This window comes from Roseofilum sp. KMC-1 (assembly GCF_057802075.1).
Genome location: NZ_CM173605.1, coordinates 2,528,835 through 2,586,505, shown reverse-complemented (window position 1 = coordinate 2,586,505; position 57,671 = coordinate 2,528,835). Strand labels below are relative to the sequence as shown.

Genomic DNA, 57,671 nt, shown 5'->3' with positions numbered 1-57,671 from the left:
TGAGCTAGTCCCATTTCTCCATTGGCAGCTTCCCGACAGTCAAAATCTAGAGACATTAAAATTTCTCGTAACATTTGCCGATTCACTTCCTTATCATCAACAATCAGGATTTTTCGTCGGGGGCCAAGATAACCGATAATTTCATTCTGTTCTTCATGCAGAATAGTTCCCCAAGATTCAGCCGTAGGTAGCTCTAAGTCAAACCAAAATTGACTGCCTTCACCGAGAACACTCGTGACTTTAATTTCACTACCCATTAAGCGTACAATTTGCTGACTAATGGCTAAACCGAGTCCAGTTCCTTGGGCTTGTTGACTTTTCGTACCGACTTGTTCAAAGGGTAAGAATATTTTTTCGAGTTGCTCTGCATTCATGCCCACTCCAGTATCTTGAATGGTAAACCTTAACCAAAGATGATGGTCTGAAGTTTTGGGGAGGTCTTCAAGGGGTTCAACCTTTAAGATCACTCGCCCTTGACGGGTAAATTTAATGGCATTACCTAAGAGATTTAAGAGAACTTGACGCAGGCGCTTTTCATCGGCAATAAGAGCTTTGGGTAAGCCTGGATTTTCATTATATTCAAATTGAATTTTTTGGTTGTCTGCCCGGACTCTAGACATTTCGGAAATACCGGAAAGAAAGGCGGGAAAATGAAATTCCTGGGGAATAAGATCGAGTTTGCGGGCTTCGATTTTGGCTAAATCGAGGATATCGTTGATCAAGTTGAGTAGGTGAGTACCGCATTGTTCGATGATTTTTACCCCATGGCGTTGGCTATTGAGATCTGAGGTGCGTTCCATGATTTGGGTATAACCGAGAATGCCGTTGAGGGGGGTTCGCAGTTCGTGGCTCATGTTGGCGAGAAATTCGCTTTTGGCGTGGTTGGCTTCATCGGCAGTGAGGCGGGCTTGTTCGAGTTCTTGGGTATAGGTGCTGATGCGCTCGACGAGTTGGTTGAAGGTTTTGGCAAGGGTGGCTACTTCGTCGTGGGTGGTGACGGGGCAACGGAGGTTAAAGTTGGAGTCTTGGGTAATGGAGAGGGCGACTTGTTCGAGGGACTGGAGGGGACGGGCGATCGCCGAACTGGTGAGGAAAACCAGTACACTAGACAGGAGCAGGGAACTAAAGATACTGGCAACAATAATCCAGAGCCGCAGATATTCCGCTTCTATGCGTTCTTTTTCGGCTCTATGATACTGATTATCAATGACTTCTTTGATCCAAACTAAATTTTCCAGTAACCGGTCAAATTCAATTTCGATTTTCGTGGCTTCTCTGGAGGTGAGGGTATCGACAATGGTTTGCTGTGCAGGTGCAATTTGATCGGTTGTGAGGTTAGGAGGATCGAGTTTTTCCCAGAGTTTGAAGATCAGATCCTGATACTCTTGGGTGACTTGACGGTATCGGGTTAAGGTGTTTTTCAGTTTGGGTAGATCGACATCGGAGGCGTAGGCGTAGGTTTGCAAAAAGGTTTCAAAGGCTTGGATGGTTTGTTCTACCCGATTGATATCACTCAGAAATTTATCGGTTTCATAGCTAAACCAAATGGTATCTCCGAGGATAGCGATCAGTTTTTGGGGATGTAAGCGGATGGCAATGACAGCATTTTCCTGATCTTTCAAGAGCAGTTGTTGGCGGGAGGCGATCGCCAACTCATCGATCGCTTTATGCTGATAATAGTCTCCAATCAGCAGTCCGGCTAAGGAACCGCCAATGGCTACTCCGAGGGAAACCCCATAGCCGATCGCAATTTTTTGACCAATGCTGAGATGATTGATTGGTTCTATGACCCGATCCCGGAAGGATGAGTTCGTCCACCATTGGTTCAACTGGTTAATCATCGCCCAATTTCGAGGGTTACCCCTACGAGTGTACTCCAATCTTCCAGGATAAAAAACTATCTTTGACCTTAGAGGAAATTGCCTTCTCCGATCGCCCGATACACATTGCGAATCATATCGTAATCTCGATCTTCTACTGCAATTAACGTAGATTCCTTAAACTTAGTGTTCCCTGGGGTAGAAGCTAAAGCTGTAATCACCATCTGTTGATCGGCCAGCAGGCGATCGCGCCAATTCTCTAGTTCCTCTGGTTTAGTCCGACTATTAACAATTAACACATCACTGGGTAAAGCTGGCCCTTTTGCCAGCAGCCGAAACTCATCCGCAGAAACCTCTTCTTCTTGCAAGAATACTTCATAATCAATAATTGGCCCAGCCCAAGCGTCCACTTCTCCATTTTTCAGCGCCGCTAAAGACCCTTCTCGACCTAACATTTTCACCTGATAATCGGTTTTCGGATCGAGTCCAGCACTCATAAACATCTCCGTGGGCCCCAAATGGCCGCTGGTGGAGCCAACTTTGAGCATAGCAATGGTTTTGCCTTTGAGGTCGGCGATCGATTGTACCGGAGAGCCAGGAGGAAGGGCGATCACCGCATGATAATTGGGTCGAGTAATCGCAATCACAGGAATGGCATTAGTGCGAGCGCGAATTAACACATATTCCGAAGGCCCCACAACAGATAAATCCACTGTTCCCCCTTGCAATGCCGAAGCCACTTCTGTATAGCTATCAACTGGATAAAATTCTACTGAACGCCCCAAACTCTCCTCTAGAGCCATCCGAAAGGGTTCATAGTCTCTTTTGAGGTCTTCGAGTCCTTGAACATCACTAATGGCTAATTTTAAGGGCGCTAAAGAATCATTTGCCGTAGGGGTGCTATTTGATGAAATGGAGTCTGGAGTCTGCTTCGGGGCACAACTAACCAACAACCCTAGGGAGAAGGCGAGGAAATATCGTCTTTTCATAGTCTTCCACCCAAGTTATACTCTGTAAGCTGAAAAAATGAACAGTGATAGCCCCAGTATAGGGGATGAGTTTACGGATTGAGGTTATGGTTTGGATAAGAGATAGGAAGTAGACAAGAAGGTTTAATTTTAATACCAGCAAGCATATTTGAGCAATTGTCCTAAACTGCGCTGCTCTTGCTCATGACGATTGAGGATTAACTCCCACCGATCGCTCATCACCCATTACCAGAACGAAGCGCTCCCACCGATTTTCCGGCTGCTTGAATGGGTGCATAGTTACTACCATCGGAAAGCACAAACCCAGTATAGTTCTCCGGTAATAGGGTTTTTGCCTCTTCTAGCGAAATATTCACTAACTGTTCTTGTATTGAAGCTCTAAGCTCTGGAGGTAGTCCACCGCGCACCGCAATTGGATCGTTGGGGAGAGGATCGGATTGCCAGATAATTTTCAGTTGGGAGCGGTCAATACGTCCAGTGCTATCGAGGACATCCAGATTCCGGTCATAGTCGGAAGCGATATCGATTTGGCCTTCTAAAACGGCGATCGCCTGAGCGGCGTGGGATGCACCTTCTGTATAGTCAAATACAGCTTCTAGATCGATATCGCGCCGCTTAAATTCGCCTTGAGGAATCAGCCAACCAGAGGTCGAGCCAACATCCGCTAAACTGAGTTTGAGTTTTGGCCCTTTCTGACTTTGGGCGATCGCCTCTTCTAGAGTATCAAAGGGCGCATCAGCTTTCGCCATCAACACAGAGTAATAAACCGGTTGTTCTTTGTATTTTACCGTGGCGATCGCCTCAATCGAAGGGTCATTATGGTTCGCCAACACATAGCCCCAGGGGCCCAACCAAGCCACATCCAGAGTCCGCGATCGCAGAGCCTCCGAAATCCCCACCCAATCTTCCGTCACCGTCACATTCGCCTTCAAACTCACCCCTTCCGCCAGTTGGTTAAATAACGGCTCAAATTGATTGCGGTTTTCACTAGGGGTCGGAAAATACGGGGCTACACCAAATTTAAGTTCCGTTATCTGCGTATTTTCAAGATTAGATTGACCACAAGAAATCATCATCATTAGGGTTAAGCCCCCCAACACCATCAGTTTAATCCAGCGCTTCATAAAACTCATTAATTTCTAGCCAGTTGTTCAGGGAAAACCAGTTTAAAAGGCTTCCCAATTCACCCATGGATTTAATACCTTAGTTTTCTGAGTTTACGCTGAGAATTTCATCGAGTCAAACCCCCAGAGATCCGTTAAAAATTTTGCGGATTTTCCCCGTATCTTTAAAACCTCAATCCCCTTCATTCCTAGTGAGCATTAACCAGAGGCAAGGTATACTCATGACTTACATCACTCGTTTTTTCCTCTAGATCCGAGCATTGCTCATAGATCATCGCTCGATACCCAGTATGAATTGGAATCACCACCGCCTTAAATCCCTCCCCTTTAACCGTCACTTGTTGGAATCCTTCTAAACCCAGAAAAGACCCCATCAACAGTTTCAGAGAAATCGTTTGGAAAATCACCCTAGCCCAATCCACCTTCAGTGTTTCATCCAACATAACATAATCATTAATAATACCATGGCGGTCAAAGTAAGCCACCACACTGATATACCGTTTTTTGCGCGTGGACTTCTGGTAAATTTCAAATTTTCTTAATGGATTTTGATGAATAACCATGATGTTAAGTTAAAAAAGATTAAGAATTGAAGGACAAAAAATTTTCCCCAGTTTAAACTCAAGGTAAATAGAGACTCCGGGAAAGTTTTCTTATCTAAGATCCCTGTTTTGCATCTCTTCTAGCATACAGGATTTTTTAGGTTTAGATAAGTGTGGCTGAATACTAGCATTGATTTTAAGATTCAGTAAAATTATTTAGTTTTTACACCACATCCAGTTTTTTTGGTACAAAATATACGAATTTTTACGATCAAACCTGAGACCCTTCGGAGAGAGCAACAGACACAAAAAAGTGAATTTACTTAAATTATAAAGACAAATTCTGGATTTTCCCTTATACCTGCGATCTCCCATAAGTAGGAATACGATCCCTACCTTTCCCGATACCCTAGTGCCCAGCACTATAAACTTCCCTTAACCCAAGCTTCTCGGCGATCCCCCTTGCCAACTGCCCGGTTCAGTCAGACACTGGACTAGGAACGCTATTGATTTTTGATATAAGAGGGTTTTTTTCGTGAAAAATGTCTTAGGGATTATTCTTGGAGGAGGGGCAGGAACCAGACTGTACCCTCTGACTAAACTACGGGCTAAACCGGCAGTACCTTTAGCAGGTAAATACCGCTTGATTGATATTCCCGTCAGTAACTGTGTCAACTCCGAGATTTACAAAATCTACGTTCTGACTCAATTCAACTCAGCTTCCCTGAACCGCCATGTGACTCGTGCGTATAGCTTTTCGAGCTTCTCGGAAGGCTTTGTAGAAATTCTGGCTGCTCAACAAACCGCTAGTGACGAAACCAGTTGGTTTGAAGGAACCGCCGATGCGGTGCGTAAGTACCTGTGGTTAATGCAAGAATGGAATATTGATGAATATTTGATCCTGTCCGGGGATCATCTGTATCGCATGGATTACCGGGATTTCATCAACTACCACCGGGAAAGTCAAGCTGATATTACCCTGTCAGTGGTTCCCATCAGTGAAGAACGGGCCTCTGATTTTGGGTTAATGAAAATTGATGAAACTGGACGCATCATTGACTTCAGCGAGAAACCCAAAGGAGACGATCTCAAGAAGATGGCCGTAGATACCACGGTTTTGGGACTTTCTCCAGAAGAGGCAAAACAAAAGCCCTATATTGCCTCCATGGGGATTTATATCTTTAATAAAGATTTGATGGGTAAACTGCTGACAGAGAATCCCGATCAAAAAGACTTTGGGAAAGAAGTGATTCCCTTTGCCGCCAAGGATTACAGAGTGCAGGCCTACCTGTTTAATGATTATTGGGAAGACATCGGAACGATCAAAGCGTTTTATGACGCGAATCTGGCGCTGACGGAACAACCGACCCCTCCGTTTAGCTTCTATAATGAAACTGCTCCAATCTATAGCCGCTCCCGGTTCTTACCGCCCTCTAAATTGTTGGATGCGAAGGTGACAGAATCGATTGTGGCAGAGGGTTGTATTCTCAAAAATTGTACGATCCATCATTCGGTTTTGGGTGTGCGATCGCGCATAGAAACCAATTGTGTGATCGAAGACTCCATGCTCATGGGTGCAGACTTCTACGAACCCTTTGCCGAACGTCAATCGGGGACTCAACAAGGAAAGGTTCCTGTCGGTATTGGTGAAGGCAGCACTATCCGAGGTGCGATTGTCGATAAGAATGCCCGCATTGGTCGCCATGTGCAAATTATCAATAAAGACCATGTGGAGGAAGGAAACAATACAGAGACTGAAAAGCTAGGCTTCCTCATTCGTGGCGGAGTAGTGGTGATTATCAAAAATGCCACGATTCCCGATGGCACAGTGATTTAGTCTCCTCCAGATTTAGGGTTCTAGGATATGACGGACTCCTGCGGACTGATTATTTTAATTGGTCTTCCAGGTAGCGGGAAATCTACCCTAGCTTACCAGTTGATGGCGGCCTGGCCGACCTATCGACTGGTTTCTACGGATGCGATTCGAGGACAATTATTTGGCGATCCGGCTATTCAAGGGGATTGGCGATTAGTCTGGAATCAAGTGAGGTTGCAGTTTGAATCGGCTCTGTTAGACAATGCACCGACAATTTATGATGCCACCAATGTGAAACGAGCCAACCGCCATGAAGTGATTGCGCTCGGCCGGGAGTTGGGTTTTGCTTCAATTACTGGGATTTGGATCAGGACAAGGTTAGAGGAGTGTTTGATCAGAAATCGATCGCGCGATCGCCAGGTTCCCGAAGAAGTTATCTTAACCATGTATCGCCAGCTCTGGGGTGCTGCTCCGAGTTTGAGCGAAGGAATGGATCGCTTAATTTTTTATCAACCCAGAAAACAGTAGCGTCAAGGAAGAGAGCGGCAAAGACTGGGGTTAAACAATGATCGATCGATCGATCGCCTCAGTTTTAGAAACCGGGTTTCTTAAGCCGGAGAAACCCGGTTTCTCGATCGAGTTCGGAAATTGCGATCGCAACCGAACTGCAAGTCACCCTCAACCTTTGATACCCTTAAGCTGATATTGCTATATAAACCCATTAAACTAAAGACACAACAGCGTTAAGGAGCATATATGGTGGCTACTGATTTTAAGGACTACTATTCTGTGTTGGGGGTTAGTCGCACTGCCAGTGCCGATGAGATTAAGAAGAGTTTCCGTCGTCTAGCCCGGAAATACCACCCGGATATGAATCCTGGAAATCAGCAAGCGGAGGCTCGGTTTAAGGAAGTTAACGAAGCCTACGAAGTGCTATCGGATGCGGACAAACGCAAAAAATACGACCAATTTGGCCAATATTGGAAGCAAGCGGGTACATCTTCAGGTTACGGACGCAGCGCAGCTCCTGGTGTGGACTTTAACGGCTTTGATTTTAGTCAGTATACGACCTTTGATGAGTTTATTAATGAACTCCTGGGACGCATGGGAACCGGAACCCCTGGAGCAACTGCGGGGCGCAAAACTTCCTATAATTACCGGAGCAATGGGCGTACCACTGGATTTGGTGGATTTGAAGATTTTGCCAGTTATGGAACACCTCCAAAAACCAGTAATGTGTCCCAAGAGGCTTCAATTGTGCTGTCGTTTGCAGAAGCTTTTCATGGAGTCCAAAAGCGGATTAACTTAGGTTCAGAAGTGATTGAAGTACGGATTCCTCCCGGAGCGAAACCGGGGACTCGCATCCGCGTGCGAGGAAAGGGGAGTATCCATCCTCAAACCGGAGAACAGGGAGATTTGTATCTCACCGTGTCCTTGCAACCCCATAGTTTTTTCCAGTTTGAAGGGGATAATTTAGTCTGCGAGCTACCCCTTTCTCCAGAAGAGGCGGTTTTAGGGGCTAGTATTGAAGTGCCGACTCCTGATGGACGGGTGCAGATGAGTATTCCGGCTGGTATTCGTCATGGTCAATCTTTGCGCTTACGGGGTAAGGGGTGGCCAAATCCGAAAGGCGCTCGTGGGGATCAGTTGGTGAAAATTGCGATCGCCGTTCCCAAAATCCTCAGTAAAAGCGAGCGGGAGTGTTACGAGAAATTGAAAACCCTCCGCACCGAGAATCCGAGGGCGAATTTGGCCTCGGTGCGACTGTAACTCGATGGCGCTACTCAGGGGTAATATCAAGTCCGGTTAATGGACTAAGAAGGGGGCAAGATGCCCGCACTCCTAGAATCCTTTAATATTACTGGAGTAGGAGCGTCTAGCTCCCTATCTCCCTTAAGCTCTGAAGTTTCCTCTGGCGAGAACTCTGTTTTAACTGTTGCAAACCCTGCTGCAAATCAGGGATAGACTGAGCTTCGATACCGCCATAGCGCCATTCCACATAAGCCTGGGGAATGGCTGCGATCGCCGCTTCTGTTTCTGACCCATACTGACCTTGTAAACTGTGGGCATATTCTTGGGGAGTTTGGGCCGGATGTTTGGGATAACCGGCTTCCCTAAGAATGTTTAAGTATTCTTGATAAATACGCTCCATGGGGTGCAATTTGGAGAGCCATCTTTGTCGTCTCCACTGTTGCCATTGCTGAAATAAAACCCAGAGGAAGAAGGAGAGGGCGATCGCCAAAATTGCACCGATAAAGAAACCCGTCCAGCCATTAGAAATCAATTGCCAGAGGCGAATCAGGGATTGGATTAAAACTCCCATAATAAATGCCCCGATCGCCGTAAATGCATTTTTGACGGGGGAGGGTAACCAACCCGCCACCCAGTTCCAAAACTGGCGTAGAACTGTAAAGCTTTGATAGTCAGAAATGGAGGGAGGAATCAGGGGATGGCCGGGAATGGGATCGAAGCCAAACCAGCCATACTGGGGAAAATAGACTTCGGTGAGGGCAAAGGCATCAATATTGCGGACGACATATAACCCAGTAAAGGGGTTGAATTCTCCGGGGCCAAATCCTACCGCTAGGCGGGCGGGAATGCCGATCGCCCTTAACATCAGGGTTAAGGTAGTGGAAAAGTGATCGGGATATCCACCTTGGTACTTGAATAGAAAGGATTCTACCAGGTCTTCACTGTCATCAAAAAAGGGTAATTCTGGCTCTAAGCTATAGCGCTGTTTGAGGTATTGGGCCAGATAAAGGGCTTTTTCATAGGGATCGGTTAGGGGATTTTCTGAAGTCGCTAATGCTTCTTCGGTTTTCTGACGGACGCGATCGGCAATTTCTGGGGGAATTTGTAGATACAGGTCGCGAATTTCTTTGGAATAGTTGGTTGAGGCTTGGCGCAGGACGGAGCGATCGCGATAGGGAACTTCGGAGATAACGGTATAGGTTAATCCTTCCCGGAGGTTTAGGGGCGATCGCAAGGCTCCATGTTTATCAAGCGCTACTTCCCTAGTCGGAAAATATAAATCATCCGCTTCATACAAAGCGGGAATCAGGTTGGGTAAAGATTCAACTACTGTATAGGTTTGTACGACTTCCCGACTTCTTGCCAGAGAAGGGTTACGAGGAAGATAAAACTTATACGACCAACCCGGTCGTTCAACCAATGCCGTATCCTCTTGGCGAATTTCCCACCCTTGACCCGTATAATAATCAAACCCTAAAACCCGCCAAAATCCTTCCGCTTGAGAGCGCACCCGTAACATCACCTTGGGAATCAGTTGACCTCTCAAATTCTGGTTAATTTTGCTATTAAACCCATAGTAAAAGGTCTCATCCATTTGACCGGCTCCCTCGCTCGGAGCATCTCCCCCAGTCCCCGCACCTTCACCCTCTCCATCTTCGGCCGTCTCTGGGTTAGTAATGGTTCCCGGTAACCCTTGGAAGCTTTGTTCTTCTTCTTGCATCATCGGTGGAGCGCTGACCGGGAAATTGCGGAATTGATAGCCGGGAACCCTAGGAAAAGCGGCAAACAAGGCCATACCTAACCCCAGAACGACTAAGAGCATAAATCCCAGTTGTTTGGGGGCGAGTTCAGGCGCTAAAGCAATCGGGTTTCTGGAGGCTTTGCCCTTCCTATTCCAGGTTAGAGGAGATAACCCCAAGCGCGAGCGATAATCTAGAACTAGGGTAGGAAGGGCAATCACTAAGAAGACAAATAGGAGCGGAGAAAAGGCTAGAGTTTGGCTGAGGGTGGCGGCGACACCGATTAAAATTAGCCCGATAATCATGGAATAGCCCAAGTCTTTGCGGCGCGGTAGGTCGAAACTATGTAAGACTTGGAGATGAACCAGCAGTTCCGCCAGAACTAAGCGGGTATCATTGAGCTGGGTAAATAGGTTTCCGAAGAAGACAAATAGGGCAATTAACATGCCAATGGCGATCGCAAACTGGGTGACTACATTGCGATCTTTGCGTCGATACCAACTCCACAGGGCCCCAATCGCGCCGACGGGAACGGCCCATAAGCTCATTTGTGTCCCTGCGGCCACATCTGTGGCTATAATCCCCACACTCACCAAGGCTTGAACCAAGATTCTTAAAAGCATCGATTCTTCAGCCACGGGTTTAGGAAGTCGATCTAAATACTTCCACAGATCCGATAAGAGGGGCAGATTCGCAAATGGCCGCGTCCCTGATGAGTTTGCCATAGTCCGTGTCTGGTTACAGTGGCTCAGAAAAACTAAATTTTAAGTCAAGAGCTAGTGTAACAAGATTTTTTCTTTTTCGTCTCTAATTTCGGTTTAGTCTATCCTTAAGATTCCCTATCCGTTGGTTTAATCACTAACATTAGGGGCGCTTCGGCATTATTATCTAGCTCAATGACTAGGCTATAGGGGCGATCTTCAACAATATCAAATAAAGCTACACTTACATATCCTGGATCGTAGCGTTTGGCGATCGCCTGTCCCTCTTCCCCCTGAATCTGTACCCTTGCGGCACAAGGAAGCAGCACGTCCACTTGCAGTTGCCTCCCCTTCTCCTCCAGAGTATAATCGGCAGCTACTCTGAGTAGTCCTAATTCTGTAGCCCAGTCCCGTTCGGTTACCCCTTGATTAACCACAGGAGTTAGGGTTAGGGTTTGGAGAATTTTTTGAGCGGCCAACAGAGAAAGCAGCATTTTTTGCGATCGTTGTGCTTCCTCATACACTAAAGGGGGGCGGGATTGGGTATCTGGGGAGGAGCGCAGTTCTCCCAACAATAACCGACTGGTCATTTGGTTTAAAGTGAGAAACTCGTTGGGAAATAAATTTTCTACTGCTTGCACCAGTTTGGCTCCCTCTTGTAAAGTAGACTGGGCAACTTTTTGACACTGATCGAGCAGTTGGGACAGTAAAGATTCAGGCAGTTCTACAGGGACGGGAAAATTTAATTGTTTGAGCTGTAAGATCCAAGGTTGAGAAAAAACTGGAGTAGAGGGGATCTCACTCGGATCATCCTCATAGTTCATAACCGTGGTCTCCCAAGGAAATAAGGGAAGATTCGATTGCATTTCAGCTTGAATTCGTCGCTTTAATAAAGCCTGGAAACGGTCTTGCACGGCGGGTATCTCTCCTATCTCTAAAGGTTGGCCCTGGGAATTTAAATGGGGGGGATAGATGCTATCGATATCTTCGGACTCCAAAGGATCGAGCGCTTCCCAATCCCAAGATGATTCATCGAGTTGATCCATCCATCGGGATGAATCTTCATCTGGGTTGGGGCTAGAGATTACCTCTTCTGAACCTGAAGAAGAGTCATCCACTGGAGGATTGAGTAGCCAAGTAAACAGGGCTTCAATTTGGGCTTCTGGGTCTCTATTCATAGCAAATTCTGAATTCTCCGGAATAATTTAAGCATTGCGGATCGCCCAAGCTTGCGCTAGGATTTTAATCCATCGTTTTTGAACTTGATTGGGGGTACATCCGAGTTCATTGGCGATCGCTTCATCGTCAAGATTATTTTGTCTTAAATTTAAATGTTTCTGCTGCTCTTCAGAGAGTTGCTTGGTAAAGATTTTCCACTCTTGGGGCATTAATCCTAAATTTTGCTCTAAACCTGCTTCTAACCATTCATGGACTAATTCCCAATGGGGGCCAAGGGCAAACCGTTCTAAGTGATATTTAAACCGTTGTTGCAGATAATCCCTTTCCCTAGGGGTAATCTCTAAAATCCATTCAATTTGTGAGGTGGCTAAATCCAGTAAACGACAGACAAAATAATCGGCACATTCTTGTTGTTTCCGCTCTTCGAGATACTCTAAAAGCATTTGCACAACTTTCTCGGTAATTTCATTGACTTCTGGGATTTGCTCCTGGTTACTCATGGCTTTTCGGACTTGGGAGAGTGCAGGACTTGACCATTCGGAATCTGAGTCAGAACCCCCTGCTTCTGAAGCACTTTGAATATCGACTAAATCTTCTAGGGGTTGTTGTTGGGAAAAGGTTTGCGCTCGTAAAATAATTAGTTGTTGCGAGCGATTCCCTCTCAGACGAATCCGGCGTTTAGCATAGCGCTCGGTAAAAGCCATGAATTCAGCAATGTCTAGCCGGGTTTTCGGGTGATAGGTGAGGGGAAGTTCGGTTTCTCGGCGGAAGGCATTGAAGGATTCGAGGTAAAAGGCTTGCAAAAAATCCTCAATTAACGTCGTGCGGGCGCGATAACTGGCTGATCGATAAGATGGATTAATATAACCATAGACGATCGCCGCTAAGGTACTATGCAGATCTTGGCGACCTTTAACCGATCCTTGTTCGTAGTAGTCTAAACATTGTTTAAGGCGCAGTTGAGCTAACTTTGTCGCCCACTCTTCTATTTCCCCAGAGGCTTGGATGCGTTGACTCTCGATGCAAATGCGGGTTACTTCGTCGGCTAACCGATGGGCAATTTGCTGACAGTTGGTCTTTCCCGCTTGGGTTGACTTTTGGAGTTGCTCCCATAGGAGTTCAAAGATGGTTGTAAAAATCTGATCCACAAGTTCCTTTATGCCCCCGTAACCAGAGTGATTTGCTTAGATGACCGTAACATAGCTGGGCTTGAATGGGTTTGAGAACGGCTTAACTGTTGTTTGCTCTGTTCTTTCCATTCCCTAGAGAGAGGATCTAGACTAAAGGGATGATGCTATTGAAGCTCAACCCATGGATTTAGACGACCAGATTCAAACTTTAATCGATCGCGCCCCTCAAGATGGCCATACGCCCCAGATCGTAGCGGCGATCGCTCCAGCCCTAAAAGTGTTGGCCCAACAGCTTCAACACTCCCAATATTATATTTTACAAACTCTCACTCAGCAGTGGGTGTTCACCACCCTCCGCAATAATGAGCAACCCAAACTGATGAAAAAAGTGATTTACGCTTTCCCCACCCTCAAAGATGCCGCCCAATCTCCTTCAGCTAAAGACGATCCGAACTTAATGGCTGTGCCACAAGCTATTACAGCTCTTCTCTTTCAAATGGTGACGTTAGAGCCGATTGATAGTTTGGTTTTCTTTGAAACACCAGGTAATTTACAATCGGGGGTCGAAGTGCGATCGGAAGATGTGAAAAATTTAATTCAATCTTATTTGGCTCAACTCTCTTCGGGTTCAGCTCCCCCCATCTCTAAGATTCCCCCAAATATGGCTTGAGTGAGTGTGATGGGGGGATAGGCAATCCACCCCCATTACACGCTATAAAATGCCCAGCAACGACCTCCACCGTTTGGCTAAGGCGAACGGTAGCGAACATCTCAACCCCTCCTGAAGACCAAAGTGGGCGATCGCCTAATATAAACGACGCAGCACATAGTCGGTTAAATTGATTAGGGTTTCGTAAGATTCGGTTTTCGGCAAATCGGCTAAACCTTCGCGAGCCAGACGAGCATGTTTAGCTGCCAGTTCGCGAGATCGAGGTAATCCTTGAGAATTATGAATCCAACTTAAGGCTTGCTCTAAATCTCCAGGTTCTTTAAATTCTCGCTCAATCAGGGCTTCTAAACCGGGGTGTTCTTCCAGGGCATACAATACGGGAGCTGTGAGATTGCCACTTTTCAAATCTGATGCTGCCGGTTTCCCCAGGGCCTCGTCTGAGCCGGTAAAATCGAGAAGGTCATCTACAATTTGAAAGGCTAACCCTAAATTGCGCCCATACAGATAGAGGTTTTGAGCCATCTCCTCGGAAACATTGCTCAAAACACCGGCTGCTTTGGCGCTATTGGCGATCAGCGATGCGGTTTTGTAATAACTTTTTTCTAAATACTCTTCCAGGGATAAACTGGTATCAAATCGTCTCAGACCTTGTTGGATTTCTCCTTCTGCTAAGTCCATGATCACTTCTGATAGCAGTTTAACGACAGGGAGATTATCTAAGTTGGCTAAATACCAGGAAGATTGGGCAAATAGGAAGTCTCCAGCTAATACGGCAATACGATTGCCAAAACTGCTGTGAACCGTGGGTAGACCCCGGCGCAGATCGGATTCATCCACCACATCATCATGGACAAGGCTGGCGGTATGGATCATTTCGGTGATTTCTGCTAAACGCCGATGGCGATCGGTGATATCTTCATTGACAGTGGTTGCCCTAGAGATTAAAAGGACAATGGCGGGTCTCAATCGCTTCCCCCCGGCTCCAAAGAGGTACTCAGCGGCTGCAAAGAGGATCGGATGACGCGCACTAACCAACTGTTTCAAGTTTTCCGTCAGCAGATGAACATCTGCTTCAACTGGATGGAATAAGGAGGTCGTTGAGGTCATGAATTAAGCTGACTCTGCCGTTAGTTACGAAACTTTACATATTTATTCTAATACCATGTTGCCCTTTGTCAGGGAATTGGAACCCATGTGCAAGGAATACCTACAGCATGGCTCAAGTGTCCATAGCCCAACCTATTGAGCCAATCCGGATCAACCTTCCCTAGTTGGAGATTTTTTTTGCCAATTTTGCCCGATTCTCTCAGCAATCGCAAAGTTTTGTGTTAGATTGAATAATAAGGATTTCAAATCACTCAGTAACCCAACTGGAAAACTGCAAAGTCGTACAAGTCAGGGCTGATAAAAGTTAATCTCGATTAAGTCTTGTTGGTGGAAAGACTCTCTTGAAGTAAGCCTTTCTAGGTTTTACATCGAACTCTTGTAGAGTGAAGCGTCTTTCCGAGTCTGTTAGATCGAGGTAAGGTCAGCGCCTGAGCCGGCGTTTGTATATTTTTTTAGGTGTGTCAGGAGATTTGGGCTTCTAGATATCAATTTTCTTGTATTTAAGAAGATCAAAAATCCTTGGCAAAGCAGTTTAAAGCGATCGAGTGGACTGGTTTAAGTCTATCTCCAGAGTCAGACTGGCCGCTGGCCAAACTGGAGGTTACCTCAGCTTTGAAATCCTTGTGCTTGTTCCTTCTCCGCTACTTAACTGATGCCCTATGTACACTGGTTTGCCCCTCATGATTGTGGCCTTAGCTGCGATGTATCTTCTGTTTGTGTATGTGCTGTTGATGTTTGCTCAACGCACTGCTAGACTATCGAGATCTCGTAGTAGCGCGCGTTAAATAAACCCTCTATTCTCATTGACGGTCAATTGGACGTTAAGGAGATCGTTGACTGTTAGGGTGGATGGACAGAATCTTTAATCATTTAGATCTGGTTACACCCACCCTTGCGGGTCAATTGGATTGGTATGAATTGCCTATTTTCTGTTTAATTTCCTCTAGGGTTAAACCCGTAATGGAGATGACTTTATTCACTGAAGTTTCTCCTTTCATGAGGGTAATGGAGTCTTTGGGAATACCCAGAGCTTGGGCGATCATTTTGAGGACGGAAGTGTTGGCTTTTCCCCGTTCAGGGGGGGCCTGAGTCCGGATTTTTAAAGATTCTCCCAGCCATCCTGCCAAACAATCTTTGGAGGAAGAGGGAACGACTTTGATCGACAAGAGAGTGTGGATAGATGGATCTTGGGGCATGGGTTATAGTATAGTCCGATCGAGCGATCGGGATAGTTTATGTTTTGGTCTAAGTTCCCAAGGATTGAGATAGGGCTGGGTATTTTTTGTGGCTGGCTAATTCTGAGATCTTGAATTATTGACTAAAATAGCATGGTTTTAGGTTATAAGTTTTAGAGAAGAATGAGTGCTGGAGTGGAGTAAGTTGATTGAGTTGGCTAGGTTAAAGAAAAGGTTTCTGAAACTGCTTTTGGCAGGTTGGGTCATACTTTATCTGGGGGGTTCACTGAGTGCGATTGCTTATGCTTCTCCTTCGGTGGATCAGCTTCAAAAACAACAGGAACAACTGCAACAGGATCAAAAACTAATTTCTAGGGAACAAGAGCGGTTAAAACAGTTAGAGCAAGCAGCAAAAGAACACCTGAAGGGTTTGCAGGGTACATTGAAACTGACAGAGGGTCAACTTCAGGGGATTGAAGATCGAATTGAACAAACCACCCAAAGCTTAGATCGTCTCAAAGGAGAGTTACAAACTCAAAAACAGGATTATCAAGCCTTAGCTGAAGGCGCGATCGCCCGATTTCAATTTCTCCAGAAGCAACCGCGTCATTCTGGCTTATCCGTATTACTTCAGAGTGAAACCCTCACTGACTTTCTCAGTCGTCGTCATCGCTTCAAACAACTCGCTCTAGCCGATCGCCAACTCCTACTAACAGTTAAAACCGCCTTAGATCAAACTGAGCAACAGAACTTAGCCATTGAACAAACTTATAATCAACTGTTAATGATGCGTCAACAGTTGGTGAATCAAAAAAGCGATTATACCACTCAAAGTCAAGTTCAAACCCAATTAATTGAACGCTTGAATAGCGATCGACAAGCTCTAGAAGCTGCTTATCTTCAATTACAACAAGATTCACAAGGTTTAGAAGCCTTAATTCGCGATCGCCTACAAACCTCATCTTTATCCTTACGCAAAGTGCTAAAGCTCCAACCGGGGAAAATGCTCACCCCCAGCTATGGCGAATTTTCCAGTAATTTCGGCTGGCGAACCCATCCCATTTTCGGTTATCAACGGTTTCATGCCGGTATGGATTTTGCGGCTGACTATGGCAGTCCCATCTATGCAGCTCAAAATGGCATTGTCTTATATGCCGGATGGTATGGGGGTTATGGTAATACCGTCATTCTCGATCATGGTAATGGCATTACAACTCTTTATGCCCATGCCAGTGAAGTGTATGTACAGGAAGGACAAGAAATCACCCAAGGAAATGTGATAGCTACTACCGGATCTACAGGACTGTCTACGGGCCCCCATTTACACTTTGAAGTCCGGGAAAATGGAACTCCCGTCGATCCGATGAATTATCTGACCTAATCTGAACGGGAGAACCATTGTATCAGTTATTGAGGAACGCGAACTTCAATCACACTGCCATTAAAGTTATAACTAAACCCTTCTAATTCTACAGGAGTGCCAATTTTGAGTTTACTGTTGCCCAAAACTACCCCATTATCCGTAATTTGGGCATTTCCAGTTAGGGTCATTAACATATCTAGGGAGAAGCGGCTATCTTCTCTGGGATCGGATAAAGCTTTAATCGTGCCATTAGGCTGGGGAACCAGTACGGGACGTTCCAGAGGTTCGACGGATTTAACTTTTACTGTTCCGTAGGGTTGATTACGGATAATGATATTGGTTTTCTGGCTCTTGCGAAATTCCTCAATTAAAGCATCTGGACTGCGTACACTTAACCCCCGAACGATAACATCGACTTCTACGGGTTTGGTAGCGACTCCCACTTGGGCAACCGAGCCAGAGGTTCCTGGATAGAAGAAAATGCCGAATAAGACTAGGCCAATGACGACTAGAGCGCCTAGATCGAGAATAGAGAGTTTACCAAATAAACGACCTTTTGAATCTAACAGTGCCATAGGGAGATAGAACGAGTAAAGGGTTAATTCTTGGCTCAGAATACCATGAGTGATATCCAGTCGGGTGAGTTTGGGGGGATAGAATTAGGGCTGTTGTAGATGAGCTTCAATTGTGCATAAAACAGTTTAACCCTACTAACTTGTTAGCAGGGTTTTTAACTGTGTTAATTTAGAATTTGGTGGCGGGGAGCGGATTTGAACCACTGACCTTCGGGTTATGAGCCCGACGAGCTACCAGACTGCTCTACCCCGCGTTACTTCATCTAGTATAGATCGGGGATTGAGATTGTGCAACCTTTTGGTCTAAATTAGGGATAATTCTCCACTAACTTCTAGCCGTTTATAGTCTCCAAGGGTCATAAACTGTTCTCCGAGGGTATCTGCGGCCATAGGAGTGATCCAGCCTAATTCTTTGAGGGCATGAATGGCGGCGGCATATTTGGCCCGTTTACTGCCGTCAGTGACTTTAATGGCTAAACCCATGCCTTCACCGATGCGGCCAATGCATTGAATGCCTTCAGCTCCAGATTTGCTGATCAGTTCTCCTTGGGTGAGGCGCATAAGTTCCGTATCAAAGGTTTCTTCTCCGGCTACAAATTCGGGATAATGGGTCATGGCTCGCACGACTCGTTCTAAGTCGAGATGCTCGCCGGAGGCTAACTGAGCGTATAAGGTGGCCATTTGTCCAAGTTGCATGTAGTAGGTGGGTGCGCCACAGTCATCATGGACACCGATGAGTTCATCGGGGGGAAGTCTGAGCAGTTCGGCGACTCTGGATAGGATCAGTTGTTGGACGGGATGATTGCGGCGTAAGTAGTTTTCTTTCATCCAATGGCGTTGTTGACAAACAGCTAACATGCCTGCATGTTTGCCTGAACAGTTATGTTGGAGGGCGCTTTGAGCGCCGGGGGGAATGGGACATTGGAGGGCGGTGGGTTCAATTTCGCAGCGCCAAAGAATGTTAAAGACTTGCCTAGCTTGCTGGGTTGTGCCTTGATGGGAGCTACAAATGATGGCTAAATCGCGATCGCTCAGATTATAGCTCTCTAGGGTTCCACTGCTGGTTACGGCTGAGGCTTGAAAGGGTTTGAGGGCAGACCGAATGAAGGTGGCAGTTTCTGGATCTCCAGCAGCAGAAAGCACTCGTCCTTTGTCGTCGCAAACTACGGCTTGCGTGCAGTGGGTAGATTCTGTAATGCCTTCCCGGAGAAGACTAACTTGTAAGGTGGCGGTACGTTTTCCCCTGGTCATGAGTTTATCAATGGATGAATAGAAAATCAGGTAATGATTAGAAACAGACCCAACTAATGGCTTGAGTACCTAAAAGTGTGCCTAGTCCGGCAAATGTCCAATGAAGACGTTTGAGGATGGGTTTGACTTGGTAGGTGACGATCAGTTGGTCTTGGGTGAGGCTTTCTGGGGATTTTTCCCAGATTTGACCATCATACCAGCCGGATTCTTCGTAGGAGACGGTGGGACTGTTGAGGCGATCGCCGATATATTTCCATCCTAAGTATAAGCGCAGCAGGAGTAAAATTAGGATTAAACTCGCTCCGGCACTGGCGCAGAGGGTAAAGTGCATGGGGTCTTTGCTGATTGGGAAACTGGCCGCAGCTACTGGCCCGGTAATTACCCAGCTTAATCCCCAAATCCAAATCACCTTCAACCAATATTGGTGAGGGTCTAGGGTTCCCCAGCGAAAGAATCCCGATTCTTTGAGTGCTTGATATTCTTGGAGGGGTTGTTGTTCGTCTGGGACAGGACAGGGCCAGGTATTATTTTCCATCATCGGGCTTTGCTCTCTCTATGAGTCCTTGGGTTTAAAGTCTACGGGTTCGGCATGACTCCAGAAGGCATCGAGGTTATAAAATTGCCTCTCTTGGGGGAGAAAGATATGGACAATTACTTCTCCAAAGTCTTGTAAAATCCAGCTCCCTTCGGCTTTTCCTTCGGTTCTTAAGGGGAAGCGCTGGAAGCGTTGTTCTACACTATCTTCGATCGCTCTGGCGATCGCTCGTACTTGAACGGTCGAAAATCCAGTCACCAATATGAAAAAATCCGCTAAGTAGGAGACTTCATCGACTTTGAGGATCGCTATATCTGCACCTTTACGGTCATCAGCAGCTTCAGCTATGGTTAGGGCCATGCGCTGACTCTGCTCTAAGGAAAGGGGGTTAGAGGGGGTTGAAGGGGGAATCGAGGAAGGTGAAAGAGGGGTTTGGCCAAAGTTGGACATGCAAACTAGATTAAGAATTAGGACACTATTGGGGTTATCTCAGGAATCTTTATCTTAACTGAAGATCTGGGGAGTGGGGAGTGGGGAAGATGGAGAATGCTGAGATTACCCATTACCGATTATCTCCTCAAATAGACTTTCATAGCGATTGAGCGCTTGTTCAAGGGAAAAGTTTTGTAGGGCATATTCTCGCCCTTGTTTACCTAGTCGTTCCGCTTCGGTGGGATTATGATAGAGTTGGGCAATTTGCTCCGCTAGGGCTTGACCGTCTTCTGGGGGAACCACTACTCCACCCCCACTATCGCGAACCGCTTTGGCTGCGGTTCCATCATCGGGAACCGAGGCGACAATGGCTCGACCACTGGATAAAATTAGGGGAATTTTTGAGGGTAGGTTAAAGGTTGTAACGCGCTGTTTTTGGACGACTAATCCGATGTTAGCCGCAGCATACATTTGGGGCAGGGTTTCGCGGGGTTGGAAGGGGAGCAGTTTAACATTTTTAACTTTGAGGCGATCGCATTCTGTTTGCAAAGCGCCCAAGGCTTTTTGTTCTCCTACAATCACAAATTGAATCGCTTCGAGATGTTGGAGTTGGGCAGCGGCCTCAATGACCGTACTGAGTCCTTGGGTGAGGGCAATATTTCCAGCATAAAGAATGATGAATTTACCATTAAGTTGGTGTTGTGTCCGAAAGGGATTGGGTTCTTGGGGAAAGGGACGAATGAAGTTGACATCAACCCAGTTGGGAATACAGGCGATTTTGCGATCGCTAATTCCTTGGGACAGTAATTTATCTCGGAATCCTTCCGCTATGACACTAATCTTGGCTGACGTAGAATAGGCCAGAGTCTCTAAACTTTCTGCCATTTTGAATAGCACCGACTCCCGTTTGAGTAAGCCCACTCTAACCGCCGCTTCTGACACGATATCTTGCAAATTGAGTACCACTGGAGAGCGTCGAGAGGCAGAAAAAAGACTCACAGGAATGGAAATTGGCAAGGGAGGAATCGTAGCAAACACGACATCCGGTCGCCATCCTCGATAGGCTTGGACTACACTACTGGCAATAAAGCTGCCGTCAAGTAAAAGGCGATCCAATAATCCGGGTTTTGGCCCCTTGATATAAACATAACTGCGTTGAATGGTGACTTTGTTTTTGACTTCAGTTAGATAAATTTTACCGCGATATCCCTCATATACTTTTCGTTCTGGATAATTGGGCATTCCCGTTACTACGCGCACCTGATGCCCTCTCTCTGCTAGACCTTCAGCTAACTCCGTCATCAATGGGGCAATCCCAATCGGTTCTGGAGCATAGTTATAGGAATAGATTAGAATTCGCATTGCATAAGACCTTGAACGGATAGGATGTGAAGCACCCATAAAATCAACCTTACAAAAAAGTTTACACAATTGTAACGTAGGTTTCAGATAGTCGTACAGTATAAGTATTATAAATCACTAAAAATACCACCTATTCCTTCGTGAAATCTTTGTTTCTTAATATTAAGATTTAGCCCACCATCAATTGCCAAATAATTTTAGTTCGATATATAATTAAAGAATATCTATTCAGGGTGTACAACCACTCTTGGCTTTTAAAAGAGTGGTTAACGTTTTATTTTGTCTTGTTGGTCTCAATTATCAGGATGCTATCAATCTATTTTGAATTGCAATCGTTATATCGATCTCAATCCAAGAATAGAGTCCCAGAAACAGATTTTCCTAACTCCATAACAGGGGTTTTAGCGCTCTTTTAGCAGTAAAAAAGAGCTGTTAAAAATCCTTCGGCGATCCTATTTATTTAGTTCAAAATCATCAGATCCAATCTACCATAACCATGTCTAACTTATCCTCATTTCCTCTTTTTCGGAAACAGATTGCCTTTCTCGATCCCCAGGTTAAAGATTATGCCCTTCTCCTCAAGGGGATTGAGTCGAACGTAGAAGTGGTCATCCTGGAAAAAGATCAAGATGGAATTGAGCAAATCACCCAGTATTTGAGAACCGATCAGGAAAACTCTATTGAATCCATTCACTTGATTTCCCATGGAACTTGGGGACAGATTCACCTGGGTTCTACTCAACTCAATCTAGAAAGCCTGCCCTACTATAGCCAAACCCTACAAAGTTGGTCAAATATCCTGAGTCAATCAGCAGAAATATTACTGTATGGGTGTCGAGTGGCAGGAAATGCGATCGGTCGGTCTTTCGTCGATCGCCTCAGTCAATTAACGAAAAGGGCGATCGCCGCTTCCACCACCCTAACCGGAAACACAGCGTTAGGTGGAACCTGGGATCTGGGATATCGGACAGGAGAGACGCGATCGAAGTTGGCATTAGACGAGGGGGCGATCGCCACCTACCCCCATACTCTTAATGCCGACCTAGAAATTACCGGAGTAACCATCAGTAACAATGTTCCCAACGTTGGGAACACTATCACCTACACCATTACCCTCTCCAACAACGGGCCCGATAATGCCACAGGAGTAGAAATTACAGACGCACTACCGAGCGGACTCACTTTTTCAGGTAGTACACCGAGTCAAGGAACCTACGACAATACAACAGGAATTTGGACAGTCGGTAATATCAACAACGGTAACAACGCCACCCTGAAAATTAAGGCAACCATTAATTCTGGTACTAGCGGCACGATCCTGAGTAACACGGCTCAAATCACTGCTTCCAACCAGGCCGACCCAAACGCCACAAATAACCAAGCCACAGCCAATACCTTTGTAGGTAATATCCAACCCAATCCCTTCTATTCCGTTAGTGGCGATCCCTCTACCCTGTCTCTAGTTGATATTACGAACGGAAAGCAGACGGTTATTCCTGGAGGACAGCTTGCCTTTCGCACTTTTGCGATTACTCGCGATAGTGTAACAGGACGAATTTACTATGTGGGAGAGCAAACTAATGCTGCTTCTCCAGTAGGTTCTCAAGTAGGTTATTGGGATCCTGAAACTCAAACCAAAACCACTCTCCCTCAGCGAACAGGTGTAAATGTTCAGTTCCTCAAACTAGCTCAAGCTCAAGATACTACAATTTATGGTTTAACTGGAAATACTCCAAACCTTTATAGCATTGATCCGATCACTGGAGCAGCGACAGACTTAGGCGCAATATCAGGAGGAACTCCAGCCTTCACCGCAGGAAGTGGCGATGCTGCTTTCGATCCTAATAATTCAAATATCCTCTATGTTTCTGTAGTCGCTGGTGGACAATTAAGACTTTACCAAGTTGACATTACCACTCGGGCTGCGACCTACGCGGGGGCAGCCGGAATCAACAATGTTGATAACTCTGGGTCTCTCGGCTTTGGAGCAGACGGTAACCTTTACGCAGTTATTAGAGCGAACAGCAAGGATAGTGAAAGACGTTTTGTCCGGTTCGAGCTAGACGCTACTGGTAAAGTTCAGACTGTTACAGAGATTCTACTCCCCAGCGACAACTCTGGTGACTTCGGAACACTTCCTACTCCAACTCCAGATGTAGACTTCACAATTACTAAAACTGACGGTGTAGATAATATTGCTACTGGAGCCAGTATCACTTATACCATTAGCCTCACCAATAACACTCTCCCCAATCGTGTTGTCGGCTTAATTGTCCAAGACTCTATTCCCACAAGTGGTGTTGACATTGACTCCTGGGATGCTGAAGTCACCAATAATTCAGGACAATCCAAGATAATTAATGGTGCTTCTGGCACGACCAACGAAATATTCACCAGTCTCAATATCGGGCCAAATGACACCTTGACTATTCTTGCACGAGGAACAGTCATCGCTCCTGCTGGAACCCCGATGACTCCAAGCACGATTATAAACACTGTAGAAGTTCCAGGAATCAACGACACCTCTAAAGATGATGATATTCTCACCGACAGAACCAACGTCGTTGCTACCACTCCCCCCGACCTCAGCATTATCAAAACCGCCAGCAGCAACTCCGTAACTGCTGGCAACCCCCTCACCTACACCCTCACCGTCAGCAACGCCACAGGAGGAGCCAGTGCCAGCAGCATCGAAGTCGCCGATACACTCCCCACCGGCTTCACCTACTCCAGTGCCACTGTCGAAAAAGGCTTCAGTGCTAGTGAAACAGGAGGTGTAGTCACCTTTAGTGGAGGGACTCTAGCCGCAGGCGAAACCGCTACCCTGACCATCATCGGTACAGTCACCGCTAGTGCCACTAACCCCTTCACTAACACGGCCACAGTTGACCCTAATAACACCATTGCCGAAAGTAACGAAAGTAATAACCAAGGTACAGTTACCCCAACGGTTACCATCCCTCAACCCGACCTCAGCATTATCAAAACCGCCAGCAGCAACTCCGTAACTGCTGGCAACCCCCTCACCTACACCCTCACCGTCAGCAACGCCACAGGAGGAGCCAGTGCCAGCAGCATCGAAGTCGCCGATACACTCCCCACCGGCTTCACCTACTCCAGTGCCACTGTCGAAAAAGGCTTCAGTGCTAGTGAAACAGGAGGTGTAGTCACCTTTAGTGGAGGGACTCTAGCCGCAGGCGAAACCGCTACCCTGACCATCATCGGTACAGTCACCGCTAGTGCCACTAACCCCTTCACTAACACGGCCACAGTTGACCCTAATAACACCATTGCCGAAAGTAACGAAAGTAATAACCAAGGTACAGTTACCCCAACGGTTACCATCCCTCAACCCGACCTCAGCATTATCAAAACCGCCAGCAGCAACTCCGTAACTGCTGGCAACCCCCTCACCTACACCCTCACCGTCAGCAACGCCACAGGAGGAGCCAGTGCCAGCAGCATCGAAGTCGCCGATACACTCCCCACCGGCTTCACCTACTCCAGTGCCACTGTCGAAAAAGGCTTCAGTGCCAGTGAAACAGGAGGTGTAGTCACCTTTAGTGGAGGGACTCTAGCCGCAGGCGAAACCGCTACCCTGACCATCATCGGTACAGTCACCGCTAGTGCCACTAACCCCTTCACTAACACGGCCACAGTTGACCCTAATAACACCATTGCCGAAAGTAACGAAAGTAATAACCAAGGTACAGTTACCCCAACGGTTACCATCCCTCAACCCGACCTCAGCATTATCAAAACCGCCAGCAGCAACTCCGTAACTGCTGGCAACCCCCTCACCTACACCCTCACCGTCAGCAACGCCACAGGAGGAGCCAGTGCCAGCAGCATCGAAGTCGCCGATACACTCCCCACCGGCTTCACCTACTCCAGTGCCACTGTCGAAAAAGGCTTCAGTGCCAGTGAAACAGGAGGTGTAGTCACCTTTAGTGGAGGGACTCTAGCCGCAGGCGAAACCGCTACCCTGACCATCATCGGTACAGTCACCGCTAGTGCCACTAACCCCTTCACTAACACGGCCACAGTTGACCCTAATAACACCATTGCCGAAAGTAACGAAAGTAATAACCAAGGTACAGTTACCCCAACGGTTACCATCCCTCAACCCGACCTCAGCATTATCAAAACCGCCAGCAGCAACTCCGTAACTGCTGGCAACCCCCTCACCTACACCCTCACCGTCAGCAACGCCACAGGAGGAGCCAGTGCCAGCAGCATCGAAGTCGCCGATACACTCCCCACCGGCTTCACCTACTCCAGTGCCACTGTCGAAAAAGGCTTCAGTGCCAGTGAAACAGGAGGTGTAGTCACCTTTAGTGGAGGGACTCTAGCCGCAGGCGAAACCGCTACCCTGACCATCATCGGTACAGTCACCGCTAGTGCCACTAACCCCTTCACTAACACGGCCACAGTTGACCCTAATAACACCATTGCCGAAAGTAACGAAAGTAATAACCAAGGTACAGTTACCCCAACGGTTACCATCCCTCAACCCGACCTCAGCATTATCAAAACCGCCAGCAGCAACTCCGTAACTGCTGGCAACCCCCTCACCTACACCCTCACCGTCAGCAACGCCACAGGAGGAGCCAGTGCCAGCAGCATCGAAGTCGCCGATACACTCCCCACCGGCTTCACCTACTCCAGTGCCACTGTCGAAAAAGGCTTCAGTGCCAGTGAAACAGGAGGTGTAGTCACCTTTAGTGGAGGGACTCTAGCCGCAGGCGAAACCGCTACCCTGACCATCATCGGTACAGTCACCGCTAGTGCCACTAACCCCTTCACTAACACGGCCACAGTTGACCCTAATAACACCATTGCCGAAAGTAACGAAAGTAATAACCAAGGTACAGTTACCCCAACGGTTACCATCCCTCAACCCGACCTCAGCATTATCAAAACCGCCAGCAGCAACTCCGTAACTGCTGGCAACCCCCTCACCTACACCCTCACCGTCAGCAACGCCACAGGAGGAGCCAGTGCCAGCAGCATCGAAGTCGCCGATACACTCCCCACCGGCTTCACCTACTCCAGTGCCACTGTCGAAAAAGGCTTCAGTGCCAGTGAAACAGGAGGTGTAGTCACCTTTAGTGGAGGGACTCTAGCCGCAGGCGAAACCGCTACCCTGACCATCATCGGTACAGTCACCGCTAGTGCCACTAACCCCTTCACTAACACGGCCACAGTTGACCCTAATAACACCATTGCCGAAAGTAACGAAAGTAATAACCAAGGTACAGTTACCCCAACGGTTACCATCCCTCAACCCGACCTCAGCATTATCAAAACCGCCAGCAGCAACTCCGTAACTGCTGGCAACCCCCTCACCTACACCCTCACCGTCAGCAACGCCACAGGAGGAGCCAGTGCCAGCAGCATCGAAGTCGCCGATACACTCCCCACCGGCTTCACCTACTCCAGTGCCACTGTCGAAAAAGGCTTCAGTGCCAGTGAAACAGGAGGTGTAGTCACCTTTAGTGGAGGGACTCTAGCCGCAGGCGAAACCGCTACCCTGACCATCATCGGTACAGTCACCGCTAGTGCCACTAACCCCTTCACTAACACGGCCACAGTTGACCCTAATAACACCATTGCCGAAAGTAACGAAAGTAATAACCAAGGTACAGTTACCCCAACGGTTACCATCCCTCAACCCGACCTCAGCATTATCAAAACCGCCAGCAGCAACTCCGTAACTGCTGGCAACCCCCTCACCTACACCCTCACCGTCAGCAACGCCACAGGAGGAGCCAGTGCCAGCAGCATCGAAGTCGCCGATACACTCCCCACCGGCTTCACCTACTCCAGTGCCACTGTCGAAAAAGGCTTCAGTGCTAGTGAAACAGGAGGTGTAGTCACCTTTAGTGGAGGGACTCTAGCCGCAGGCGAAACCGCTACCCTGACCATCATCGGTACAGTCACCGCTAGTGCCACTAACCCCTTCACTAACACGGCCACAGTTGACCCTAATAACACCATTGCCGAAAGTAACGAAAGTAATAACCAAGGTACAGTTACCCCAACGGTTACCATCCCTCAACCCGACCTCAGCATTATCAAAACCGCCAGCAGCAACTCCGTAACTGCTGGCAACCCCCTCACCTACACCCTCACCGTCAGCAACGCCACAGGAGGAGCCAGTGCCAGCAGCATCGAAGTCGCCGATACACTCCCCACCGGCTTCACCTACTCCAGTGCCACTGTCGAAAAAGGCTTCAGTGCTAGTGAAACAGGAGGTGTAGTCACCTTTAGTGGAGGGACTCTAGCCGCAGGCGAAACCGCTACCCTGACCATCATCGGTACAGTCACCGCTAGTGCCACTAACCCCTTCACTAACACGGCCACAGTTGACCCTAATAACACCATTGCCGAAAGTAACGAAAGTAATAACCAAGGTACAGTTACCCCAACGGTTACCATCCCACCCGTCGCCAACAACGACAGCAGCACCACACCCCAAGACACCAACGTTACCTTCAACATCACCGGTAACGACACAGATGCTGATGGCACTATCAACTCCAACACCGTAGACTTAGACCCCACCACTTCAGGTATTCAAAATACCCTTACCGTTGCTGGACAAGGAACCTTCACCGTAGACAACACGGGACAAGTCACCTTTGACCCAGAGCCAACCTTTGTGGGGACAGCCACTATTCCTTATACGGTTCAGGATAATGAGGGTAATACTTCTAATCAAGCCAATATCAGTGTTACGATTACAGGTATAAATAACAACCCACCAGATACACAAGATAAGTTATCTGCAACAATTCCTAATGATGAACCTGCTCCTGTTCCCACTCTGACAGCCACTGACCCAGATGTTGGTGATACCATTACTTCGTTTACCATCACCAGTATTCCTGACCCCAGTCAAGGGCAGCTTTTATTGAATGGCAACCCAGTTACGGTTAACCAACAACTGACTCCAGAGGAAGCGGCACAACTGGTATTTAACCCCAACCCTGCCTTTACGGGGAATGCTACTTTTAACTACACGGCAACAGATAACAATGGTAAGACGGACTTAAGTCCAGCTACGGTTACTATTCCAGTTGTAGCACCAACCCCTACTTCTCCCCCAGAAGCGCAAGATAAAACTGGAGAAACCCGCCCCAATGATGAACCTTCTCCAGTTCCCACCTTAACAGGAACTGACCCGGATAATGATGTGTCGTTCTTCACAGTGACGACGATTCCACCAGCAAGTCAGGGGACTCTGTTCTACAATGGGGAACCGGTTAAACCAGGTGATAAGTTTACTCCAGAGCAAGCTGGGCAACTGGTGTTTAACCCTAACCCCAATTTCACGGGGGATGTGACTTTTAACTATACGGTGACGGATGAAGCGGGTAATACTGACCCGACTCCAGCAACGATTACTTTACCTTTAGTAGCACCAACCCCTACTTCTCCCCCAGAAGCGCAAGATAAAACTGGAGAAACCCGCCCTAATGATGAACCTTCTCCAGTGCCAACATTGACGGGAACTGACCCGGATAATGATGTGTCGTTCTTCACGGTGACAACGATTCCACCAGTGAGTCAGGGGACTCTGTTCTACAATGGAGAGCCAGTTAAACCAGGCGATAAGTTTACTCCAGAGCAAGCTGGGCAACTGGTGTTTAACCCTAACCCCAATTTCACGGGGGATGTGACTTTTAACTATACAGTGACGGATGAAGCGGGTAATACTGACCCGACTCCAGCGACGATTACCTTACCTTTGACGGCTCCTACTCCCACTAACCCGCCAGAAGCGCAAGATAAAAATGGGCCGGTACGCCCTAATGATGAACCTTCTCCAGTGCCAACATTGACAGGAACTGACCCGGATAATGATGTGTCGTTCTTCACGGTGACGACGATTCCACCAGCGAGTCAGGGGACTCTGTTCTACAATGGGGAACCGGTTAAACCAGGTGATAAGTTTACTCCAGAGCAAGCTGGGCAACTGGTGTTTAACCCTAACCCCAATTTCACGGGGGATGTGACTTTTAACTATACGGTGACGGATGAAGCGGGTAATACTGACCCGACTCCAGCGACGATTACTTTACCTCTAGTTGCTCCCACACCAACTAACCCTCCAGAGGCAATAGATAGGAGTGGGCCCGTACGTCCCAATAATGAGCCGAGTCCGGTTCCTACTTTGACCGGAACCGATCCAGATGGTGATGTTTCGTTCTATACAGTTACTACGCTGCCGCCGCCGTCTCAAGGGACTCTGTTCTATAATGGTGTGCCGGTACAAGCGGGACAAAAGTTTACTCCGCAACAGGCGGGTCAATTGGTATTTAATCCGAATCCGAACTTTACGGGAAATGCCACATTTAACTATACAGCTACGGATAGTGTAGGGAATACGGACTTAACTCCGGCGACAGTAACTCTACCAGTAGCCGCCGCAGTAACAACTGCGCCACCAGAGGCTCAGGATAAAATCGCTCCTATTCGCCCGAATAATCAACCGAGTCCTGTGCCGACGCTGACCGGAACTGACCCGGATGGTGATGTTTCGTTCTTTACGGTTACTTCTATTCCGACACCACAGCAAGGAACTCTATTTTATAAGGGTGTGCCAGTACAACCGGGACAGACGTTTACGCCAGACCAGGCGGGGGAACTGGTATTTCAGCCCAATCCAAATTTTACTGGGGATGTAACGTTTGATTATACGGTAACGGATTCTGTGGGTAATACTGACTCCAGTCCGGCAAAAGTGACTTTACCAGTGTCTGGCCCATCGACGACACTGCCCCCGGAGGCGATTGATAGAAGCGGGCCGATTCGCCCGAATAATGAACCGAGTCCTGTGCCGACGCTGATAGGAACTGACCCAGATGGTGATGTTTCGTTTTTTACGGTGACTTCTATTCCGACACCACAGCAAGGGACGCTATTTTATAATGGTGTGCCAGTAAAACCTGGTGATAGATTTACCCCAGAGCAAGCGGGTCAACTGATTTTTAATCCTAATCCTAATTTTACTGGAAATGTAACGTTTAATTATACGGTAACAGATGGGGTGGGGAATACTGACCCGACTCCGGCTAGGGTGACTTTACCGATTCAAGCTGCGATTTCTAGTGTGCCGCCGGTTCCGCAGAGTGCGGAGGAACAGCCTGTACCGAATAATACGCCTAGTCCAGTAACGGCGTTGAATGCGTTTGACCCAGATGGTGAGGTGGCGTTTGTTGAGATTAGTTCTATACCAACTGCGGCTCAAGGGACGTTGTTTTATAAGGGTGAACCGGTGAAGGTGGGCGATCGCTTTACACCGGATCAGGCTCGCCAATTGGTGTTCGATCCGAATCCGACGTTTACGGGTAATGTACAATTCCAATTTGATGCGATCGATAATGCAGGAAATCGGAGTACCAATCCGGGAACGGTGACGATTCCTGTGCTTGGTGCAGCTCCTACAGCTCCTCCTGTAGCGAATTCAGCTACCAGCGAACCGATTGCTCAAGGAACAACAGATGGCGCTCCTGTACCAACTCTGATGGGTTCAGACCCGGATGGAATTGTTTCTTTCTTTACGATTCAAAATCCACCGACTCCAGAACAGGGGACGTTATTTCTCAATGGTGAACCTGTAGTTGCAGGACAATTGCTGACTCCAGAGCAAGCGAGCCAATTGAAGTTTGTTCCTAATCCGAATTTTACGGGAAATGCAACGTTTACTTTTCTGACTACGGATGAACGGGGCAATGTGAGCCGGGTTCCTGGGGTGATTACGTTGCCAGTGGTGGGACAAACAGTGGGGGGAACGCCTCAACCGGATGCAGGTGTGCCGCCATTTATTCTACCGGGGATTTTGCCAACCCCAGGGGGGAATCAAACGGTTTCGCAGGTGATTGAAACCTCTTCAACTCTATTGTTTTTGGGATTTGACTGGGGGGCGATTTTAGGGATTGGCTCCCATCTAGATTGTATCGATCAGCCTCCAGAGTTTTATGCCCCTTCGGAGGCGCGGGTTAATTTAAACCTAGAAGAACAGGACTTTTTTGGCACGGAGCAAGCGGAACTGCTGCGAGCCGATCATGATAATAACCGCATCTATGGTTATGGTGGCGCTGACTTGATCATGGCTTACCAAAGTAATGATACGGTGTTTGCGGGGACGGGTAATGATACTGCTTATGGTGGCAGATATCACGATATTCTGCTGGGTCAGGAAGGTGCAGATATTCTTCTGGGCGACCAAGATAATGATACGGTCTTTGGCGGCCCGGGTGATGATATTCAGTTTGGCGGCCAGCAGAATGATTGGCTGTTGGGGGGATTGGGTAATGATACAGCCATCGGCGATCGCGATAATGATTGGATATTTGGGGAAGAAGGCTATGATTCCCTCATGGGCCATTTCAACCAGGATATTATCTTTGGCGGTCTCAATAGTGACACGATTCACGGAGGACGGGGTTGGGATATCCTGTTTGGGGGTCAACACCCGGATACGATCTTTGGAGACTTAGGCAACGATACGGTACGCGGGAATCTGGGTAATGATTCCTTGATGGGAGGAATGCACCGAGATTGGATCTATGGCGACCAAAACCGGGATGTCGTCCACGCGGGACAAGGCCATGATGTGGTGTTTGGGGGCCAAGATGAGGATACGGTGTTTGGCGATCGCCACAATGATACGATCTCTGGGGATGATGGGGATGATTCCCTGATGGGGAATACCTGTTATGACGTGATGTTTGGCGGGCGTGGCAATGATACCATGCATGGGGGACAACAAACCGATCTGATGTTTGGGGGACAAAACGAAGACTCCATGTTTGGAGACCGGGGTCGGGATGTGGTCTCAGGCGATCGCGGTTTTGATATCCTGTTTGGTAACCTGGGCGGCGACTTTATGTTTGGCGGCACAGAACGAGATACTATTTTCGCCGGTCAAGAGGATGATTGGGCCTATGGCGGTCAAGATAGCGATCTCGTTAGTGGCGATCGCGGTAATGATATTGTATCGGGCGATCGCGGTAGTGACTATCTCCTGGGCAATCAAGATAATGATACAATCTATGGCTGCACCGAAGCCGACTGGATACATGGGGGACAACAAGATGATGTCCTCTATGGAGGAAAAGATAACGATACCTTAAACGGCGATCGCAATAACGACGTTTTATTCGGTGACCTCGATAATGACTCCCTGCTCGGAAACCAGCATCTAGACATTCTCTCTGGTGGAGCCGGTAATGATATCCTCTTTGGTGGACAACAAGAAGACACCCTTTATGGAAATCAAGGGGAAGATACCCTCAGTGGTGACTTGGGTAAAGATATTCTCTTTGGTGGAGAAGGAATTGATCTATTTGTTCTACGCACCGGAGCAGTTGCTGATGATATTCCTTCAGCGGATATTGTGGGAGACTTCAAAATTGGCCTAGACTTTATTGGTCTGACGGGAGGATTAACCTTTGTTGATGTTACTTTAGAGGTTTTGAACAATACCACCCTGATTAAAATCACTCAAACGAATCAAATTTTGGGTATAGTCAATGGCGTGACTCCAGATCAACTCATTCCAGCGCTTATTCCGGTCGATATTGCTTTGGTTTGATCGTCAAGAAAAAGTCCTTAAACCATCGATTAGAGCGTCAAGATAAATCCCGGTAAAACGCTTTCTCCAGATAGCCGATCGGGATTTTCTAAAATTTCCACCTCTTGACCAGGGCGATAAATTTCCACTTGCTGTGAACGGGGAATGATCAGCCATCCTAAACGAGTTCCATTGTCTCGATATTCTGCCATTTTCTGTTGTGTGGAGTTCAAACTATCACTAGGAGACAATAATTCAATCACAAAATCTGGACACAGGGGGAGAAAGGCCTTCCGCTCTGCTGAGGTTAACTGCTCCCAACGCTCTTTCGGTATCCAAGCAGCATCAGGAGAACAGTCTGCACCATTGGGTAACTTAAAACCGGTGGAAGAGTCAAAAACTAGGCCCAGTTGAGTCTGCTCATTCCAGATCCACAGTTGTGCTGTGATACCCGCATTACGGTTACCCGTTTCTCCTCCGGTCGGTGGCATAATAATTAATTCTCCATTAGCATTGCGCTCAAATCTTAAATTGCGGTTATCCTGACAGAGTTGGAAAAATTGCTCGTCAGTCATGTGAATTGAGTTTAAGTTCAGGGTAAGAGCAGTCATAATCGAATCGAGAGTTGAAAAACTTTCGCCATTGTATGATGACTTATTATAGATCTTCCTAAAAATCATGCATAGTTTCATTCCTCCCCAGCGCTTTTTTCCTTATTTAACTTGGACAGAGATTCGGGATATGCCCCATAAGGAAAATGTAGTGATTGTGCAACCGGTAGGGGCGATCGAGCAACATGGGCCGCACTTACCTTTAATTGTAGATGCGGCGATCGCCACGGGAGTCCTCGGTAGAGCCATGGAAAAGCTGCCTGAAACTCTCCCCGTCTACGCTTTACCCACCCAATATTACGGTAAATCGAACGAACATATAAACTTTCCTGGAACCATTACCCTCACTGCCCAAACCCTACTCTCGGTACTCCAAGAAGTGGGAGAAAGCATCTATCGTGCTGGTTTTCGCAAACTGGTTTTTCTCAATGCCCATGGGGGACAACCCGAAGTAATTAGCATTATCGCCCGCGACTTGCATATTCAATACCCGGATCTGATGATTTTTCCCCTCTTCGTGTGGCGAGTTCCCAACCCATCGGGTGAACTGCTGAAAAATCAGGAACATCCAGAACTCAGTATTCACGCCGATCTGGGAGAAACCAGCCTTTTACTCTCCCTACTCCCAGAGCAGGTGCATATGGAACGCGCTGTCAAAGAATATCCCCAAGGGTTACCCTCAGAAAATAGCTTACTGTCTATGGAAGGTAAACTGCCCTTTGCTTGGGCAACCCATGAACTGAGTAAAAGTGGCATATTGGGCGATCCGACGGGGGCAACAGCGGAAATTGGCGATCGCCTCCTCGACTCCCTAGCTCAAAGTTGGGCTAAAGTTTTGCAAGAGGTCTACGATTTTTCTCAACCCAACCTAGGATGATGATCGCCAATTCTGCCTCCCTACCTCATCGTTCTAGAGGTAGCGAACGAACCCACATCAAAGGGGCCAAACCTTGATAGAATAAAGACTTTACTTCCCTGTTCTCCCTGCTAACGTAGCCAAAAACCCGATCGCTATCACCATCGGGTAAACATCAATGTTAGGATTGCCACAGAGAAGAAACGAAAAGAAGTGTCTATAAAAAGGTAACGAATGGCATGGTAGAGATAGACAAGTCAATATCCTTTGACGGACGGGATATTCGACTAAAAGTGGGAATTCTTGCGCCTCAAGCTGGTGGTTCAGTTCTGATCCAATCGGGAGATACAGCAGTTTTAGTCACTGCAACTCGTGCAGCAGCACGGGAAGGAATCGATTTTCTACCCCTACTGGTTGACTATGAAGAGCGACTGTATGCTGCCGGACGAGTGCCGGGTGGATTTCTGCGTCGAGAAGGAAAACCGTCAGAAAAAGCCATATTAACTAGCCGTTTAATCGATCGCCCCTTACGTCCTCTGTTTCCTTCCTGGTTGCGGGATGATATCCAAATCGTGGCGACTACCCTGTCCATGGATGACCGGGTTCCCCCCGATATTTTAGCGGTCACGGGCGCATCCCTGGCGGTGATGTTGGCGAAAATCCCCTTTAACGGGCCGATGGCTGCCGTGCGGGTGGGTTTAGTCGGCGATGATTTTGTGATTAACCCCACTTATACAGAAGTGGAAAATGGCGACCTCGATCTAGTAGTAGCGGGATCGCCTGATGGGGTGATTATGGTGGAATCGGGAGCCAACCAACTGCCCGAACAGGATATCATTGAGGCGATCGATTTTGGTTATGAAGCGGTTTGTGACTTAATCAATGCCCAACGGGAACTAATGGCAGATATGGGGATCGAATTAGTGACGGAAGCACCGCCAGAGGAAGACCCCACCCTGACCAATTTTATTAGCGATCGCGCTAAAGAGAAAATTAAAGGGGTTCTCTCCCAATTCGACCTGGATAAGCCTACCCGCGATCAACTGCTCGATGAAATTCAAGCTAATGAAGTTTCTGAGGCGATCGCCCAATTAGCCGAAGACGATCCGATTCGTCAAGCCGCAGAAGCTGATGATAAGGCGATCGGCAAAACCTTCAAAAGCTTGACGAAAAAACTGATGCGTCAACAAATTGTCACAGATGGCGTGCGCGTTGATGGCCGCAAACTCGATGAAGTGCGCCCCATCTCCTGCATGGTCGGCCTCTTGCCTCCGAGGGTTCATGGTAGTGCCCTCTTCAACCGAGGATTAACCCAAGTGATGTCCATCGTCACCCTAGGAACCTCTGGGGATGCCCAAGAACTCGATGACCTCCATCCCGATGCCCAAAAACGGTATATCCATCACTACAACTTCCCCCCCTACTCCGTCGGCGAAACCAAACCCATGCGATCGCCCGGCCGTCGGGAAATTGGCCACGGCGCTCTGGCAGAACGGGCGATTATGCCCGTATTACCTGCAAAAGAGAACTTCCCCTATGTGATTCGGGTCGTCTCTGAAGTCCTATCCTCCAACGGCTCTACCTCCATGGGATCGGTCTGTGGCTCTACCCTGAGCCTGATGGATGCCGGTGTCCCCATCTCCAAACCCGTTAGCGGCGCAGCCATGGGCCTGATTAAAGAAGGAGATGAAGTCCGGATTCTTACTGATATCCAAGGTATCGAAGACTTTCTCGGTGACATGGACTTTAAAGTAGCCGGGACAGACTCCGGGATTACCGCCCTGCAATTGGATATGAAAATTACTGGATTACCCGTAAGTATCATTGCCGATGCTATCAAACAAGCCAAACCGGCTCGGTTGCACATTCTAGAAAAGATGCTGGCTACCCTCAGCACTCCCCGCAAGGAGTTGTCCTCCTATGCTCCCCGGATCATTAGTTTCAAAATTGACCCGGATAAAATCGGCTTAGTGATTGGCCCCGGTGGCAAAACGATTAAGGGCATTACCGAACAAACTGGAGCTAAAGTCGATATCGAAGATGATGGCACAGTCATGGTCTATAGTTCGGATGCAGACAAGGCGAAACAAGCCCAGTTCATGATTGAAAGCATGACCAAAACCCTCAGTGCTGGAGAGGTTTATCTGGGTAAAGTCACTCGCATTATCCAAATTGGGGCTTTTGTAGAATTCCTTCCGGGCAAAGAAGGGATGATCCATATTTCCCAATTGGAAGATCGACGAGTAGGTAAGGTCGAAGATGTGGTGGCTGTCGGCGATGAAGTGATTGTTAAAGTCCGCGAGATTGATAGCAAAGGACGAGTCAATCTGACGCGCTTAGGCATTCATCCCGAAGAAGCCGAACGGGCCCGGCAAGAAGCCAAATCGTTTTAGAGGGCACTTGAGAAAACAATCACCTGCTGTTCATTAGGGTAGGGGAGGAATCGGAGAGAAAAGGTTTCGGTTCCTCGCCAACAGCAAAAGCAACTTATCCTGACTTGGATACTCAGGGCTGTCAAAGAAAGAAAAGATGATTTGTCAGCATCCCCTGGTATGAGTCACTATAGTTTATTGGCACTCAGTCTACTGGCCCAAGGGACAGTAGCCGATCTCGGCGACGGACTGCTCAAAGTTCCCCCAATCGATGAGTTAGACCCTCCTGTCCCTCAAACTTTCTCGGAGAGGTCTTTAGCAAGGATTGTTGAGGAAGTTTTGGATACTTTACCCACAGTGGAGGACTTTCAACCCCAGTTGGGTTCAGTGGGTAGGGGGGTTCAGTCGAGCTGGAGTCAACCACCGATTTTACCGATCTTTCCTCTTCAAGCGAGGGTTGCCCCAATGCCGGTCAATTGGCGACCGGTATCAGGAATTCAACTGTATCAACAACGACTGGCTGCTTTGCAAGCGGGTAAGATCTATACTCGTCTACCTGCTGATAGTTTTGCAGATCGGGCCCTAAAAGCCACAGAACAGCCAACCCATCAACAATGGCAGTGGTTATTAGAACTCGAAGCTAAGGCGATCGCCACCGGTCAAGGCCATAATCGCTTAAATGTCTTGGTGGGAGACTCCCTCAGCGTTTGGTTTCCCCATGACCAACTCCCCCCAGGTAAATTATGGCTCAATCAAAGTGTGTCTGGAGAAGCAACCGGCCATATCCTCAAACGGTTGCATTTCCTCAAACCTACCCAACCCGATCGCATTTTTGTTTTATCCGGAATTAATGACTTGCGTCAGGGAGTCACCGATGAGGTGATTATCCAAAATTGGCGCACCTTGGTGCAAACCTTGCGTCAACAACACCCCCATGCAGAAATTATCCTGCAATCCCTGTTACCCACCCGGTTAGCAGCGATTCCCAATGACCGTATTCGTCGCCTCAATGGGCATTTAGGGGCGATCGCCCATCAACAAGGAGCTACCTATCTCGATCTCTATGCCCGTTTTACCGACGACCAAGGAAATCTAGATCGCAACCTAACGACCGATGGTATTCATCTGAGTCTCCAGGGTTACAGCATTTGGCAACAGGCACTCCAAGAGTTTGAAAATCCCCAACTCCTAGATCGGGGCTATCATGCTGCCGATGTTGATTGGGAGGTAGGGGGATAGGGGGATGGGGGGATGGGGGGATTCAGATACCCATTACCGATTCGCCTATGCTATCATATATATGATGTATATATGATGGATTATGACCTCCAAACGTAAGTTAGTCACCTTTAAGACTGACGAAAAACTCTGGAAAGACTTCAAAGCGGTTTGTGGTAAAACAACAGCCACAGAAGCCTTTATCAACTTTATGATTCGCTGTGTCGAACAGGGGGTACTTCCCTCTGACCAACCGACTCCGGAACAGCACGCGGCCCTAGAACAACGGGTAGCCACCTTAGAAACTCTGGCGATCCAAGGGCAAGAACAACTCTCAGCGTTAGCCCAAGAAATCACTCAATTTAAAATTCATTTTGCTGACCATTTTCCCCCCAATAAATCTTCTTAATCCAGGAGTTTAAAACCATGCCGACAAGTGAGAAAAAAATTTTAGTAATCTATAACTTTTTAAGCGATTTAAAACCGATCTTGAGTCTATTAGAAGAGAGTGGTTATCGCACACAAACCCTATCTTATACACAGGCAAGATCGACGGAAAGTTTAACCGATCCGCCGGACTTAATCCTACTCGATCGTGGCGGTGAGCCTCCTGCCGACTTATCAGACATCGCCTCATTATGTAGTGAAGCCGTCATGCACTTGATTCCTGTAGTAGCGATGACCACTTTAGAAGATTTGATCGATCGTTATCCCTTTTATTTGGATTATCAAATCGATTATTTACTGAATTCTTTTGAGGCAGAAGAATTATTATCGCGCTTGGAAACTCATTTAAAAGGAAGCTCTTGCTGGCAAGGGATTGGGCATAAAAAAAACGATTTCGATCGTTGGGTTTCTCTCCCGGATAACCCACCCCTAAAATGGAACTGGATCGATCGTCTCAATCACCAGATTCGCACGCCATTACATGGGATTTTAGGGCATGTCCAAATGCTCTATAGTGAATCCGATCTAAGTCTAGAACAACAGGCTCACCTACGCTCAATTGAAAGCTGTAGTTATGATGTTTTACGCAGTATGCATCAGATGCTTCATCCTACAGATGGCGATGAATGTTGGGAAGATGAAGCCTTGGAATGGGAAGCCTCCGCACCAGTGCCTTTAGAGGGGTTTGAGATTCCTCCAAGTCGTGAACTCATTGCTCTGCATCAAGCGGCTCAAATTGGGGATATTGAGGGAATTGTGCAGGAAAGTCTGCGGTTGAAAGATTTAAATCTTGACTATTCCCGATTTGCCGATCGCATTTTAGAATTAGCTCAAGCCTTTGAAGATAGCCAAATCGTGGCGTTAATTCGCCAATATGCTCCCTTAGAGCAACGGGTGAGTTGAAGGGATCATTTTGGGCAATCAGGGGTAAAATACGCAAGGTTGTTTAACCGCTTTTTGTAATAGAGTCTGATACTGTGGATCGCTGATAATATAAGCACCGAATCGGGCTAAATGGGGGTTCATCATCTGTGCGTCAAAGATTGTAAATTGGCGATCGCGCAACCACTCCACTAATTTAACCATGGCTACTTTGGAGCCATCGGGAATCCGAAAAAACATTGATTCCCCAATAAATGCGCCACCAATGGCAATCCCTAAAATTCCTCCAGCTAGGGTATCATTTTGCCAGGTTTCAAAGCTATGGGCCCATCCAGCCCGGTGAAGAGCATAATAAATTTGTTTAAGCTGTGGAGAAATCCAGGTGGAAGGGCGATCGGCACAGCCTTCTACCACTGCTTCAAAATCGCGATTAATGGCAACGGAAAAGCAGTTTTGATTAAGAACTCGTTGTAAGGATTTCGGATATCGAAAGCGATCGTCGAGGGGAATTAGAGTTCGAGCATTACTCGAATACCAACCTAAAGCTGAGGAGTCTTCTTCATCCTCATCATTGGCCATCAAGAACAAGCCTTGGCGATACCCATCGATAATTAAGGGGATATCATAATCCATAATCGTCTATTATAATACGTCCATCTGAAGGCACAACCCGATCTGTACTTTATCTCATGACTGAACCGATTCAACCGATTACTTTACCTCTAGCTGAAGATGCTCAACAGGAGGGCAAGTGGTTACAAAAAAACCTGCATCAGTGGCTCGATCAAGAGTTTCTACCGGAACCGGTCAATCATAAAATTGCCCAACGAGCAACCCAAGTCTATGTCAGACATCGATTGGAAGGGGAAACGGATCTTGGTTCCCTGGTGATTGCCATTGTTACTGAAATGCAGGGATTTGATTTTTCTGAAAGCTTCTATGGCGAGTTTGCGATCGCCAATGCCATTAGTGATTTATTGCTCGAAAGTCTAGGGATTGATACTTGTTGTGGTCAAGGCTAGGGATTGTTAACCAATCCCTTCCCTGATCTCCATCTACCAACTCGATTTGACCACACCGGGTAAGAGTCCCTCGTGGGCCATCTCCCGAATCACATGGCGAGATAGGCCAAAATCGCGGTAATATCCTCTGCAACGGCCCGTAGCCCAACAGCGATTACGCAAACGACTGGGAGCGCTATTGCGGGGAAGACGTTGGATTTGACGATGGATTTCAAATTTCTCCCCTGGATCATCGGCTTTCCGGAACTGCTCAACTAACTCTTGACGCTTCTGAGCATACTTCTGTACTAACCTTTGGCGTTTCTTTTCCCGCTCGATCATACCCTTTTTAGCCATGGGTAATTGATTTACCTCTGTTCTTAAGACACCATCTTTCATTATAGCACAATCCTTGGATTGTTACCACTACCTACAGCAGTTGCTCTTCTAAGGTGGGGGAATGGGGGCATAGGGGGATAGGGGGTATTTACTTATTACTTATGACCGATCTCCAGAGGTTTAACAGGGATTCTAATTACAAATTCTGTTCCTTTTCCGGGTTCTGAGAAACAATCAATCAATCCCCCATGTTTTTCCACCACAATCTGATAACTAATCGACATCCCTAAACCGGTTCCTTTCCCCACAGGCTTGGTCGTAAAAAACGGATCGAATAATCGACGCTTGACTTCTTCCGTCATCCCTTGACCATTATCTTGAATCCGAATCACCACATGGGGAATTTTCCACTCATTGGGTTTCCCTGTTCCTGTGGTAATGGTAATTTCCCTCGGATCGTCTCGATTTTCCAGAGCATCAATGCTATTACTAATAATATTCATAAACACTTGATTAAGCTGACTGGCGTGACATTCCACTTTGGGTAAATCAGCATAGTTTTTAATGATCTCAATTCCTCCAAATGACCCTGTGGACTTCAAGCGATGCTGCAAAATCAGCAAAGTATTATCGATGCCTTCATCAATTTTAACGGGTTTCATTTCTGCTTCATCTAAGCGGGAGAAGTTCCGCAGGGACAGCACAATTTGACTAATGCGATCGGCTCCTACCTTCATTGAATTGAGCATTTTGGGTAAATCTTCCCGGAGGAATTCTACATCAATATCTTCCTCTTCGTCTAGGATTTCTTCATCGGGTTCTGGATAGTGTTTTTGATAGAGTTCCAAGAGTCCTAACAAGTCTTGAATATAATTTCCTGTATGAAGTAAATTACCATTAATAAAATTAACAGGATTATTGATTTCATGGGCAATTCCCGCGACCATTTGCCCTAAGCCGGACATTTTTTCCGTTTGTACTAATTGGGCTTGAGTTTGTTTGAGTTTTTTGAGAGTTTGTTCTAATTGTTGGGCTTGGGCTTGGGCATGGAAGGCGGCGGCACGGGTTTGGGTATAGAGTTCCGATTGGTCAATGGCGATCGCCAATTGGTCACAAGCGGCTCGCAACAGTTCCACCTCGCTATCCGTCCAGACTCGTGATTGATGACATTGGCTACAGACTATAGCACCCAATTGACCGGTATGGGTTTGCAAAGGAACTAATAATTCCGAGGTAATCCCAAATAGGTCTAATAATTCTTGATGATAGGGATGTTCATCGCTATTGATGCGGGTATCATCAATGCGAAAAATTTCCAAAGACTGAAATTTTTCGATCAACTCACCCACTTGAGTAATAGGATAATCTCCTAATAAACTGGGTAAATCTCGTTCTTGAGATTCATGGGTAATGGTTAAAATAGGAGGATGCTCAATTTGACTCTCTCTTCCGGGTAAAATACACCAGAGAAAATGGCAGCGATCGATTTGCAAAAGATTGCGAATTTCATGAACGGCGGTATCTAAAATGGTATTGAGATCTAAAGACTTACGAATTTGACTGGCTAACCCAAATAATAAGCCTTCTCGACGGCTAATTAATTCACTTCTGGCCCAGGAGCGGTCAATGGCCAAGGCGATCGCATCGGAAATCCAAGCTAACATCTGATAAAGTTCTTCGCTGAAGGGATAGCGACCGAGGACGGCAAGGACTCCCAACAGTCGCTCTTCGACGATTAAGGGATATCCGGCAAAGGCTTGAATATTTTGGTCAGAAATCCAGGCGGGAGCGCCAATACAGACATCATTGGTGGTATGATTGGTGCAATAGGCTTGTTGGCGGGTGGCGATAAATCCAATCACAGAAATGCCTAATGGAATTCTAGCCTGTAGGGGATCGGTTAAGGTAATGGGCCCCGATAAGGCTTGTAATTCTAACATTTGGGTTTCGGCATCAAATGTCCAAATTCTAGCGCCAATCGCTTCAAGTTGCTCGACGAAAATTTGGGTACAGCGATCTAAAAGTGCGGGTAAATCTCCCCCTTGTCCCAGGGTTTTGCCGACTTCTGCCGCTAAAGTAGAGAGTTGCGATCGCTCTAATAAGGCAGCTTCTGCTTGTTTGCGCTCGGAAATATCCCGAATGGCGATTGATAACCCCTCTGTGTATGGATAAATGGCTACATCTAACCATTTTTGTAAAGTGGGATTAAAGGTTTCTAAATGCCGCGCTTTTTGCTCCAGAATCGCTCGATCGCATTCGGGCTTTAAGATGTTTTCCCAAAATTGGGGCAATAAATCCCATAGGGAGTTGCCTAAGCACTCCTGCTCGTCGGCAAAGAATAGCTGTTGGGCTTGGCTATTCACATAGGTTACATGATTTTCTTGATCGACCGTTAAGAGAGCATCGCTGATACTTTCTAAAATCTTGGTAATTTTTTCCGCCTGTTGTTCAAAGGTGGCTTGGGTATCTTGACGCTCGGTAATATCGCGAGCAACGGTAATGAGTTCTTGGAGTTTGTGGGTTTGGGGATCGTATAAACGGCCAATGGTGGTTTCAAACCATAAATAATGCCCTTGTTTGTGGGCCATGCGGTAGGTAAGGGTGGTAATATCGGTGGGATCGAGTAGGCGTTGATGGTCTTTTTGTAAGCGTTGTAAATCTTGGGGATGGAATAGGTCTTCTACATGGCTTCCGAGCAGTTCTTGGGGGGTATAACCGAGGAGGTTCTCGCAAGCGGGGGAGGCATATAAACAAATTCCTTGGGGACTATAGCGAGCAATAAAGTCTCGCGTGTTTTCGGTCATGAGACGATAGCGTTCTTCGCTCTCTTGAAGCTGGGCTTCTATCTGTTTGCGATCGCTAATATCCATCAGTAACCCATCCCAAACAATACTACCATCATTCATCAGGGTGGGTTGGGAAGCTCCTTGTAGCCAGCACAGTCCTTTTTGGGGATGTAACCATCTTCCTTCCCATTTCCAAGGGGTAAGTTGGTCTGCTGACTGTTGAATGAGGTGATGAAAATAGGGTTGGTCTGCTGGATGCACCCGCTCTAGGATCGTATAGGCATCACTTTGAATGGTGAGTGCATCAAAGCCAAATAAATGAATGCAACTGGGACTGATGTAGGGAAAGCTGGCTTTTCCTTCAGGAGTGAGGCGAAATTGATAGATAATGCCAGGGATATTGAGGGCTAGTTGACTGACTTCTCCAGTTGGGGGCGATTGAGGATGCAGTTGAATTAGCCAGCGTTTGGTAGCTTGGCATAAGGGCATGATTTCTACATCAACAGATTTGACTTGAGCCTGTTTGAGCGTCCAAGTATAGTGTTGGCGATCGCTTTTGGGTAGAATGTCCCCTAGATTGGCTTGGCTTAGATCCCAGGGAAAAAAGAGATTGAGCGGTTTTCCCTGTAGATCTCCTACCGCAGCATTATGGAGTTCGGCATAGGCACAATTGAGATAAATTAAGCTTGCGTCCTGGTCAAGAATGCCCATAGCTACTGAGGTTTGATTCCAGACCGAGAGCAGGAAGGGTTCGGGTATCATGGTCAGGTCGGTAAATTCAGATTGTGCCATACTCTTGCGTCCGTCAGCAATTAAGGGGATGACTGGTCATGATAGGATTAGGGACTAGCCAATCACAGATATCTATTTCCAGGATGTCTTCCCATTGGGGTCTAATTTTAGAGGTTTTAGGGTAGATGCTAGACCTAAATTTTACTCGAAGATCCCCTCTCCTTCTGTTTACAACTTTTTACAATGGGTAAATGCTTGATTCTACAGGAGCAAGATTGAACATCCGGTCTACTCAATGGCTAGGGAAGTTATCGGTTCAGTATCGGCTGTCTGCGGGCCGAACTTATCCAGTGGTTGAGGAGATGGTTGCGCCTCTGAAGCTTCAACGTCCATTTTACAATCTCGGTTCGGGAAACTGCCAAAGTGTTCTTTTGCATACGGCGGGGGGTTTGGTTGGGGGCGATCGCCTTTCTTTGTCTTTACATTTAATGCCACAAACATCTGTATTCTGGACTACGCCTTCAGCGACTAAGGTGTATCGCTCTGGGGGACAGATGGCTCGAACCCAGGTACGGATCGAGATTGAGCCAGGGGCAAGCTTAACCTGGTTTCCTCTAGAGACGATTTTGTTTGATGGGGCTTTCTATCAGCAAGAGCTGGAGGTGGAGTTGTCTCCTGGGGCGATGTGGTGTGGGTGGGAGTGGACAAGGTTGGGACGCACAGCCCTAGGGGAGGGCTTCGATCTCGGACAATGGCGCTCCCGAACTCAGGTCAACCAGCAGGGAATGCCCCTCTGGGTAGATGCTCAGAACAGCTCCACTTCCCAGGGCGCTTTAGAGTCTGATTATGGTTTGGGGGGCTATCCGGTGGTGGGGTCTCTTTGTTGGTTGGGGGGGGCGATCGGGCGATCGCTCCTAGAAGAGGTACGCGCTGTTTTTCCCCCTTCTGAAAAAAAGTTCTCTGTTGGGGTCACTCGACTGCCTCAAGGCCTCCTCTGTCGCTATCGAGGGGATTCTACTGAAACTGGAAAGCGTTTATTTATGGAGGTTTGGCGGATTTTAGCTCAAGCTAATGGACAGGAAAACTTATTTAAGCCTAGAGTATGGCCAGTATAGCATCTAAGCTTAATTTTGGCATTTTGAGATAAAATTGTCAATAAATGCTATAAAAAAAGATAGGTTAATCGGCGAATCGACTATGCAACTGACTCCCCAAGAAAAAGATAAATTATTAATTTTTACAGCAGCCCTATTGGCAGAAAGACGGAAAGAAAAAGGCTTGAAGCTGAATTATCCAGAAGCCGTGGCCTATATTTCATCAGCCATTTTAGAAGGAGCAAGGGAAGGGAAAACGGTAGCAGAATTGATGCAATTAGGCACAACGTTGTTAACCCAAGAAGATGTGATGGATGGCATCAGTGAAATGTTAGCTGAAGTGCAAGTTGAAGCCACGTTTCCCGATGGCACAAAATTAGTTACTGTCCACGATCCCATTCGTGCATGAGGTAAGGTCTATGATTCCTGGAGAATTGTTAGTTGAAGCAGGAGAAATTGAACTGAATCGCGATCGCCCCACGGTCATCCTTTCCGTCGCAAATCACGGCGATCGACCCATTCAAGTCGGCTCCCATTTCCACTTCTATGAAGTCAATTCGGCTCTGAACTTCGATCGCGATCGCGCCCTAGGAATGCGCCTCGATATTCCCGCCGGAACCGCCGTCCGCTTCGAGCCAGGGGACGAGAGAGAAGTTACCCTCATTCCCTTTGTCGGCAGTCGCCAAGTTTATGGCTTCCAGGCTCAGATCAATGGCCCTTTACCCTAAGCCATCGTTTTGTGATAAGTTAAGTTTTGTAAACGACTTCTCACGGAGACACCCATGGAGATTCCAGAATCCATTAAACTATGGAGTCAATTTTTCCATCCCTTCTTAATGTGGGTTTTACTCGCCCTGATTCTCTATAGCATGTATCTGGGCTTCAAAATTCGCGAAACCCGCAGCGCTACCGGCGATGCCAAAAAAGAACTCATCAAAGGAAAATTTAACGCCAGACACCATCAACTCAGTTCCATTATTTTAGCCCTCATGGTCATGGGAACCCTGGGAGGAATGGCCGTTACTTACATCAATAATGGTAAGCTATTTGTTGGCCCCCATTTAATCGTCGGTTTAGCCATGACTGGGGTGATTTCTATTTCGGCTGCCCTTACCCCCTGGATGCAAAAAGGTAACGATCTCGCTCGTTATAGCCACATTACCCTCAATACCGTTTTAGTTGGTTTATTTGCCTGGCAAGCCGTTACCGGTCTTGATATTGTTAACCGAATTTTAGAGAAAATGTTCTCTTAACCCCATACAGATAAGGTGGGCAGTGCCCACCTTAGCCCAATTTGAGATTATTTTTTCGGTTGGTGGGGAAAAGAGCGATCGTAGGTGCGATGAAAATCCTTGAGAATTTTATGATTGAGACAATTGGAAACTTGACGTACAATTTGGGCTAAGAGGCGATCGCCCGTTTTTTGAATCAAGCCTTGGGGTAGAGCATGAATAAACTGAGGAAAATAAACCCTCACCTTCAAATCCAACGTCCATTGGGCATAGGTCATTACGCCCTCTTCACTCACCCGATCCACCGCTTCTACTAACTCCATCAATGAGCGAAAATCCACCTCATATCCCAGATCCCCATCATCCGGCAGTGGAATAGACTCAATCGCATAGACTCCTTGCAGTTGGGGTTTCATTTCCAAACCCACCTTCGGCTCCACTTCATAGCCAAACGAACCGAATTTACCAATCACCAAAGCATAGCCATTCTTCCCAATCGGCCGTACAGTCATCGGTGCTGCACAACGGCAAAACCATCCCTGATGATCGTCGAGATAGTCAGCAACGGTTTGGGGATGGGCATTAAACAAGAGCTTCCCTTGGGCTAATGTGGAAAATTGGAACGGTTCCTTCAGGCTCTCTTCCTGCCCATTTTCCCAGCCAGCGTACTCTGGAACTGCACCCAAAACTACATCCGATGAATTTTTGTATTGCTCTACAGTCGATTGAAGTTTCATAATTCTGAACTATCCCCATAGTTTGGACAACTGGCTGCTGGCTGAGAAACTATCACCAGCATATTTACTTAATTATGCAAATGATGCGATCTCCGATTTCTGCCTAAACTGAGTCAATAGATTTGACTTATTTTTTAGTATACAAATCTACCTTTATTTTCCTATAATCGAGATCACACCTCGATAGCGATCTCGATCGATAGACCTCTGAAAACCCTTATCAAACCAAGGTTTAGCCTATAATGTTAATATTTGTAGAGAAATCTTAAAAAACCGAGAAAACCATGAAAGCATTTGTGGCTGGAGCAACTGGAGAAACCGGAAAACGGATTGTTCATGAGTTAGTCAAGCGCGAGATTCCCACGATCGCCTTCGTACGAGATCTGCAAGCTGCTCGCTCAATTCTCCCCGATGAAGTCGAACTCGTCACGGGTAATCTTCTCAATCGGGACAGTCTCAAACAAGCATTAGGGGATAGTACCGTCGTGTTGAGCGCTCTGGGGGCAAGACCGAGTTTAGATCCTACGGGCCCCTATCAGGTAGACTATGAAGGGATTAAAAACCTGGTACAAGTGTCCCAAGAAAAGCAGATTCAACAGTTGGTGTTGGTGTCTTCCCTCTGCGTGTCTCAGTTTTTCCATCCTCTCAATCTATTTTGGTTAGTCTTATGGTGGAAAAAACAGGGCGAAGATTATTTAATCCAAAGTGGCTTACCCTACACCATTGTTCGCCCTGGAGGATTAAAAAATGAAGAGAATACCCAGGCGATTGTTATGTCTAAAGCCGATACTTTATTTGAAGGGAGTATTCCTCGCCAAAAAGTGGCTCAAGTCTGCGTAGAAGCTCTGTTTTGTCCAGAATCTCGGAATAAAATTGTGGAAATTGTCACCCAAGAACAAGCAACAGAAAAAAGTTTTTCTGAACTGTTTGCCAAGGCTTGATATTAAGTCCGGATAAAGGGTGAAGAAGCGGGCAAGATGCCCGCACTCCTCGAATTCTTTGATATGACTGGAGTGGGAGCATCTTGCTCCCTGGATTTTTAATTAGGGTATTTCCGCTTCGCGGACATGAATAAGCGAACTTGATATAACCCACCATTTTAGGGTTGTCACGGCACTAGGGCAAATTAAGGATTACCAATGAGGGTAAATCCTGACCAATAATAGGGATGGATCAGGTTAAGTTGAATACTGGTATTGAGTTCAGGGGGTAAATCAATTTCGCCAAAATTGCCGATTAATTTACCCTCTTTAATCTGGACTTCTTGGCGCAATAGGGCCATCTGTGCCCTACGCAGAGCAGCAGCTTTGGTGGGTGAGGTTTGTAAGTGATGGTAAAATTCCGCCATTAAGCCTAATGCACCTAAATCGCTGGCATACCATAAGCTGGCTAAGGCTGACTTTGCCCCAGATTGAACGGCTAAACCGGCAAAGCCAAATTCGGCTTGGCGATCGCCTAATGCAGTGCGACAGGCGCTTAATACCAGTAATTCTACGGTCGGATTAGTTAAGTTTAGATCGGAAACTTGATCGAGTCTCAGTTTACGATCCCAAAATTGAATATAAGATTCTTCAATGTTACCCGGTTTGAATTGACCATGGGTGGCTAAATGAATAATACCATAATTCGATTGAGTGCGTTGTTGATTAAAGTTTTCGACAGTTAATTCTTGATTCAAAAAGGCTTTTCCTGGCCAAAGTTGTTCAGAGATGGTACTCAGTTCAACGGGGACGGCGGGTAAGGGAGACTGATCGCTAAATTCAGAAGCTCCCATGGCTAAAACTGGGGTATTTTGCAGATTTTGATAGCGCGTATCGGTTAAGCTTAAGCTGGGAACTAAGCTAAATTGGTATTTTTCAACTAAGAATTGTTTGCCATCATGCAATGCAGCCATGGGTAAGCTACGAAGTCCACTATCTAAACTGAATAATAAGGTGGTAATACCTTGGGCTTCTAATTCCGGTTCTAGAGGCGCAATTAACCATTGATAAAGCTGTTGCGAAGTTTCTAAATAACTGGTGGTGCGGCGACGAGTGGGATCGGCAATTTCGGCTTGAAAGGCTTGGATTTTGGCCATTAATACGGCGTTTGAGGCTTCAGGAATGGAGCGATAAATAGGTTCTCCTGTGGGTGGCACTAACACTAAATCGAGTTGCTCAGAATTAGAAATGATATAAAGTAGGGCTGAAGGGTTCTGAGTTTGGGCGCTTATTTTTTCTAGTTGCTCTTGAATCTGAGGGAAGGTGAGTTGCTGTTGCGGTAAGGGTTTATTTAAGTAATCGGCAAATTCTTGGCTTAAGAGGCGATCGCCTACTTCGACAGCTTGCTGTAATTGTCCTTCATCAAGTAACCGTTGTAAACTGCCCCGACTGATGAGGGCAGTTACTTCTTGTTGAGCATCAACTGTTACTGATGAAGGGGATAATTTGTCAGTGGTTTCCTGGGGAGTAGAGGCGATCGCCTGATTAATACGATTAGTGATATCACTCTGATTCTGGAGAATAGAAGTCGGTGTTGGAGTTGGTGCAGGAGTCGGTGCTGGTGCAGGAGTCGGTGTTGGAGCAGGTGCTGGTGCAGGAGTTGGCACTGGTGCTGGTGCAGGAGTTGGTGCTGGAGTCGGCACTGGTGCAGGAGTCGGCACTGGTGCTGGTGCTGGTGCAGGTGCAGGTGCGGGAGTCGGCGCGGGAGCAGGAGTCGGCACTGGTGCAGGAGTTGGCACTGGTGCTGGTGCAGGAGTTGGTGCTGGAGTCGGCACTGGTGCAGGAGTCGGCACTGGTGCTGGTGCTGGTGCAGGTGCAGGTGCGGGAGTCGGCGCGGGAGCAGGAGTCGGTGCAGGAGTCGGTGTTGGTGCAGGAGTCGGTGCGGGAGCAGGAGTCGGCGCAGGAGTCGGTGCTGGTGTTGGAGCAGGAGTCGGTGTTGGCACTGGTGCTGGTGTTGGAGCAGGAGTTGGTGCGGGAGTCGGCGCGGGAGTCGGTGCGGGAGCAGGAGTCGGCGCAGGAGTCGGTGCGGGAGTCGGCGCGGGAGCAGGAGTCGGCGCGGGAGTCGGTGCTGGGGTTGGGGTTGATTGAATAGTAATGATACCATCCGCACCATTATTTGAACTCGCATCTAAGTCTCCATGGGTGATATTCCCTTCTTGAGTTTGCAACGTAATATCACCACCATCACCATTGTTTGAACTTGAATCAATATCTTGCGTAATCATGTTTCCCTGTTGAATTTCCAAGGTAACATCACCGCTATCACCATTGTTTGAACTTGAATCAATATCTTGTGTAATAATGTTTCCTTGTTGAGTTTTTAAAGTAATATCCCCCCCTCGATTATTATTGCTCCTAGCATCCAACGCTCCTGTCGCAATATTTCCCGTAAAAGCAGTTACAGAAATATCCCCCCCTCGATTATTATTGCTCCTAGCATCCAACGCTCCTGTCGCAATATTTCCTGCAAAAGCAGTTAGAGAAATATCTCCTCCTCGACTATTATTGCTCCTGGTATTCAAATTTCCTGTCGTAATATTTCCTGCAAAAGCAGTTAGAGAAATATCTCCCCCTGGGTCATTATTACTCCTCGTATCCAAGTTACCGAGGCTAATACTAGCGCCAAAAATATTAATCTCTCGACTAGGAGCCTTAATTGTGGCGGAGGAGTCCATGATAAATGAACCTGTGTCATCGCTATCTGCATCAGCCGTAAAGGTAATCGATCCTCCATCTACAAAATTCAGGGAAACACCACTAGCAATGGTGATATTGTTAGTGGCTTGTAGTTCTATCTTACCCGTTTGTTGCTCTAAGATTTGGGCATCGATAGTAATGTCTTCATCGGCCAGAAAATCAAACTCAATAACAGGTAACTTTTTCTCTATTTCTGGGGGATCAAAAGTATTGGAGATGAGAATATTTTTCGGATCGAGTAATAAAGTTCCCCCTTCTCCATTAGGAGCGCTTACATCAACTAGACCGAAAAAAGAGAGAGTTTCTTGACCGGAAACTTCTACAAATCCGCCGTTTCCACCTAATGCGCCTCCTCGTGCTTCTGCTGTGCCGTAAAATTGGGTGGCTCCATCCGACCAAATGATAATTTCGCCCCCATTTCCCCGATCTAAACTATTGGCACGGATCTGGGAATGGGGACTAACTAGCGTTTGTTGGGCGTTGGGCAGGGGGCCTTGTCCTTGGTACGAGCTACCGATGTAAATTTGACCGGCATTTTCAGGACTAGAAGCATCAAGGTTTGCGTCAATGATACCCACTTGAGTGCCAAGGATGTTTATAGTTCCAGGGGTGGGTTGGGTATGAGAAACATCCAGGGTTCCGGAGGCGATCGCCACTCCCGGATTTTGAGGTATTCTAATTCCAGAACCCGTTAACAGCACCTCTCCCTGAGCATTCACCTCAATCTGTGACGCATGGGTTAATGTTCCCCCAGAGAGCAATTCGGCAACAGAGAGAGGGTTAAAGGGAACCGACTGGCGATCGCCAACCGGAAGTTCTAAACTGAGTAAATAGCCATCTTGGGAAATGCGTAGGCTATGATTGCCCGGAACTGCGGCTAAGGTGATGGTTCCCCCTGGTGCATTTAAAGTTCCTAAGTTAATGATTATGCCACCGGTTAAGCTCAAATTTTGACCCGGATTAACCGTTAAGTCACCCCAATTCAAAATCACCCCCGGAGTCGCTCCATCAAACCTAAATTCATTGGGTGTACCGGTCAAAATTTCCCAGTTATTATCCCCCAATGCATTAAACCATTGATTTTCTCCAAAACCAATGCCGGTAGCCGTTGTAGCGTGAAAGGCGGCGGGAACATTCAGTTGGGCATTGGGGCCAAAAATAATCCCCGCAGGATTAATTAAGTAGAGGTTAGAGTTGCCCCCTAAAACTTGGATTAACCCATTAATCGTGGATGGACTTCCCCCATTAATGCGGCTGAAGATATTCTCAATTCCCGGTGTCGATAAAAAATTGGCCACCTGATGGGGATTGAGGCCAAATTGAATAAAACTATGAAATAGATTCGCACCATCAGAGGAAGAACTCCCCCCTTGGATATAAAATTGATTCCCCTGGAAAATGACCGTGGTTCCTGTACCATCAGGAGCGGGTACAATCGTTTGAGCTTGCGCTATGAGGAAATAGTTTCCGCATAACCACAAAGACAAGGTGAGCAGGGGATTCAATCTGTCAATCCGCAGGGACATGGCTAATTATTGACGTTCACTCGGCGAAAGGATTGGGGTTTGGGCAAAAGCATCGAGTTGAACAGAGTGCAGTAGGGTTTTCCATTGACTGGCGATCGCCTGATTTTGGGGATTTTTATTATACAACTTGACCAAGGCAGATAGGGCATCATGCCAAATCCCTGACTTGGCATAGATCTGGGGTAGAGCTTCTGGATTAGCGGCTTGAATTTGGGCAGCTAGTTCTGGAGTCGCTTCCATACGTTTGATCCAGCCGTCCACAATGATATCACCCGTGCGGTCTTGAGGATCGCAAACTAAAGAAAAGTACCAATGGTACAACTTATTGTGTTTTAATCCTTCCATCCCATCTTTAGATAACTCAATACCGACAATTCCCGATGCAGAAGGAGCGGGTAGTTCTTTCTCGTAGATAATGTTTTGGTCGTTTTTGTCCAATAAGGTAAATTTCAGCGTTTTACCTTCCGCTTGGGGCACATACCAAAACAGAGTTGGATGGCTCTCTAAAGTTAAGGCTAAATCTTTGACTGGAACTAAAGCCGTTAAAGGTTCAGCATTAGTATCAGAAACACTACAGCCGCGAGTGCCCACATCTGCCGTTCTGGGGGGCGCTCCTCTTCCTGGAGGATTAAAGGCTTGGGCAATTTCAAAGCTAGATTTAGGCACAGCAGTGGAGGCACTTTGCCAACCCAGAGTTGCCAGGAAGGTTAAGGTGGCTAATTGATAAGTAATTTTTGATAAATGAGTATTCTTTTTCACTTTTGATGACCTGCATTATACGATGGACGCACTCAAGGGTGAGATTTAAAACCTCTCAATTTAAAGGGTCTTCTCCTGCCCGATCCACAGGCTTGTAAGGAGAGACATCCTAATATAACCAGTTTATTTTTTTTTCCTTTCCCTGTCTAACCGAGCAACTACGGATTTTTATTTGAAGTTTTGGTTAAGAGAGTGGCTAGAGTTTTCGATGGAGACTGAAAAACCGATCCTTAAGTTTTTGAGATTGGATTTTCTATTTTCTTCCGGAAGAAATCCCAAAAGGATGTAGTCTATAGATCGATCTTAACTGACTTATTTCTGAAGAAAAAAAGGGGGATTAGACCCCCTGATAGAAGAGAAACCCTTTCACCTCTAGCGCTCAGACCTTAGCGCATGGTGACAAATTCTTCGGCTGAACTGGGGTGGATGCCAACGGTGGCATCAAAGTTGGCTTTGGTGGCTCCCATTTTTAGGGCGATCGCCACCCCTTGGATAATTTCTCCCGCATGTTCCCCCACCATATGCGCTCCTAGAACCTTATCCGTTTCTTCATGCACCACTAACTTCATCAAGGTGCGGTCTTCTCGGCCGCTCACTGTATGATAAAGGGGTCTAAATTTGGCGCGATAAATCTTAATTTTATCCCCATATTGGGCGCGGGCTTCTTCTTCCGTTAATCCCACCGTTCCTGCTTCAGGATGGGAAAAGACGGCTGTGGGGATATTATCATAAGCCATCTGCCGAGATTTGCCGCCAAAATGAGTATCGGCAAAGGCTCTACCTTCACCAATGGCAACGGGGGTTAAATTCACCCGATCCGTACAGTCTCCCACGGCGTAAATATGCTCGATATTGGTGCGACTATTGGCATCAACGGCGATCGCCCCTTTTTCTACCGTTATTCCCACTTTCTCCAACCCTAATTTCTCTATATTGGGTATGCGTCCCGTTGCTGATATCCCCACCGCATCCACAATCACTATTTCTTCCTCATTTTCCCGCTTAACCGTCACCGCTAAACCTTCATCCGTTTTTTCCACCTGCTGAATCACACTTTTATTCAAAATCCGAATCCCATGGCGCTCCATTTCCCCTTGAACATGGGTACGAAGATCTCCATCAAATCCCGGTAAAATCTGTTCGCGGCGGATCACTTCCGTCACTTCCGTTCCCAGTCCATGGAAAATACAGGCAAACTCCACGCCAATATAGCCTCCCCCTAAAATTACCACCCGTTTCGGTTGCTCTGGGAGATGGAAAAGTTGATCGGAAATTAAGGTATGTTCCATGCCAGGAATATCGGGTTTAACCGGTTTACCTCCCACCGCAATCAAAATTTTATCCGCCGTTACCGTATCTTCCCCAATTTTCAGGGTATGAGGATCGACAAACTCGGCATATCCCTGATATAATTTCACATTAGAGCGCTCTAACATGCCCTGATAAATTCCATTCAGGCGATCGACTTCCCCATTGACTGCGCTAATCATTTTTTTCCAGTCCAGGTGACTTTCTACCGCACTCCAGCCGTAGCCTTGGCTATCTGCAAACCAACCGGGAAAATGGGAAGCGTACACCATTAGCTTTTTGGGAATGCAGCCTCGGTTCACGCAGGTTCCTCCCAGGCGATCGAATTCGGCGATACCCACCTTAGCGCCATATTCAGCAGCCCGTCTAGCGCTGGCAATTCCCCCGGAACCTGCACCAATCACAAATAAATCAAAATCGTAACTCATAAGTTGTTTTTCTCCCAATTTTCCCCTATTGTAGTAGACCAAGTAAAATGAATGGGTTTTGTAGGGGCGGGTTTCGCTTCGCGACATGAAACACCCAAATTGAGGACTCCCACCAATTAATATCCTAAACCCGCCCCTACAGTAAGGTGGGCAGTGCCAGAATCAGCTAATCAAGTAGGTTAATACCTTCTGACTGACCCAGTTTTACATCAAATGAAGCTGTTTCCTGGCAACCAGATAATTGATTAATGCGGGTAATCAAATAGTCAGAAAAATCAGCATTCCCTATTTTCATTTGTTGAATTGACCATGAAATTGCTTCTCGATTTTCAAAAACAAAAAGATTAGCATTGAAGAGATTTTCTAGGGTAGCAATCAGGCTTTCTCGGCCCAGTTTATAGCGACTGCGTAAAACCCAAGCGACTTCACACAGCACAATATTATTAATCAAGCAGGGTTCATTCTCTTGTAAGGCTTGCTCAATATACTGATTAGCGATCTGCCATTGCCGTTCATCATCTCGGACTAAAAAACGCACAATGATGTTAGTATCTAATCCCTTCAAACTGACTCTCCTGCACAATCTGAGATTGCCCTATCCATCTCTTCTAGCGAAACAGGTGTTCGTCCTTCTTGATAGAGGATACCCGATAAGGTGCGAACATCAATTTTGGCGGGTTCTAAGTACACTTTACCATCTGGGGAAATGTCAAGATGGATGGAGTCACCAGGTTTGAGTTTCAACCAGTCAATAATTTCTGGGGGTAGGACAATTTCCCCAGAAGGAGTAATTTGAGTTAGTGCCATGATTGGATCTTAATCCGGTTAGCGAGATACAGGTATTTTAACCTGTTTGAAGACAGGGGTGGGGCGGGTTTACGATATTGATGGATGATATAGCAATTTCCTCTGCTATGCGGTACATAAATAGCGGTTTTTAACGATAGCCAGAATAGCCCAAAGCTAAATTGAGTCTGTTGTTCACTCCCCCCACTCCCCCATTCCCCCATTCCCCCACGGAGGGCGCGAAGCGCTGTATCATGTCTGGTTAAACAGTTGTCATTGCGACCGTAGGGAAGCAATCGCGCTTTACATTTCACGCAAGCTTCGCTTTCATGTCCGCGAAGCGGAAACGCAGAGTTTAGCGGGATAGGCGAGATTGCTTCATTCCGCTTCGCTCCATTCGTAATGACATCGTATAAATTTCTGTATCCTAAGTTACTCTTTATCGATCATTTAGAAGCAACCAGCCAGATATTCTTCGTTGTTAATTGTTAATTGTTCATTGTTAATTGTTAGAGAGAAGCGCTATAATCATAAGGGTTATTTTATTAACTTGCATTAATGAATTGGGGCGATCGCATTGACTGCAACTGTTGCCTTTACTCAACCTATCCATCAAATTAATATCGCTCCTGGAAGTACGGTAACCATTCCTGGAGTCAGTTGGCAGGAATTTGAACAAGTTTTACTCGAATGGGGCGAACATCGCAGTGCGAGATTAATCTACAGTCAGAAGACATTAGAAATTATGGTTCCTCTACCGGAACACGAACGACCTAAAGAACTGATTGCTGACTTAGTGAAAGCCTTACTCCGCAAAGCAGGCAGGCGCTTTGAATCTTTCGGATCGACTACATTTAAGCAGGAAGGAATAGCAGCAGTTGAGCCGGATGCTTGCTTTTATATTCAGAATTATGAGCGTATAATGAGTCGCCGTCGGCTGCAAACGGGCGATCCTCCTCCGGACTTAGCCATTGAAATTGATATTACCTCTCGGACTCCCTTAGCTGCGTATGAGGCGATCGCCGTTCCAGAACTCTGGGTGTACGATGGTCAACATCTCACCCTCTATCTCTTACAAGAAGATGGACATAGAGCCTCGAAAACCAGCCCCCTATTTCCCCAAATTAATCTTACAGAAATCATTCCCACTGCTATTAAGCGCTCTTGGCAAGTGGGAAGTAGCCAAGCTTTGGAAGAAGCAGAAATAGCTTGTATAGTCGATTCGTTTTAGAATGAGGCATAGACCTGGTGACTGATAACCTGAAATGACTGTAGAGAGCCAAACGCCAACGGAAGATCCGACTGTAGACCCTCTGGATGAATTGCCTGATGATGTGGAAATGTCGCTGTTTGACCATTTAGAAGAACTGCGGCGACGGTTTTTCTATGCCCTGATTGCGGTGGCGATCGCCGTGGTAGGCTGTTTTCTGTTCGTTAAGCCCATTGTGCAATTCCTGGAAATTCCCGCCGGAGATGTGAAATTTTTACAATTGGCTCCGGGAGAATACTTTTTTGTTTCCATGAAAGTGGCCGGCTATAGCGGCATCATTCTAGCAACTCCCGCGATTCTCTATCAAATCATTCAGTTTGTTCTCCCCGGACTGACGCTCAGGGAACGACGCTTAGTGCTGCCGGTGGTGGTGGGGTCGAGTGTCTTATTTCTCACCGGGTTACTGTTTGCCCAAATGGTGTTAATTCCCGCAGCCCTGAATTTCTTCATTACCTATGGCGCAGAAGTAGTAGAGCAAGCTTGGTCAATTGACCGCTATTTTGAGTTTGTGCTGCTGCTAATGTTTAGCACCGGGTTAGCCTTTCAAGTGCCGGTAATTCAAGTGCTATTGAGTGCATTAGGCATGGTTTCCTCCCAACAAATGCTGGCCGGATGGCGCTATGTGGTGATGGGAGGCGTATTGCTGGGCGCGATCCTCACCCCATCGACCGATCCGGTGACGCAAAGTTTACTCGCAGGAGCCGTTTTAGGGTTATATTTTGGGGGAGTTGGGTTAGTTAAGGCGATCGGTCGTTAAGCCTTGC

At 47.0% G+C, this 57,671-nt stretch carries 43 protein-coding genes and 1 tRNA gene (1 of these 44 only partly in view); 19 read left to right on the top strand and 25 right to left on the bottom strand.

Annotated elements, in window-relative coordinates; genetic code table 11:
- The 4 genes from AC3FZD_RS12120 to AC3FZD_RS12105 all read right to left on the bottom strand — a co-directional run.
- Positions 1-1,841, bottom strand: partial view of an ATP-binding protein gene (locus AC3FZD_RS12120; RefSeq protein ID WP_488736275.1) — the 5' portion only. It extends 514 nt beyond the left edge of the window; 1,841 of the gene's 2,355 nt are visible here — the first part of the coding sequence; it begins with the start codon at positions 1,839-1,841; its stop codon lies off the left edge, out of view.
- 68 nt (positions 1,842-1,909) lie between these two features.
- The gene (locus tag AC3FZD_RS12115; RefSeq protein WP_488736274.1) at positions 1,910-2,809 is read right to left on the bottom strand and encodes a phosphate/phosphite/phosphonate ABC transporter substrate-binding protein; all 900 of its coding nucleotides are present in this window, start codon (positions 2,807-2,809) and stop codon (positions 1,910-1,912) included.
- Between the two features lie 218 nt (positions 2,810-3,027).
- The gene (locus AC3FZD_RS12110) at positions 3,028-3,942 is read right to left on the bottom strand and encodes a phosphate/phosphite/phosphonate ABC transporter substrate-binding protein (protein ID WP_488736273.1); all 915 of its coding nucleotides are present in this window, start codon (positions 3,940-3,942) and stop codon (positions 3,028-3,030) included.
- Between the two features lie 179 nt (positions 3,943-4,121).
- Positions 4,122-4,496, bottom strand: coding sequence for a hypothetical protein (locus AC3FZD_RS12105; RefSeq protein ID WP_488736272.1), 375 nt, complete (start codon positions 4,494-4,496; stop codon positions 4,122-4,124).
- Positions 4,497-5,010: 514 nt separating this feature from the next.
- On the opposite strand from AC3FZD_RS12105, the gene AC3FZD_RS12100 reads away from it, so the two are divergent.
- From AC3FZD_RS12100 to AC3FZD_RS12090, 3 genes are all read left to right on the top strand, one after another.
- A complete protein-coding gene (locus AC3FZD_RS12100; protein WP_488736271.1) occupies positions 5,011-6,312 on the top strand; it encodes a glucose-1-phosphate adenylyltransferase in 1,302 nt (433 codons plus the stop codon).
- Positions 6,313-6,339: 27 nt separating this feature from the next.
- Positions 6,340-6,819: an AAA family ATPase gene (locus AC3FZD_RS12095; RefSeq protein ID WP_488736270.1), complete on the top strand. Its 480-nt coding sequence runs from the start codon at positions 6,340-6,342 to the stop codon at positions 6,817-6,819.
- 228 nt (positions 6,820-7,047) lie between these two features.
- Positions 7,048-8,061: a DnaJ C-terminal domain-containing protein gene (locus AC3FZD_RS12090; protein WP_488736269.1), complete on the top strand. Its 1,014-nt coding sequence runs from the start codon at positions 7,048-7,050 to the stop codon at positions 8,059-8,061.
- Positions 8,062-8,167: 106 nt separating this feature from the next.
- On the opposite strand, the gene AC3FZD_RS12085 is transcribed toward AC3FZD_RS12090, so the two are convergent.
- The 3 genes from AC3FZD_RS12085 to AC3FZD_RS12075 form a co-directional block, all read right to left on the bottom strand.
- Positions 8,168-10,507 (bottom strand): transglutaminase TgpA family protein, encoded by a 2,340-nt coding sequence (locus AC3FZD_RS12085; RefSeq protein ID WP_488736268.1) that lies wholly within the window; start codon positions 10,505-10,507, stop codon positions 8,168-8,170.
- 104 nt (positions 10,508-10,611) lie between these two features.
- Entirely contained in the window at positions 10,612-11,661 is a 1,050-nt protein-coding gene (locus tag AC3FZD_RS12080) for a hypothetical protein (RefSeq protein ID WP_488736267.1), read from the bottom strand.
- Between the two features lie 27 nt (positions 11,662-11,688).
- A complete protein-coding gene (locus AC3FZD_RS12075) occupies positions 11,689-12,810 on the bottom strand; it encodes a heterocyst differentiation protein HetZ (protein WP_488736266.1) in 1,122 nt (373 codons plus the stop codon).
- 163 nt (positions 12,811-12,973) lie between these two features.
- Between AC3FZD_RS12075 and AC3FZD_RS12070 the strand changes: the two genes are divergently transcribed.
- Positions 12,974-13,462: a hypothetical protein gene (locus AC3FZD_RS12070; protein WP_488736265.1), complete on the top strand. Its 489-nt coding sequence runs from the start codon at positions 12,974-12,976 to the stop codon at positions 13,460-13,462.
- Positions 13,463-13,597: 135 nt separating this feature from the next.
- Here AC3FZD_RS12070 and sds read toward each other — a convergent pair whose 3' ends face one another.
- Together sds and AC3FZD_RS12060 are read right to left on the bottom strand one after the other, a co-directional pair.
- Positions 13,598-14,569 carry a solanesyl diphosphate synthase gene (sds, locus tag AC3FZD_RS12065; RefSeq protein WP_488736264.1) on the bottom strand — a complete coding sequence of 324 codons (972 nt, stop codon included), beginning with the start codon at positions 14,567-14,569 and terminating at the stop codon, positions 13,598-13,600.
- Positions 14,570-15,468: 899 nt separating this feature from the next.
- Positions 15,469-15,765, bottom strand: a complete 297-nt coding sequence (locus AC3FZD_RS12060; protein WP_488736263.1) for a DUF167 domain-containing protein — start codon at positions 15,763-15,765, stop codon at positions 15,469-15,471.
- A 295-nt stretch (positions 15,766-16,060) separates the two neighbouring features.
- Here AC3FZD_RS12060 and AC3FZD_RS12055 point away from each other — a divergent pair, with 295 nt between their 5' ends.
- Positions 16,061-17,125, top strand: a complete 1,065-nt coding sequence (locus AC3FZD_RS12055) for a M23 family metallopeptidase (protein ID WP_488736262.1) — start codon at positions 16,061-16,063, stop codon at positions 17,123-17,125.
- 26 nt (positions 17,126-17,151) lie between these two features.
- On the opposite strand, the gene AC3FZD_RS12050 is transcribed toward AC3FZD_RS12055, so the two are convergent.
- The 6 genes from AC3FZD_RS12050 to AC3FZD_RS12025 form a co-directional block, all read right to left on the bottom strand.
- Complete coding sequence (locus AC3FZD_RS12050; protein ID WP_488736261.1) at positions 17,152-17,682, bottom strand: DUF4330 domain-containing protein; 531 nt, start codon at positions 17,680-17,682, stop codon at positions 17,152-17,154.
- A gap of 177 nt (positions 17,683-17,859) precedes the next feature.
- Positions 17,860-17,936: transfer RNA gene (locus tag AC3FZD_RS12045), tRNA-Met, on the bottom strand.
- 49 nt (positions 17,937-17,985) lie between these two features.
- Positions 17,986-18,933, bottom strand: coding sequence for an asparaginase (locus AC3FZD_RS12040; protein ID WP_488736260.1), 948 nt, complete (start codon positions 18,931-18,933; stop codon positions 17,986-17,988).
- Positions 18,934-18,970: 37 nt separating this feature from the next.
- Positions 18,971-19,471 (bottom strand): CGLD27 family protein, encoded by a 501-nt coding sequence (locus AC3FZD_RS12035; RefSeq protein ID WP_488736259.1) that lies wholly within the window; start codon positions 19,469-19,471, stop codon positions 18,971-18,973.
- Between the two features lie 15 nt (positions 19,472-19,486).
- The gene (gene rsfS, locus AC3FZD_RS12030; RefSeq protein WP_488736258.1) at positions 19,487-19,918 is read right to left on the bottom strand and encodes a ribosome silencing factor; all 432 of its coding nucleotides are present in this window, start codon (positions 19,916-19,918) and stop codon (positions 19,487-19,489) included.
- Between the two features lie 105 nt (positions 19,919-20,023).
- Positions 20,024-21,262 carry a glycosyltransferase family 4 protein gene (locus AC3FZD_RS12025; RefSeq protein ID WP_488736257.1) on the bottom strand — a complete coding sequence of 413 codons (1,239 nt, stop codon included), beginning with the start codon at positions 21,260-21,262 and terminating at the stop codon, positions 20,024-20,026.
- A 496-nt stretch (positions 21,263-21,758) separates the two neighbouring features.
- Between AC3FZD_RS12025 and AC3FZD_RS12020 the strand changes: the two genes are divergently transcribed.
- A complete protein-coding gene (locus AC3FZD_RS12020; protein WP_488736256.1) occupies positions 21,759-32,867 on the top strand; it encodes a CARDB domain-containing protein in 11,109 nt (3,702 codons plus the stop codon).
- Positions 32,868-32,896: 29 nt separating this feature from the next.
- Here the strand turns inward: AC3FZD_RS12020 and AC3FZD_RS12015 are convergent, their stop codons facing one another.
- Positions 32,897-33,457 carry a Uma2 family endonuclease gene (locus AC3FZD_RS12015; protein ID WP_488736255.1) on the bottom strand — a complete coding sequence of 187 codons (561 nt, stop codon included), beginning with the start codon at positions 33,455-33,457 and terminating at the stop codon, positions 32,897-32,899.
- 67 nt (positions 33,458-33,524) lie between these two features.
- Here AC3FZD_RS12015 and AC3FZD_RS12010 point away from each other — a divergent pair, with 67 nt between their 5' ends.
- The 5 genes from AC3FZD_RS12010 to AC3FZD_RS11990 all read left to right on the top strand — a co-directional run bounded on the left by AC3FZD_RS12010 (position 33,525) and on the right by AC3FZD_RS11990 (position 39,253).
- Positions 33,525-34,334: a creatininase family protein gene (locus AC3FZD_RS12010; RefSeq protein ID WP_488736254.1), complete on the top strand. Its 810-nt coding sequence runs from the start codon at positions 33,525-33,527 to the stop codon at positions 34,332-34,334.
- Between the two features lie 218 nt (positions 34,335-34,552).
- Positions 34,553-36,706: a polyribonucleotide nucleotidyltransferase gene (locus AC3FZD_RS12005; RefSeq protein WP_488736253.1), complete on the top strand. Its 2,154-nt coding sequence runs from the start codon at positions 34,553-34,555 to the stop codon at positions 36,704-36,706.
- A 159-nt stretch (positions 36,707-36,865) separates the two neighbouring features.
- Complete coding sequence (locus AC3FZD_RS12000) at positions 36,866-37,924, top strand: GDSL-type esterase/lipase family protein (protein WP_488736252.1); 1,059 nt, start codon at positions 36,866-36,868, stop codon at positions 37,922-37,924.
- Between the two features lie 82 nt (positions 37,925-38,006).
- Positions 38,007-38,312, top strand: a complete 306-nt coding sequence (locus AC3FZD_RS11995) for a hypothetical protein (protein ID WP_488736251.1) — start codon at positions 38,007-38,009, stop codon at positions 38,310-38,312.
- A gap of 17 nt (positions 38,313-38,329) precedes the next feature.
- The gene (locus AC3FZD_RS11990; RefSeq protein ID WP_488736250.1) at positions 38,330-39,253 is read left to right on the top strand and encodes a histidine kinase dimerization/phospho-acceptor domain-containing protein; all 924 of its coding nucleotides are present in this window, start codon (positions 38,330-38,332) and stop codon (positions 39,251-39,253) included.
- Positions 39,254-39,271: 18 nt separating this feature from the next.
- On the opposite strand, the gene aat is transcribed toward AC3FZD_RS11990, so the two are convergent.
- Positions 39,272-39,865, bottom strand: a complete 594-nt coding sequence (aat, locus tag AC3FZD_RS11985; RefSeq protein WP_488736249.1) for a leucyl/phenylalanyl-tRNA--protein transferase — start codon at positions 39,863-39,865, stop codon at positions 39,272-39,274.
- A gap of 56 nt (positions 39,866-39,921) precedes the next feature.
- On the opposite strand from aat, the gene AC3FZD_RS11980 reads away from it, so the two are divergent.
- Positions 39,922-40,254, top strand: coding sequence for a DUF8822 family protein (locus tag AC3FZD_RS11980; protein ID WP_488736248.1), 333 nt, complete (start codon positions 39,922-39,924; stop codon positions 40,252-40,254).
- Between the two features lie 33 nt (positions 40,255-40,287).
- Here AC3FZD_RS11980 and rpsN read toward each other — a convergent pair whose 3' ends face one another.
- Positions 40,288-40,590 (bottom strand): 30S ribosomal protein S14, encoded by a 303-nt coding sequence (gene rpsN / locus AC3FZD_RS11975; RefSeq protein ID WP_488740331.1) that lies wholly within the window; start codon positions 40,588-40,590, stop codon positions 40,288-40,290.
- Between the two features lie 137 nt (positions 40,591-40,727).
- On the bottom strand, positions 40,728-44,150 hold the full coding sequence (locus AC3FZD_RS11970) for a PAS domain S-box protein (RefSeq protein WP_488736247.1): 3,423 nt from the start codon (positions 44,148-44,150) through the stop codon (positions 40,728-40,730).
- A gap of 191 nt (positions 44,151-44,341) precedes the next feature.
- Here AC3FZD_RS11970 and AC3FZD_RS11965 point away from each other — a divergent pair, with 191 nt between their 5' ends.
- From AC3FZD_RS11965 to AC3FZD_RS11950, 4 genes are all read left to right on the top strand, one after another.
- Positions 44,342-45,205, top strand: coding sequence for an urease accessory protein UreD (locus AC3FZD_RS11965; protein ID WP_488736246.1), 864 nt, complete (start codon positions 44,342-44,344; stop codon positions 45,203-45,205).
- Positions 45,206-45,287: 82 nt separating this feature from the next.
- The gene (gene ureA / locus AC3FZD_RS11960; protein WP_488736245.1) at positions 45,288-45,593 is read left to right on the top strand and encodes an urease subunit gamma; all 306 of its coding nucleotides are present in this window, start codon (positions 45,288-45,290) and stop codon (positions 45,591-45,593) included.
- A gap of 10 nt (positions 45,594-45,603) precedes the next feature.
- Entirely contained in the window at positions 45,604-45,912 is a 309-nt protein-coding gene (locus AC3FZD_RS11955; protein ID WP_488736244.1) for an urease subunit beta, read from the top strand.
- A gap of 54 nt (positions 45,913-45,966) precedes the next feature.
- Complete coding sequence (locus AC3FZD_RS11950) at positions 45,967-46,437, top strand: DUF4079 domain-containing protein (RefSeq protein ID WP_488736243.1); 471 nt, start codon at positions 45,967-45,969, stop codon at positions 46,435-46,437.
- A gap of 47 nt (positions 46,438-46,484) precedes the next feature.
- Here the strand turns inward: AC3FZD_RS11950 and AC3FZD_RS11945 are convergent, their stop codons facing one another.
- Positions 46,485-47,153 carry a DUF1997 domain-containing protein gene (locus AC3FZD_RS11945; protein WP_488736242.1) on the bottom strand — a complete coding sequence of 223 codons (669 nt, stop codon included), beginning with the start codon at positions 47,151-47,153 and terminating at the stop codon, positions 46,485-46,487.
- A gap of 284 nt (positions 47,154-47,437) precedes the next feature.
- Between AC3FZD_RS11945 and AC3FZD_RS11940 the strand changes: the two genes are divergently transcribed.
- Positions 47,438-48,094 (top strand): SDR family oxidoreductase, encoded by a 657-nt coding sequence (locus tag AC3FZD_RS11940; protein WP_488736241.1) that lies wholly within the window; start codon positions 47,438-47,440, stop codon positions 48,092-48,094.
- Between the two features lie 185 nt (positions 48,095-48,279).
- On the opposite strand, the gene AC3FZD_RS11935 is transcribed toward AC3FZD_RS11940, so the two are convergent.
- From AC3FZD_RS11935 to AC3FZD_RS11915, 5 genes are all read right to left on the bottom strand, one after another.
- A complete protein-coding gene (locus AC3FZD_RS11935) occupies positions 48,280-52,356 on the bottom strand; it encodes a CHAT domain-containing protein (protein ID WP_488736240.1) in 4,077 nt (1,358 codons plus the stop codon).
- Between the two features lie 6 nt (positions 52,357-52,362).
- The gene (locus AC3FZD_RS11930; RefSeq protein ID WP_488736239.1) at positions 52,363-53,115 is read right to left on the bottom strand and encodes a DUF928 domain-containing protein; all 753 of its coding nucleotides are present in this window, start codon (positions 53,113-53,115) and stop codon (positions 52,363-52,365) included.
- 386 nt (positions 53,116-53,501) lie between these two features.
- Positions 53,502-54,851, bottom strand: coding sequence for a glutathione-disulfide reductase (gor, locus tag AC3FZD_RS11925; protein WP_488736238.1), 1,350 nt, complete (start codon positions 54,849-54,851; stop codon positions 53,502-53,504).
- 166 nt (positions 54,852-55,017) lie between these two features.
- Positions 55,018-55,416, bottom strand: a complete 399-nt coding sequence (locus AC3FZD_RS11920) for a type II toxin-antitoxin system VapC family toxin (RefSeq protein ID WP_488736237.1) — start codon at positions 55,414-55,416, stop codon at positions 55,018-55,020.
- The gene (locus AC3FZD_RS11915) at positions 55,413-55,658 is read right to left on the bottom strand and encodes an AbrB/MazE/SpoVT family DNA-binding domain-containing protein (protein WP_488736236.1); all 246 of its coding nucleotides are present in this window, start codon (positions 55,656-55,658) and stop codon (positions 55,413-55,415) included. The genes AC3FZD_RS11920 and AC3FZD_RS11915 overlap by 4 nt, the downstream gene beginning before the upstream one ends.
- 556 nt (positions 55,659-56,214) lie before the next feature.
- Between AC3FZD_RS11915 and AC3FZD_RS11910 the strand changes: the two genes are divergently transcribed.
- Positions 56,215-56,868 carry a Uma2 family endonuclease gene (locus AC3FZD_RS11910; protein ID WP_488736235.1) on the top strand — a complete coding sequence of 218 codons (654 nt, stop codon included), beginning with the start codon at positions 56,215-56,217 and terminating at the stop codon, positions 56,866-56,868.
- A gap of 34 nt (positions 56,869-56,902) precedes the next feature.
- Positions 56,903-57,664 carry a twin-arginine translocase subunit TatC gene (tatC, locus tag AC3FZD_RS11905; protein ID WP_488736234.1) on the top strand — a complete coding sequence of 254 codons (762 nt, stop codon included), beginning with the start codon at positions 56,903-56,905 and terminating at the stop codon, positions 57,662-57,664.
- The last annotated feature ends 7 nt before the right edge of the window (positions 57,665-57,671 follow it).

What these genes read in the sequence shown, in the direction of transcription:
- AC3FZD_RS12115 (WP_488736274.1), bottom strand. Translation starts at nt 2,809, where the DNA reads ATGAAAAGACGATATTTCCTCGCCTTCTCCCTAGGGTTGTTGGTTAGT.
- AC3FZD_RS12110 (WP_488736273.1), bottom strand. Translation starts at nt 3,942, where the DNA reads ATGAGTTTTATGAAGCGCTGGATTAAACTGATGGTGTTGGGGGGCTTA.
- AC3FZD_RS12105 (WP_488736272.1), bottom strand. Translation starts at nt 4,496, where the DNA reads ATGGTTATTCATCAAAATCCATTAAGAAAATTTGAAATTTACCAGAAG.
- AC3FZD_RS12095 (WP_488736270.1), top strand. Translation starts at nt 6,340, where the DNA reads ATGACGGACTCCTGCGGACTGATTATTTTAATTGGTCTTCCAGGTAGC.
- AC3FZD_RS12090 (WP_488736269.1), top strand. Translation starts at nt 7,048, where the DNA reads ATGGTGGCTACTGATTTTAAGGACTACTATTCTGTGTTGGGGGTTAGT.
- AC3FZD_RS12085 (WP_488736268.1), bottom strand. Translation starts at nt 10,507, where the DNA reads ATGGCAAACTCATCAGGGACGCGGCCATTTGCGAATCTGCCCCTCTTA.
- AC3FZD_RS12080 (WP_488736267.1), bottom strand. Translation starts at nt 11,661, where the DNA reads ATGAATAGAGACCCAGAAGCCCAAATTGAAGCCCTGTTTACTTGGCTA.
- AC3FZD_RS12070 (WP_488736265.1), top strand. Translation starts at nt 12,974, where the DNA reads ATGGATTTAGACGACCAGATTCAAACTTTAATCGATCGCGCCCCTCAA.
- sds (WP_488736264.1), bottom strand. Translation starts at nt 14,569, where the DNA reads ATGACCTCAACGACCTCCTTATTCCATCCAGTTGAAGCAGATGTTCAT.
- AC3FZD_RS12060 (WP_488736263.1), bottom strand. Translation starts at nt 15,765, where the DNA reads ATGCCCCAAGATCCATCTATCCACACTCTCTTGTCGATCAAAGTCGTT.
- AC3FZD_RS12050 (WP_488736261.1), bottom strand. Translation starts at nt 17,682, where the DNA reads ATGGCACTGTTAGATTCAAAAGGTCGTTTATTTGGTAAACTCTCTATT.
- AC3FZD_RS12040 (WP_488736260.1), bottom strand. Translation starts at nt 18,933, where the DNA reads ATGACCAGGGGAAAACGTACCGCCACCTTACAAGTTAGTCTTCTCCGG.
- AC3FZD_RS12035 (WP_488736259.1), bottom strand. Translation starts at nt 19,471, where the DNA reads ATGATGGAAAATAATACCTGGCCCTGTCCTGTCCCAGACGAACAACAA.
- rsfS (WP_488736258.1), bottom strand. Translation starts at nt 19,918, where the DNA reads ATGTCCAACTTTGGCCAAACCCCTCTTTCACCTTCCTCGATTCCCCCT.
- AC3FZD_RS12025 (WP_488736257.1), bottom strand. Translation starts at nt 21,262, where the DNA reads ATGCGAATTCTAATCTATTCCTATAACTATGCTCCAGAACCGATTGGG.
- AC3FZD_RS12020 (WP_488736256.1), top strand. Translation starts at nt 21,759, where the DNA reads ATGTCTAACTTATCCTCATTTCCTCTTTTTCGGAAACAGATTGCCTTT.
- AC3FZD_RS12015 (WP_488736255.1), bottom strand. Translation starts at nt 33,457, where the DNA reads ATGACTGCTCTTACCCTGAACTTAAACTCAATTCACATGACTGACGAG.
- AC3FZD_RS12010 (WP_488736254.1), top strand. Translation starts at nt 33,525, where the DNA reads ATGCATAGTTTCATTCCTCCCCAGCGCTTTTTTCCTTATTTAACTTGG.
- AC3FZD_RS12005 (WP_488736253.1), top strand. Translation starts at nt 34,553, where the DNA reads ATGGTAGAGATAGACAAGTCAATATCCTTTGACGGACGGGATATTCGA.
- AC3FZD_RS12000 (WP_488736252.1), top strand. Translation starts at nt 36,866, where the DNA reads ATGAGTCACTATAGTTTATTGGCACTCAGTCTACTGGCCCAAGGGACA.
- AC3FZD_RS11995 (WP_488736251.1), top strand. Translation starts at nt 38,007, where the DNA reads ATGACCTCCAAACGTAAGTTAGTCACCTTTAAGACTGACGAAAAACTC.
- AC3FZD_RS11990 (WP_488736250.1), top strand. Translation starts at nt 38,330, where the DNA reads ATGCCGACAAGTGAGAAAAAAATTTTAGTAATCTATAACTTTTTAAGC.
- aat (WP_488736249.1), bottom strand. Translation starts at nt 39,865, where the DNA reads ATGGATTATGATATCCCCTTAATTATCGATGGGTATCGCCAAGGCTTG.
- AC3FZD_RS11980 (WP_488736248.1), top strand. Translation starts at nt 39,922, where the DNA reads ATGACTGAACCGATTCAACCGATTACTTTACCTCTAGCTGAAGATGCT.
- rpsN (WP_488740331.1), bottom strand. Translation starts at nt 40,590, where the DNA reads ATGGCTAAAAAGGGTATGATCGAGCGGGAAAAGAAACGCCAAAGGTTA.
- AC3FZD_RS11970 (WP_488736247.1), bottom strand. Translation starts at nt 44,150, where the DNA reads ATGGCACAATCTGAATTTACCGACCTGACCATGATACCCGAACCCTTC.
- AC3FZD_RS11965 (WP_488736246.1), top strand. Translation starts at nt 44,342, where the DNA reads ATGCTTGATTCTACAGGAGCAAGATTGAACATCCGGTCTACTCAATGG.
- ureA (WP_488736245.1), top strand. Translation starts at nt 45,288, where the DNA reads ATGCAACTGACTCCCCAAGAAAAAGATAAATTATTAATTTTTACAGCA.
- AC3FZD_RS11955 (WP_488736244.1), top strand. Translation starts at nt 45,604, where the DNA reads ATGATTCCTGGAGAATTGTTAGTTGAAGCAGGAGAAATTGAACTGAAT.
- AC3FZD_RS11950 (WP_488736243.1), top strand. Translation starts at nt 45,967, where the DNA reads ATGGAGATTCCAGAATCCATTAAACTATGGAGTCAATTTTTCCATCCC.
- AC3FZD_RS11945 (WP_488736242.1), bottom strand. Translation starts at nt 47,153, where the DNA reads ATGAAACTTCAATCGACTGTAGAGCAATACAAAAATTCATCGGATGTA.
- AC3FZD_RS11940 (WP_488736241.1), top strand. Translation starts at nt 47,438, where the DNA reads ATGAAAGCATTTGTGGCTGGAGCAACTGGAGAAACCGGAAAACGGATT.
- AC3FZD_RS11935 (WP_488736240.1), bottom strand. Translation starts at nt 52,356, where the DNA reads ATGTCCCTGCGGATTGACAGATTGAATCCCCTGCTCACCTTGTCTTTG.
- gor (WP_488736238.1), bottom strand. Translation starts at nt 54,851, where the DNA reads ATGAGTTACGATTTTGATTTATTTGTGATTGGTGCAGGTTCCGGGGGA.
- AC3FZD_RS11915 (WP_488736236.1), bottom strand. Translation starts at nt 55,658, where the DNA reads ATGGCACTAACTCAAATTACTCCTTCTGGGGAAATTGTCCTACCCCCA.
- tatC (WP_488736234.1), top strand. Translation starts at nt 56,903, where the DNA reads ATGACTGTAGAGAGCCAAACGCCAACGGAAGATCCGACTGTAGACCCT.